General features: G+C 65.1%; 44 protein-coding genes (2 of these 44 running past the window's edge). 19 read left to right on the top strand and 25 right to left on the bottom strand.

Annotated elements, in window-relative coordinates:
• From asnB to ACZK2G_RS14520, 7 genes are all read left to right on the top strand, one after another.
• Window positions 1–1750, top strand: the 3' portion of a protein-coding gene (gene asnB, locus ACZK2G_RS14550) for an asparagine synthase (glutamine-hydrolyzing) (protein WP_253078158.1). The gene continues 194 nt to the left of window position 1, outside the view; only the last 1750 of its 1944 coding nucleotides appear in the window; its start codon lies off the left edge, out of view; it ends in the stop codon at window positions 1748–1750.
• A 66-nt stretch (window positions 1751–1816) separates the two neighbouring features.
• Window positions 1817–2377: an NADPH-dependent FMN reductase gene (locus ACZK2G_RS14545; RefSeq protein WP_046984334.1), complete on the top strand. Its 561-nt coding sequence runs from the start codon at window positions 1817–1819 to the stop codon at window positions 2375–2377.
• 297 nt (window positions 2378–2674) lie between these two features.
• Window positions 2675–4105: a replicative DNA helicase gene (locus tag ACZK2G_RS14540; RefSeq protein WP_046984333.1), complete on the top strand. Its 1431-nt coding sequence runs from the start codon at window positions 2675–2677 to the stop codon at window positions 4103–4105.
• 168 nt (window positions 4106–4273) lie between these two features.
• Window positions 4274–6517, top strand: coding sequence for a TonB-dependent receptor family protein (locus ACZK2G_RS14535; protein WP_478473691.1), 2244 nt, complete (start codon window positions 4274–4276; stop codon window positions 6515–6517).
• Window positions 6517–8106, top strand: coding sequence for an alkaline phosphatase D family protein (locus ACZK2G_RS14530; protein ID WP_478473690.1), 1590 nt, complete (start codon window positions 6517–6519; stop codon window positions 8104–8106). The genes ACZK2G_RS14535 and ACZK2G_RS14530 overlap by 1 nt, the downstream gene beginning before the upstream one ends.
• A 169-nt stretch (window positions 8107–8275) precedes the next feature.
• Entirely contained in the window at window positions 8276–8488 is a 213-nt protein-coding gene (locus ACZK2G_RS14525) for a hypothetical protein (protein ID WP_010486834.1), read from the top strand.
• Window positions 8485–8733 carry a hypothetical protein gene (locus ACZK2G_RS14520; protein ID WP_478473688.1) on the top strand — a complete coding sequence of 83 codons (249 nt, stop codon included), beginning with the start codon at window positions 8485–8487 and terminating at the stop codon, window positions 8731–8733. The genes ACZK2G_RS14525 and ACZK2G_RS14520 overlap by 4 nt, the downstream gene beginning before the upstream one ends.
• Window positions 8734–8961: 228 nt before the next feature.
• Here the strand turns inward: ACZK2G_RS14520 and ACZK2G_RS14515 are convergent, their stop codons facing one another.
• The 8 genes from ACZK2G_RS14515 to purB form a co-directional block, all read right to left on the bottom strand.
• Window positions 8962–10302: an ATP-binding protein gene (locus ACZK2G_RS14515; protein ID WP_478473687.1), complete on the bottom strand. Its 1341-nt coding sequence runs from the start codon at window positions 10300–10302 to the stop codon at window positions 8962–8964.
• On the bottom strand, window positions 10299–10907 hold the full coding sequence (locus tag ACZK2G_RS14510) for a DUF4062 domain-containing protein (RefSeq protein WP_478473685.1): 609 nt from the start codon (window positions 10905–10907) through the stop codon (window positions 10299–10301). The genes ACZK2G_RS14515 and ACZK2G_RS14510 overlap by 4 nt, the downstream gene beginning before the upstream one ends.
• Before the next feature lie 202 nt (window positions 10908–11109).
• Window positions 11110–12546, bottom strand: coding sequence for a dihydrolipoyl dehydrogenase (lpdA, locus tag ACZK2G_RS14505; protein WP_136639877.1), 1437 nt, complete (start codon window positions 12544–12546; stop codon window positions 11110–11112).
• 63 nt (window positions 12547–12609) lie between these two features.
• The gene (sucB, locus tag ACZK2G_RS14500; RefSeq protein ID WP_012511581.1) at window positions 12610–13812 is read right to left on the bottom strand and encodes a dihydrolipoyllysine-residue succinyltransferase; all 1203 of its coding nucleotides are present in this window, start codon (window positions 13810–13812) and stop codon (window positions 12610–12612) included.
• A gap of 39 nt (window positions 13813–13851) precedes the next feature.
• A complete protein-coding gene (locus ACZK2G_RS14495) occupies window positions 13852–16683 on the bottom strand; it encodes a 2-oxoglutarate dehydrogenase E1 component (protein ID WP_426355581.1) in 2832 nt (943 codons plus the stop codon).
• Between the two features lie 186 nt (window positions 16684–16869).
• On the bottom strand, window positions 16870–17766 hold the full coding sequence (locus tag ACZK2G_RS14490; protein ID WP_136639879.1) for a GNAT family N-acetyltransferase: 897 nt from the start codon (window positions 17764–17766) through the stop codon (window positions 16870–16872).
• Between the two features lie 9 nt (window positions 17767–17775).
• Entirely contained in the window at window positions 17776–19191 is a 1416-nt protein-coding gene (locus ACZK2G_RS14485; RefSeq protein ID WP_478473683.1) for a ribosomal protein uL16 3-hydroxylase, read from the bottom strand.
• A gap of 726 nt (window positions 19192–19917) precedes the next feature.
• Complete coding sequence (gene purB / locus ACZK2G_RS14480; protein ID WP_478473681.1) at window positions 19918–21285, bottom strand: adenylosuccinate lyase; 1368 nt, start codon at window positions 21283–21285, stop codon at window positions 19918–19920.
• Between the two features lie 293 nt (window positions 21286–21578).
• On the opposite strand from purB, the gene ACZK2G_RS14475 reads away from it, so the two are divergent.
• Window positions 21579–23006 carry a class II fumarate hydratase gene (locus ACZK2G_RS14475; RefSeq protein ID WP_136640067.1) on the top strand — a complete coding sequence of 476 codons (1428 nt, stop codon included), beginning with the start codon at window positions 21579–21581 and terminating at the stop codon, window positions 23004–23006.
• 53 nt (window positions 23007–23059) lie between these two features.
• Here ACZK2G_RS14475 and ACZK2G_RS14470 read toward each other — a convergent pair whose 3' ends face one another.
• The 6 genes from ACZK2G_RS14470 to ACZK2G_RS14445 all read right to left on the bottom strand — a co-directional run bounded on the left by ACZK2G_RS14470 (window position 23060) and on the right by ACZK2G_RS14445 (window position 27420).
• Window positions 23060–23485 (bottom strand): hypothetical protein, encoded by a 426-nt coding sequence (locus tag ACZK2G_RS14470; protein ID WP_478473679.1) that lies wholly within the window; start codon window positions 23483–23485, stop codon window positions 23060–23062.
• A gap of 105 nt (window positions 23486–23590) precedes the next feature.
• Window positions 23591–24208: a YggN family protein gene (locus ACZK2G_RS14465; RefSeq protein WP_046987456.1), complete on the bottom strand. Its 618-nt coding sequence runs from the start codon at window positions 24206–24208 to the stop codon at window positions 23591–23593.
• Window positions 24209–24238: 30 nt separating this feature from the next.
• Complete coding sequence (locus tag ACZK2G_RS14460) at window positions 24239–25126, bottom strand: DUF4097 family beta strand repeat-containing protein (protein ID WP_046987455.1); 888 nt, start codon at window positions 25124–25126, stop codon at window positions 24239–24241.
• Window positions 25127–25151: 25 nt separating this feature from the next.
• Window positions 25152–26174 carry an ABC-2 transporter permease gene (locus ACZK2G_RS14455; protein ID WP_046987454.1) on the bottom strand — a complete coding sequence of 341 codons (1023 nt, stop codon included), beginning with the start codon at window positions 26172–26174 and terminating at the stop codon, window positions 25152–25154.
• Window positions 26171–27061, bottom strand: a complete 891-nt coding sequence (locus ACZK2G_RS14450; RefSeq protein WP_136640066.1) for an ABC transporter ATP-binding protein — start codon at window positions 27059–27061, stop codon at window positions 26171–26173. The genes ACZK2G_RS14455 and ACZK2G_RS14450 overlap by 4 nt, the downstream gene beginning before the upstream one ends.
• Entirely contained in the window at window positions 27061–27420 is a 360-nt protein-coding gene (locus ACZK2G_RS14445; protein ID WP_012511573.1) for a GntR family transcriptional regulator, read from the bottom strand. Before ACZK2G_RS14445 ends, ACZK2G_RS14450 begins: the two co-directional genes overlap by 1 nt.
• A 608-nt stretch (window positions 27421–28028) precedes the next feature.
• Here ACZK2G_RS14445 and ACZK2G_RS14440 point away from each other — a divergent pair.
• The 6 genes from ACZK2G_RS14440 to ACZK2G_RS14415 all read left to right on the top strand — a co-directional run bounded on the left by ACZK2G_RS14440 (window position 28029) and on the right by ACZK2G_RS14415 (window position 34120).
• A complete protein-coding gene (locus ACZK2G_RS14440) occupies window positions 28029–28616 on the top strand; it encodes a glutathione peroxidase (protein WP_337302656.1) in 588 nt (195 codons plus the stop codon).
• Window positions 28617–28712: 96 nt separating this feature from the next.
• A complete protein-coding gene (locus tag ACZK2G_RS14435; protein WP_046982652.1) occupies window positions 28713–29690 on the top strand; it encodes an FKBP-type peptidyl-prolyl cis-trans isomerase in 978 nt (325 codons plus the stop codon).
• A 23-nt stretch (window positions 29691–29713) separates the two neighbouring features.
• Window positions 29714–31063, top strand: coding sequence for a UDP-glucose dehydrogenase family protein (locus ACZK2G_RS14430; RefSeq protein ID WP_046982651.1), 1350 nt, complete (start codon window positions 29714–29716; stop codon window positions 31061–31063).
• Entirely contained in the window at window positions 31056–31295 is a 240-nt protein-coding gene (locus ACZK2G_RS14425; RefSeq protein WP_046982650.1) for a SlyX family protein, read from the top strand. Before ACZK2G_RS14430 ends, ACZK2G_RS14425 begins: the two co-directional genes overlap by 8 nt.
• Before the next feature lie 10 nt (window positions 31296–31305).
• Window positions 31306–31998: a DUF2058 domain-containing protein gene (locus tag ACZK2G_RS14420; RefSeq protein WP_046982649.1), complete on the top strand. Its 693-nt coding sequence runs from the start codon at window positions 31306–31308 to the stop codon at window positions 31996–31998.
• A 49-nt stretch (window positions 31999–32047) separates the two neighbouring features.
• Window positions 32048–34120: an acyltransferase family protein gene (locus ACZK2G_RS14415; protein WP_295381468.1), complete on the top strand. Its 2073-nt coding sequence runs from the start codon at window positions 32048–32050 to the stop codon at window positions 34118–34120.
• Between the two features lie 12 nt (window positions 34121–34132).
• Here the strand turns inward: ACZK2G_RS14415 and ACZK2G_RS14410 are convergent, their stop codons facing one another.
• From ACZK2G_RS14410 to ACZK2G_RS14395, 4 genes are all read right to left on the bottom strand, one after another.
• On the bottom strand, window positions 34133–35317 hold the full coding sequence (locus tag ACZK2G_RS14410) for an MFS transporter (RefSeq protein ID WP_478473677.1): 1185 nt from the start codon (window positions 35315–35317) through the stop codon (window positions 34133–34135).
• A gap of 78 nt (window positions 35318–35395) precedes the next feature.
• Window positions 35396–38080, bottom strand: a complete 2685-nt coding sequence (metH, locus tag ACZK2G_RS14405) for a methionine synthase (protein WP_428709348.1) — start codon at window positions 38078–38080, stop codon at window positions 35396–35398.
• Window positions 38081–38137: 57 nt separating this feature from the next.
• On the bottom strand, window positions 38138–39229 hold the full coding sequence (locus ACZK2G_RS14400; protein WP_478473675.1) for a homocysteine S-methyltransferase family protein: 1092 nt from the start codon (window positions 39227–39229) through the stop codon (window positions 38138–38140).
• Between the two features lie 10 nt (window positions 39230–39239).
• Window positions 39240–40169, bottom strand: coding sequence for an ArsR/SmtB family transcription factor (locus ACZK2G_RS14395; RefSeq protein WP_006376775.1), 930 nt, complete (start codon window positions 40167–40169; stop codon window positions 39240–39242).
• Window positions 40170–40321: 152 nt separating this feature from the next.
• Between ACZK2G_RS14395 and ACZK2G_RS14390 the strand changes: the two genes are divergently transcribed.
• Window positions 40322–41470 (top strand): acyl-CoA dehydrogenase family protein, encoded by a 1149-nt coding sequence (locus ACZK2G_RS14390; protein WP_046982644.1) that lies wholly within the window; start codon window positions 40322–40324, stop codon window positions 41468–41470.
• A gap of 145 nt (window positions 41471–41615) precedes the next feature.
• Complete coding sequence (locus ACZK2G_RS14385; RefSeq protein WP_223495653.1) at window positions 41616–41903, top strand: hypothetical protein; 288 nt, start codon at window positions 41616–41618, stop codon at window positions 41901–41903.
• A gap of 153 nt (window positions 41904–42056) precedes the next feature.
• Here ACZK2G_RS14385 and ACZK2G_RS14380 read toward each other — a convergent pair whose 3' ends face one another.
• Genes ACZK2G_RS14380 through ACZK2G_RS14370 form a run of 3 tightly spaced genes read right to left on the bottom strand, consistent with a single transcriptional unit; the run spans window position 42057 to window position 47170 of the window.
• Window positions 42057–45230, bottom strand: a complete 3174-nt coding sequence (locus ACZK2G_RS14380) for a multidrug efflux RND transporter permease subunit (RefSeq protein WP_046982642.1) — start codon at window positions 45228–45230, stop codon at window positions 42057–42059.
• Window positions 45231–45245: 15 nt separating this feature from the next.
• Window positions 45246–46514 (bottom strand): efflux RND transporter periplasmic adaptor subunit, encoded by a 1269-nt coding sequence (locus tag ACZK2G_RS14375; RefSeq protein WP_046982641.1) that lies wholly within the window; start codon window positions 46512–46514, stop codon window positions 45246–45248.
• Window positions 46514–47170 (bottom strand): TetR/AcrR family transcriptional regulator, encoded by a 657-nt coding sequence (locus ACZK2G_RS14370; RefSeq protein ID WP_046982640.1) that lies wholly within the window; start codon window positions 47168–47170, stop codon window positions 46514–46516. Before ACZK2G_RS14370 ends, ACZK2G_RS14375 begins: the two co-directional genes overlap by 1 nt.
• A 250-nt stretch (window positions 47171–47420) precedes the next feature.
• Between ACZK2G_RS14370 and ACZK2G_RS14365 the strand changes: the two genes are divergently transcribed.
• The 3 genes from ACZK2G_RS14365 to ACZK2G_RS14355 all read left to right on the top strand — a co-directional run bounded on the left by ACZK2G_RS14365 (window position 47421) and on the right by ACZK2G_RS14355 (window position 54458).
• Window positions 47421–52397, top strand: coding sequence for an NAD-glutamate dehydrogenase (locus ACZK2G_RS14365; RefSeq protein ID WP_046982639.1), 4977 nt, complete (start codon window positions 47421–47423; stop codon window positions 52395–52397).
• A gap of 294 nt (window positions 52398–52691) precedes the next feature.
• Window positions 52692–53465, top strand: coding sequence for an NAD kinase (locus ACZK2G_RS14360; RefSeq protein WP_046982638.1), 774 nt, complete (start codon window positions 52692–52694; stop codon window positions 53463–53465).
• A gap of 48 nt (window positions 53466–53513) precedes the next feature.
• Window positions 53514–54458, top strand: a complete 945-nt coding sequence (locus tag ACZK2G_RS14355; RefSeq protein ID WP_478473673.1) for a 5'-nucleotidase — start codon at window positions 53514–53516, stop codon at window positions 54456–54458.
• A gap of 182 nt (window positions 54459–54640) precedes the next feature.
• Here the strand turns inward: ACZK2G_RS14355 and ACZK2G_RS14350 are convergent, their stop codons facing one another.
• The 4 genes in view from ACZK2G_RS14350 to sbcB are tightly spaced (at most 42 nt apart) and all read right to left on the bottom strand, a layout consistent with a single transcriptional unit that may run on beyond the window.
• Window positions 54641–55192 carry a DUF2939 domain-containing protein gene (locus ACZK2G_RS14350; protein WP_478473671.1) on the bottom strand — a complete coding sequence of 184 codons (552 nt, stop codon included), beginning with the start codon at window positions 55190–55192 and terminating at the stop codon, window positions 54641–54643.
• Window positions 55193–55234: 42 nt separating this feature from the next.
• Window positions 55235–56215 carry an aldo/keto reductase gene (locus tag ACZK2G_RS14345; protein WP_478473670.1) on the bottom strand — a complete coding sequence of 327 codons (981 nt, stop codon included), beginning with the start codon at window positions 56213–56215 and terminating at the stop codon, window positions 55235–55237.
• Window positions 56215–56901, bottom strand: a complete 687-nt coding sequence (locus tag ACZK2G_RS14340; protein WP_046982635.1) for a DUF2461 domain-containing protein — start codon at window positions 56899–56901, stop codon at window positions 56215–56217. Before ACZK2G_RS14340 ends, ACZK2G_RS14345 begins: the two co-directional genes overlap by 1 nt.
• Window positions 56898–57671, bottom strand: the 3' portion of a protein-coding gene (gene sbcB, locus ACZK2G_RS14335; RefSeq protein WP_337302662.1) for an exodeoxyribonuclease I. 666 nt of this gene lie beyond the right edge of the window; the window shows 774 of its 1440 coding nt (coding positions 667–1440); its start codon lies off the right edge, out of view; the stop codon is at window positions 56898–56900. The genes ACZK2G_RS14340 and sbcB overlap by 4 nt, the downstream gene beginning before the upstream one ends.

Below are 57671 nucleotides of genomic sequence, written 5' to 3'. Positions count from 1 at the left end.
TCAGCCGATGGCCTCGGCCGATGGTCGCTATGTGATGGCCTACAACGGCGAGGTCTACAACTTCGCCGCGCTGCGCGCCGAGCTGGAACCGCTGGGGCACCAGTTCCGCGGCCATTCCGATACCGAGGTGCTGCTGGCAGCGATCCTGCAATGGGGCATGGAAGACACCCTGCAGCGCTGCAACGGCATGTTTGCCATCGCCCTGTGGGACCGCCAGGAGCAGTGCTTGTGGCTGGCCCGCGACCGTGTCGGCAAGAAGCCGCTGTACTACGGTTGGGCCGGTGACACGCTGGTGTTCGGTTCCGAGTTGAAGGCGCTGTGGCAGCACCCGGCCTTCGACAACGACATCGACCGCGACGCACTGACCCTGCTGTTGCGGCTGGACTACATCCCGGCGCCGCACAGCATCCACCAGCGCTGCTACAAGCTGATGCCGGGCCGCGTGCTGCGCCTGGATGCGGCCACCGTGGCCGCCGGTGCGGCCGGGCATCGCCCGGAGCAGGCGCAGCGCCCATTCTGGGATGCGCGTGCACGCATGCAGGCAGCACTTGCCGCTCCGTTCCAGGGCCGCATCGAAGAGGCCGAGGAACAGCTGGACGCGCTGCTGCGCGATGCGGTTGCGCTGCGCATGGTGGCCGATGTGCCCGTGGGCGTGTTCCTGTCCGGCGGCACCGATTCCTCGCTGGTGGCAGCACTCATGCAGGCACAGAGCGGGCAGCCGGTGCACAGCTTCAGCATCGGCTTCACCGGCTCCGGCCACGACGAGGCGCCGTTGGCCAAGGAGCTGGCTGCGCATCTGGGCTGCGATCACACCGAACTCTACGTCAGCGGCGCCGATGCACTGGCGGTGGTGCCGCAGCTGCCGTCGATGTTCGATGAACCCTTCGCTGATGCTTCGCAGGTGCCGACCGCGCTGGTCGCCCGGTTGGCACGGCAGGGCGTGACCGTGGCGTTGTCCGGTGATGGTGGCGACGAATTGTTCTTCGGCTACACCCGCTACGTGCGTGCGCTGCGCAACTGGCAGATGCTGGGCCGTGTGCCGGGCCCGCTGCGGCGCTGGATGGGCGCACGCGCGCAGCAGCAGGGCGAGGCCTCGCGTACCGGTGGCCTGGCCGCGCTGCTGGCCGAGTCCGGCGCGCGTGGCATTGGCGATGTGTACCGCAACCGTATTTCGCGCTGGCGTGACCCGGCCGCTGCAGTACCGGGTGCGCAGGCGGCAGGCAGTTTCTACGATCTGGCCGACCCGCTGCATGGCGCCGGCACCCCGGCCGACGCGATGATGCTGGCCGATTATGTGACCTACCTTCCAGACGATCTGCTGTGCAAGGTCGACCGCACCTCGATGGCGGTCAGCCTGGAGGCGCGCGCGCCGCTGCTGGACTGGCGCGTGGCCGAGTTCGCCTGGTCATTGCCGCTGGGCTTCAAGCGCAGTGAAACCACCAGCAAGGTGCTGCTCAAGCGCGTGCTGGGCCGTTACGTGCCGCAGTCGATGGTGCACCGGCCCAAGCGCGGCTTCGGCGCACCGGTCAGCGACTGGTTGAAGGGCGACCTGCGGCCGTGGGCAGAGGATCTGTTGCAGCCGGCGCGGCTGGAGCGCGAGGGCGTGCTGTCGGCGGCGGCCGTGCAGCCCCTGTGGCAGCAGTTCCTCGGGGGCCAGCGCAAGTGGCATACCCACCTGTGGAACGTGCTGATGTTCCAGGCGTGGCAGGCGCATTGGCGGCAGGTGCGCGCGACCGTCACCGGCAGCTGATCTTCACCGGCCTGCACGGGCCCGGCGACTAGGCTGGGCCTCCCGCACCGTGAGGAGTCTGTCCCGATGTCCGTCCCCACCATCGCCGTGTTCGTTGGCAGCCTGCGCAAGGATTCCTGCAACCGCAAGCTGGCCCATGCGCTGGAGAAGATCGCCGGCGACCGCGCGCGCTTCCAGTACGTGCAGATCGGCGATCTGCCTCTGTACGACCAGGATTTTGATGCGCACTACCCGGCGCAGGGCACGCGCCTGAAAGACCAGGTGCGCGCCGCCACGGCCGTGCTGTTCGTGACCCCTGAATACAACCGCTCAGTCCCGGGCGTGTTGAAGAACGCCATCGACATCGGCTCCCGCCCGTATGGTGACAGCGCATTTGCTGGCAAGCCGGCGGCGGTGATCGGCGCGTCCATCGGCCAGATCGGTACCGCTGTGGCCCAGCAGCACCTGCGCAACAGCCTGGCGTTCCTGGACATGCACGTGCTCGGCCAGCCCGAGGCGTTCATCCATTTCAAGGAAGGCCTGATCGATGCCGACGGCACGATCCACAACGAGGGCACGCAGAAATTCCTGCAGGGCTACGTGGACCGCTTTCTGACGCTGATCGCGGTGCATACCAAGGGCGATTGAGACCGAGGGGGTCAGAGCCCTCTGCTTTGCAGAGGGATCCGACCCCACGTCCAGCTGGGCGGGCCGGAGCCCGCATGTTGCACGGGATCCGACCCCGGGGCGTGGATCTGCGATAATGCACGGCTCGGGCGCCGCAACGGCGTTCATGGCAGGCAGTGCGACGCCCCCATGCCAGTCTGGCCAGGCACCGGCGGATATCCCCCGTTTTTCCACGGCTTATCCACAAGTTTGTCCATGGCCGCCGGGGGCGGTGCATGCCTACACTCGTCTGGCCACTTTCGTAGGAAACACCGCAGCATGTCCGCCCGTTCCGGCTTCCGTTCCAACCGCAGAGAGCGCGGTGATGGCTTTGATCGTGATCGCGACGAGTCGCGCATCGATCAGTTGCGTGTGCCGCCGCATTCGGTGGAAGCCGAGCAGGCGGTGCTGGGTGGGCTGATGCTGGCGCCGGAGGCCTATGACCGGGTCAACGACCAGCTGACCGAGGTCGATTTCTATCGCCGCGACCACCAGATGATCTACCGTGCGATCCGCGAGCTGTCCGAACGTGAACGTCCGTTCGATGCGGTGACCCTGGGTGAGTGGTTCGAATCGCAGGGCAAGCTGGAACTGGTCGGCGATGGTGCCTATCTGATCGAGCTGGCCAGCACCACGCCGTCGGCGGCCAATATCGTGGCCTACGCCGAAATCGTGCGTGACAAGGCGGTGCTGCGGCAGCTGATCCAGGTCGGCACCGACATCGTCAACGATGGCTTCCAGCCCGAAGGTCGCGACAGCAGTGAGCTGCTGGCCTCGGCGGAAAAGAGCGTGTTCGCCATCGCCGAGCAGGGTGCGCGGGGCCGTACCGACTTCGTGGCCATGCCTGGCGCACTGAAGGATGCCTTCGAGGAACTGCGCAACCGCTTCGAGAACGGCGGCAACATCACCGGCCTGCCGACCGGTTACAACGACTTCGACGCGATGACCGCCGGCCTGCAGCCGACCGACCTGATCATCCTCGCTGCGCGCCCGGCCATGGGCAAGACCACCTTCGCGCTGAACATCGCCGAGTATGCGGCGATCAAGTCGAAGAAGGGTGTGGCCGTGTTCTCGATGGAAATGTCGGCCTCGCAGCTGGCGATGCGCCTGATTTCATCCAACGGCCGCATCAACGCGCAGCGCCTGCGTACCGGCCAGCTGGAAGACGAAGACTGGAGCCGCGTCACCAGCGCGATCAAGATGCTGAAGGAAACCAAGATCTTCATCGATGACACGCCGGGCGTGTCGCCGGAAGTGCTGCGTTCCAAGTGCCGCCGCCTCAAGCGCGAACATGATCTGGGACTGATCGTGATCGACTACCTGCAGCTGATGAGCGTGCCGGGCAACAGCGAGAACCGCGCGACCGAAATCTCGGAAATCTCGCGTTCGCTGAAGGGCCTGGCCAAGGAGCTGCACGTACCGGTGATCGCGTTGTCCCAGCTCAACCGCTCGCTGGAAACGCGTACCGACAAGCGCCCGGTGATGGCCGACCTTCGCGAATCGGGCGCTATCGAGCAGGACGCGGACATGATCGTGTTCATCTACCGCGACGATTACTACAACAAGGAAAATTCGCCGGACAAGGGCCTGGCCGAGATCATCATCGGCAAGCACCGTGGTGGCCCGACGGGCTCGTGCAAGCTGAAGTTCTTCGGCGAGTACACCCGTTTCGACAACCTGGCCCACGATTCGGTCGGTTCGTTCGAGTAACGGACGTTCGCTGGGGCACGGATACAGGCCGGCCCCAGCACCATTCGGAACATCAACGTTCCGTATGTGGCGTGTAAATGACATGTAACGCGACGCTTCTACGATTCCGCCGCTGCTGCCCTTCGACGCCGCCCTTCGGCGTCCAGCGTGCCCAAGGAATCCGCCTCCATGCCGTCCCACGCTCCGCTCCGCCGCAATCTGCTGGCCCTGCTGGTCTGTGCTTCGCTCCCGTCTCTGGCCGCCGCTGAAACCGCCCCCGCCGCCGACGCGCAGTCGGCCACCACGCTCGATTCGGTCTCGGTGATCGGCCGCGGCGAAGCACGCCAGGTTCAGCGCGTCACTGCCGAAGACATGAAGGTGTTGCCGCCCGGTGCCAACCCGCTGAAGCTGCTGGCAACCAAGCCGGGCGTGCATTTCGAGTCGGCCGATGCCACCGGCGCCTACGAATGGTCGACCACCATCAGCCTGCGCGGCTTCAACCAGAACCGCCTTGGCTACACCCTCGATGGCATCCCGCTGGGCAACATGGCCTACGGCAACAGCAACGGCCTGCATATCAGCCGCGCGGTGATCAGCGAGAACCTGGGCGGTGCCGAGGTCTCCACCGGCATCGGTGCGCTGGGCACGCCGTCCACCAGCAACCTCGGCGGCGTGTTCCAGTTCTATTCGATCGATCCGTCCACCGAGTACGGCGTGGTGCTGGCACAGAGCTTCGGCAGCGACAGTGCGCGCCGCAGCTATGCGCGGCTGGATACCGGCGACCATCAAGGCTTTGCTGCCTACCTGTCAGGCGTCTATTCCGAAGGCGACAAGTGGAAGGGCAAGGGCTCGCAGGAGCTGAAGCAGTTCAACGGCAAGGCCACGTACAACTTCGGCGTGGACAGCAGGATCACCGCGCTGTTCAATGCGTCGCGCCGCGTCGAGGCCGACTACCAGGATCTGTCGCTGGAGATGATCGACCGCCTCGGCTGGGACTGGGACAACTACGCGCCGGACTGGGATCGCGCGGTCGCCGCCGCACGCGGCAAATTCAGCGGCGGCGTCAACAGCCCATGGGATGCGTACTACTCCGGCCACGGCCTGCGCAACGATGACCTGTCCAGCATTGCCGGCGATTTTGGCCTGAACGAGTCGATGCGGTTGAAGGTCAATGTCTACAACCACAGCAACCGTGGCCAGGGCCACTGGTTCAGCCCATCCAATCCGTCCAACCCGGGCACCAGCCGCGAGATTCCAATCTCGATCCGCACCACCGAGTATGCGATCGATCGCACCGGCGTGACCTCGGCGTTCACCTGGAACGTCGGTGGCCACGAACTGGAGGCTGGCCTCTGGTACGAGGACAACGGGCACAGCGTGCAGCGCAACTTCTACTACATCGACGGCCCGATTACCGACGACTTCTTCCTGCGCAACCCGGACCAGCGCGTGTGGCACCAGCGCTACACCACCATCACCCGCCAGTTCTACGTGCAGGACCGCTTCCGCCTGTTCGACGATCGCCTGACCATCGACATCGGTGCGAAGTCGCCGCACACCCGTACCAGTGTGCGCACGCCACTGGGCAGCTACGCCAACAACAGCAGCCTGACCTCGAAGAAGGGGCTGCTGCCGCAGGCCGGCTTCAACTTCAAGCTCAACGAAGGCAATGAGATCTTCGGCTCGTTCGCCAAGAACATCGCCGCCTATGCACTGGGTGTCGGCAGTCCGTTCAACGTGCCGCAGGCGGCATTCGACAGCAGCGCGAAGAACCTGAAGCCGGAACAGTCGCGCACGATCGAGCTGGGTTGGCGTGGCTACGGCCGCGGCTATGAAGCCTCGGTGGCGGTGTACGACGTCAAGTTCGACAACCGTCTGCTGGCCATCGCGCAGTGCGTGGGCATCCTCGGTTGCCCGGCACTGTTCTCCAACGTCGGTTCGGTGACCAGCCGCGGCGCCGAGGCGACCCTGCAGCTGAAGCCGATGCAGGACCTGACCTGGTCCAATGCGCTGTCCTGGAATGACAGCACCTACGACAACGATTACGTAAACAACGGCGTGGTGCCAACCCGCGGCAAGACGACCGTCGACACCCCGGAATGGATGTTCGCCAGCACCCTGGCGTGGACCCCGGGCCCGTGGGACCTGCGCCTGGCCGCCAACCATGTCGGCAAGCGCTACGTGACCTATACCAACGATGTGTCGGTGCCGAGCTACTGGCTGGTCAACGCCTCGGCGGCCTATGACTTCGGCAAGCTCGGCCCGGCGCAGAACCTGATCGTAGCGCTGAACCTGACCAACCTGACCGACAAGCGCTACCTGTCCTCGATCAACACCAACGGTACCTACGCCGCCGACCCGACCCGCAGCCTGGCGACCATGCAGGTCGGCGCGCCGCGCCAGGTGATGGCCACCGCAACCGTGCGCTTCTGATGCGCGGGCCTGTCGATCCGGAAAGCCGTCGTCGCCTGCTGCGCATGGCGTGGCAGGGCACGGGGGCGGCGATCGCGCTGGCGGCGATGCCGGGGCTGGCCACGGCCGGCCCACGGCCGCGGCTGGGGCGTGATCCGTTCACCCTCGGTGTCGCCGCCGGTGATCCGGATCCACAGGGGGCCGTGTTATGGACGCGGCTGGCACCGGACCCGCTCAATGGCGGCGGCATGCCGTCACGGGCTGTACCGGTGCGCTGGTTCGTGGCCGAAGACCCCGGCATGCGCCGGCTGGTGCAGCGGGGTACTGCGGCGGCGGTGCCCGAGCTGGCCCATTCGGTGCACGTGGAGGTCAACGGCCTGCGCCCAGGCCGCGACTATTACTACCGTTTTGCCTGCGACGGTGACGAGGAAAGCGCGGTCGGCCATTTCCGTACCGCGCCGTTGCTGGACACGCAACTGCAGCAGCTGCGGCTGGCCCTGTGCACCTGCCAGGCCTGGAACAGTGGCTACTATCCGGTGCTGCGCGATATCGCACAGAGCGATGTCGACCTGGTGCTCCACGCGGGTGACTACCTGTATGAGTACAGCCCGCTGCAGAATGCGCGTGGTCGTGCGCTGGATGTCGAGCGCTTCAGCGGCGAGACCGTCAGCCTGGAGCGCTACCGTGACCAGTACGCGCTGTACAAACTCGATCCGGATCTGCAGGCCGCGCACGCCGCACATGCGTTCGCGGTGATCTGGGACGACCATGAAGTGCAGAACGATTACTCCGGCATCCACCCGGAAAAGCCCGGTGTATCGACCGAAGATTTCATCGTGCGTCGTGCGGCGGCCTACCGCGCGTTCTACGAGCACCTGCCGATGCGTAGTACGCCAGCGGGCAATGGCGGTCTTCGCGTGCATCGGCGCCTGCGCTATGGCGACCTGGCACAGCTGACGCTGCTCGATTGCCGCCAGTTCCGCCCGGCCAATCCCTGTGGCGTCGGCGAGTCACCACGCTGTGATGCCGCACTGGACCCGCGCATGAGCATGCTCGGCATGGGCCAGGAAGCGTGGTTCACGCAGTCGATGGCCGCCGCGCAAGGCACGCGCTGGAACGTGGTGGTGCAGCAGCTACTGATGGCGCAGCTGCGGCTGGACGGCGGCACGCCACGCGAGCGCTTCTGGAATGACGCCTGGGATGGCTATCCCGCCGCACGCAACCGGCTGCTGCAGGCGATGCAGGCAGGCGGGCAGGGCAATGCCATCGTGCTGGGTGGTGACTGGCATTCCTCTTTCGTCAACGACCTGAAGCTGGATTTTGACGCGGCCAGTGCGCCGGTCGTGGCCACCGAATTCATCGCGCCGGCGATCAGCAGTGGCGGCGACGACACACCGTACGGGCCGTACTACGGGCCATCGATTCCGCAGAACCCGCATATCCGCTATTTCGACGGCGACCGCCGTGGCTGGTGGAAGCTGCAGCTGAACCGGCAGACCGTGGACGCTGAGCTGCGCTTCGCCGACAGCGTGCTGCGTGCGGACGCTGCGGTGCGCACCGCGGCGCGTTTCCAGGTGACCCACGGCCGCCCGGGCGCGGTCCCGGTGTAAATCCCTGCGGTAGTGCCGGCCGCTGGCCGGCAATCTCCTGAATCTCCGGTTTCCCCGCAATCGGTTTCATCGCCCCCAGCCCGGGTTTCGTCGCAAACCGTTTGCGGGCGGCCAGGGCGGGGCGCCAAGGTGTCCGCAGGCGGCAAGGTGCCGCCACAAGGAGACCGTGATGAAGACCCTGTTCGCGCTCGGTGTGTGGTGCCTGCTGTTCGTGCTGTGCTGGCCGCTGGCGATCCTCGCCCTGATCGCTTGGCCGTTCGTCTGGCTGCTGAGTCTGCCGTTCCGCCTGGTCGGCATCACCTTCTCGGCGTTGTTCGCGTTCCTGCGCGCGCTGTTCATGCTGCCGGCGCGCCTGCTCGGTGGCCGGGCGGTGGCTGCATGAGGACGGTGCTGCTGGTGGCGCTGGCATTGCTCGCGGGGCCGGCACTGGCCACTCCTCCAGCGCCACCCTCGGTGTGGCTGGAACGCCAGCAGACTGCTGCGGCTGACGAGGCGAATGCTGCAGCGGTCTCTGTGCAGAAAGCCAAGGAGAGCTGCAGGGTCGCGAAGGAATGGAAGGTTGGCGAGACGGTGGTGCAGCACAGGGTCTGCGACGATCCGCCGAAGAAGCCGGTTGGGAAAGTGTAGCGCCGAGCCCATGCTCGGCGGGCTTTGCAGGGCAGCCGAGCGTGGGCTCGGCTCTACACCGGCGCAGCCAACAAAAAACCCCGCCGAGGCGGGGTTTTTCGTATCCAGCCATACCGGCCAGCGGCCGGCACTACCGGCGAACGATCATTTCGCCTTGTGGCTGGTGAGCTTGCTGGCCGGCATGCTGCGTCGTGGATTGACCTCCGAGAGCGGCGGGCGGTGTGTTGCTTAAGCCTGCTTGTCAGTCCGGAAGTACCCGTCGTCCTGCGGAATTTTTATTAGGTATCCGGCTTCAGCTAAATTACTCAGCTCTCGGTTGGCATCTGATTGTGAATTAGCAGCGTGGTAGGCGATATAGTCGCTCGGCATTACTCTTTGGCCAGCGGTTTTGGAGTCTAGGAAGTCTCTCGTTCTTTCGTCATCAGCAAATCCTTCCGTGCTTTTTTGAACTAGGGAGATGGTGAGTCTAACTCCGTCTGCAATTGTTTCCCACTTTGGATCCTTTAAACCCGATCTTCTGCATTCTGAGACAATGCGCCCTGTTCCACTCCCCCACTGTTCCACGAGCCCACGCATGTGTGCAACATTCGCTATGTCCGGGTTGGTAGGCTTGGAAACCTGCGTGGATGCGATGCTATCCGCAGATATCCCATCAGGTAAGCGGCCGGGATTCCAGATTTCCAAACGATCTGGGTGGAGCGCTATCATTATTGAAGAATTCTGTTGCGAGTAATCCCTATGAACCAGTGCGTTCATTATTGATTCTCTAATCACGAATGCAGATAACAATCTATTGTCGTGACGTTTGTAGCCTTCAAAATGAGATGATACGGGCAGGTTTCGTTCGAGGAATGATGCTACCTCGTCGAAAAGATAGAAGATTCCGCCCTGAATAATTCGGCTGTCTCTAAACTCAGAGCGTTCAGATGTATAGAATGCTCCGATTTTTACAATTGATTGCGGAAGGCCAGTATCAGGTTTTGAGAAGAGGACGGCGGCAGAATTGAAAACTCGACCAGATGACGCAACTTTCATGATCTCCAATGCGTCAACCTTGTCCCGAGCCATCTGCATCTTGGAATCAGATCGATCAAGCAGCGCTCTCCAAGACTGAACAACTTGGTCGTCATCTAGATCGTTGTAGTCGACGCCTAGCGCTGGCTGGCGCTCCCAACGAGTGGACTCCTCGACTCTCGCAGAGATCATTCTTGAAATTTCTCTAGGCGATGCTTGCTTGGCAGCTCCGTTGTTCCAAGCGTAGATGCAATCATCCATCACATAGGGGCGCTCATGCCCAGATGGAACGTCGATGATAATTATTGATTTCTCAAGAATTTTTCTCTGGATTACAGAGAATGCTGGGCGAGGACTGATTTTTTCAGAAACATCTTGAGATACGGATTTGATACTGGCCTGCTTTGGAAGGCCTAGTATATTTCCGCTCTCGGATATGCCTATCATGACTCGTCCGCCATTTCCATTCGCGAATGCAGTTACTGCTTTTGCGATTTCATAGATCGAAAGGCCTTCGAATGCCACAAGGCTGTCTGCAGAGGATTCACTATTCATGGCGAGAAATTCTCAGTCTGCGGGCTCGCATCTTGGGTGAATCTTGAAAGCTCAGAGAACTGACTTTCGATAAATTGCAGGAGTGATGCTTCATCAGTGTACTGTTGCACCCAGTTTCCCTTCCTTTTTTCTAGAGGTTGATCCGCCAGGGTTGCCGCATCGTATATGTCGATTACACGAACGTCGTCAAAGATGGGATTTTTTTTAAAGTATGATGGTGGGTGTGGGTTGCCCTTATCATCCCTTCTGAATTGTTTTAGAAGATGGCGCGCCGTTATTACATCTCGATGAACTACAAAGTACCTATGCTTTTCGAGTGAGATGGCGCTTTCCATTTCTTTATGGGTTATTGATGGCGCGCCATCAATGACGCCGCTTCCATATCTGCCGTTGATAATTCCAAAAACTATATCTGCCTTTTCAACGCCAACAATGCAATTTTCGAAGGCGGATAGCTTTGGATTCAGCGGTATTGTTCCCTTGTGTGACATCCACACTTTGTAGCCATAGCTCTTTAGTACGGCGAATACTTGGTCTAGAAGAGTCTCTTGTCCATAGACAGACGAGCTCACAAAGATTGTAGGGGCCGCCATTTTGAATTCCATATCTGTGACTCTGAATTGTCTTTAGGGAACGAGCTTTAGTCAAGGTGAACTCAGTCCTATGCCTATTTGATCATTTTAGCTTTGATGCAGTCGGCTGATTTTCCATCCATGTTCGGACACTGGAGGCAACAAAAAACCCCGCCAAGGCGGGGTTTCTTGTATCCAGCCATGCCGGCCAGCGGCCGGCACTACCAGCGAACGATCAGTTCGCCTTGTGGATGGCGCGCTTGCTGACCGCCATTGCCGCGTCGTGGATCACTTCCGACAGCGACGGGTGGGCGTGGCAGATGCGGGCCAGGTCATCGGCCGAGCCACTGAACTCCATGGTCAGCACGCCTTCGTGCACCAGTTCGGAGACGTTGGCGCCGACCAGGTGCATGCCGAGGATGCGATCGGTTTCGGCATGGGCCAGGATCTTCACGAAGCCTGCCGGTTCGATCATCGCCACGGCACGGCCGTTGGCGGCGAACGGGAAGCTGCCGGCCTTGTACGGAATGCCTTCGGCCTTCAGCTGGGCTTCGGTCTTGCCGACCCATGCCAGTTCCGGCTCGGTGTAGATGACCCACGGAATGGTGTCGAAGTTGACGTGGCCCGGCAGGCCGGCGATCAGCTCAGCCACCGCGATGCCTTCCTCGAAGCCCTTGTGCGCCAGCATCGGGCCGCGCACGCAGTCACCCACTGCCCACACGCCGTTGACGCCGGTGTGGCAATGCGCATCGACTTCGATCTGGCCACGCTCGTTTACCTTGACGCCGGTGCCTTCGGCCAGCAGGCCCTTGGTGGCGGCGCGACGGCCGACGGCCACCAGCAGCTTGTCCACGGTCAGGGTCTTTTCGCCTTCGCTGTCGGTGTAGGTGACAACGACTTCCTTCTTCTTGCCCTTGCCGGTGATCTCGGTCTTGGAGACCTTGGCACCGAGGCGGATGTCCAGGCCCTGCTTCTTGAATTCCTTGGCAGCGGTCTTGGCCACTTCGGCGTCGGCCACGGCCAGGAACTCCGGCAGTGCTTCGAGGATGGTGACTTCAGCGCCCAGGCGCTTCCACACGCTGCCCAGTTCCAGGCCGATCACGCCGGCGCCGATTACGGCCAGGCGGTTCGGCACTTCGGTGAAGTCCAGGCCGCCGACGTTGTCGACGATGGTATCGCCGTCGAACTTGGCGAACGGCAGTTCGATCGAATCCGAACCGGCGGCGATGATGACGTTGGTGCCCTTCAGCTCGACTTCCGAGCCGTCGTGCTGCTTCACCTTGACCACGTTGCCCGGCTGCAGTTCACCGAAGCCGTAGTAGGTGGCGACCTTGTTGGCCTTGAACAGCATGGCGATGCCGCCGGTGAACTGCTTGACGATCTTGTCCTTGCGGCCAACCATCGCTTCGACGTCCATCTTGGCATCCTTGAAGCTGATGCCGTGGTCGCCAAAGATGTGGCCCATGTTCCAGAACTGGCGCGAGGAATCCAGCAGCGCCTTGGACGGGATGCAGCCCACGCGCAGGCAGGTGCCGCCCAGGGCCGGCTTGCCGTCCTTGCCCAGCGCTGCGTCGATGCAGGCGGTCTTCAGGCCCAGCTGTGCGGCGCGGATGGCAGCGTGGTAACCGGCCGGGCCGGCACCGATGACGACGACGTCGAATTGTTCAGCCATTGAATTATTCCTTGATGCATTACCAGAACCCCTCCGCGCAGGCGCGGAGGGGCGGGAGGTTTCTTACAGGCCGAACAGCATGCGGCCCGGGTTTTCCAGCTGGTTCTTGATGTCCACCAGGAACTGCACCGAGTCCTTGCCGTCGATGATGCGGTGATCGTAGGACATCGCTAGGTACATCATCGGCGCGATCACGACCTGGCCGTTCTGGGCGATCGGACGCTCCTTGATGGCATGCATGCCCAGGATGGCGCTCTGCGGCGGGTTGATGATCGGGGTCGACAGCAGCGAACCGAAGGTGCCGCCGTTGGTCACGGTGAAGGTGCCGCCCTGCAGTTCTTCCAGGCTCAGCTTGCCGTCACGGGCCTTCTTGGCGTAGTCGGCGATGGTGCGTTCGATGTCGGCGAACGACATGCGCTCGACATTGCGCAGCACCGGCGTGACCAGGCCCTTCTCGGTCGACACGGCGATCGAGATGTCCGAGTAGCCGTGGTAGATGATGTCGTCGCCGTCGATGGAGGCATTGACCAGCGGGAAACGCTGCAGCGCGTTGGCGGCGGCCTTCACGAAGAAGCTCATGAAGCCGAGCTTGATGCCGTGTGCCTTGACGAACTCGTCCTGCAGTTCCTTGCGCGCCGCCGACACCTTGGACAGGTCGACTTCGTTGAAGGTGGTCAGCATGGCGGTGGAGTTCTTCGACTCCATCAGGCGCTCGGCGATGCGCTTGCGGATGCGGGTCATCGGCACGCGTTCTTCCGGACGTGCGCCACCGGCCTTGCCGGCGCCGCCGTTGCGGGCGAAGTTGACGATGTCTTCCTTGGTAACCGCGCCGCGACGGCCGGTGCCATCGACGTCGGCCGGATTCACGCCTTCAGTGATGGCAGTGAAGCGGGCGCCCGGCGGCAGCGCGTCGGCGGCCGACTTGGCAGCCGGGGCCGGAGCAGCGGCGGCAGCCGGAGCAGCAGCGGCCGGAGCGGCGGCAGCAGCCGGAGCGGCTTCAGCGGCCGGCGCCGGAGCAGCGGCCACGGCGCCTTCTTCGATGATCGCCACGACCTGGCTGGAGGTCACGGTCGCGCCTTCGGCGAACTTGATTTCCTTGATCACACCATCGACCGGCGACGGCACTTCCAGGACGACCTTGTCGGTTTCCAGGTCAAGCAGGTTTTCGTCGCGCTTGACGGCGTCGCCCACCTTCTTGTGCCAGGTGGCGATGGTGCCGTCGGCGACGGATTCGGGCAGTACCGGGGCTTTGACTTCGGTGGCCATGCGGGAGCTTCCTGGTTTGTCTTCTAAATAGGGGGAGAGTTATTCAGCGAACGAGTCGTTGAACGGGTTGACCAGTGCATCGGCGACCAGCTGCTGCTGTTCGCGGACGTGGTCAGCCATGTGACCGGCAGCCGGCGAAGCCGAACGTGCGCGACCGGCGTAGTGCAGGTTCTGGCCATCGGCCAGGCAGAACTGCAGGTGGTGGCGGATCTGGTACCACGCACCCTGGTTCTGCGGTTCTTCCTGCGTCCACACCACGTCGGTGGCCTTGCCGTACTTCTTCAGTTCGGCAGCCAGCAGCGCACGCGGGAACGGATACAGCTGCTCCACGCGGATGATCGCCACGTCGTCCTGGCCACGCTTGGTCTGGTCTTCCAGCAGGTCGTAGTAGACCTTGCCCGAGCACAGCACCACGCGCTTGACCTTCTTGGCATCGGCATTGGCATCGCCGATCAGGTGCTGGAACTCGCCATTGGCCAGCTCGTCCAGGGTCGACACGGCCAGCTTGTGGCGCAGCAGCGACTTGGGCGACATCACCACCAGCGGCTTGCGGGTGGTCAGGTGCTGCTGGCGACGCAGCATGTGGAAGGCCTGCGCCGGGGTCGACGGCACCACCACCAGCATGTTCTCCAGCGCGCAGAGCTGCAGGAAGCGCTCCAGGCGCGCCGAGCTGTGTTCCGGGCCTTGCCCTTCATAGCCATGCGGCAGCAGCAGGGTCAGGCCGGAAATGCGGCCCCACTTGGCTTCACCGGCGGCGATGAACTGGTCGATCACCACCTGGGCGCCGTTGGCGAAGTCGCCGAACTGGCCTTCCCATATGCAGAGAGTGTTCGGATCGGTGGTCGAGAAGCCGTATTCGTAGGCCATCACCGCTTCTTCGCTGAGCAGCGAATCGATGATGGTGGCCTTCTCCGGCGAATCCACCAGCTGCCGCAGCGGCAGGTAGTAGTTGTCGGTCTTCTGGTCGTGCAGGATCGCGTGGCGGTGGGTGAACGTACCGCGGCCGACGTCCTGGCCGACCAGGCGCAGTGCATTGCCTTCGTCCAGCAGGGTGGCGTAGGCCAGGTTCTCGGCAAAGCCCCAGTCGCCCGGGATCTCGCCAGCGGCCATCTTGCGGCGGTCGTCGTAGACCTTGGACACGCGCGAGTGCAGCTGCACTTCTTCCGGCACGGTGTTGATCAGCTTGGCCAGTTCGACCAGCTTGTTCTTCTCGACCTTGGTCGAGATCGGATCGGACAGCTTGCCTTCCAGCAGCTTCGGCCAATCGACGAACAGCGGGCTGCTCGGCGGGGTCTTCTCGACCTTGGCCAGTTCGGTGGTCACTTCACCGGCATCCAGCTTCTCGCGGTACGCATCGACCATCGCCTTGCCTGCGCCGGCGGCGATCACGCCTGCCTTTTCCAGCTGTTCGGCGTACATCTCGCGGGTGGTGGCGTGCTTGCGGATCACCTGGTACATCAGCGGCTGGGTGATCGCCGGCTCGTCGGCCTCGTTGTGGCCCCAACGGCGGTAGCACATCAGGTCGATGACCACGTCCTTGGCGAACTTCTGGCGGAACTCGAAGGCCAGCTGCGCGGCGAACACCACCGCTTCCGGATCATCGCCGTTCACGTGCAGCACCGGGGCGGCGATCATCTTCGCCACGTCGGTGGCATAGCGCGTGGAGCGCGTATCCAGCGGGTTGGAGGTGGTGAAGCCGACCTGGTTGTTGACCACGATGTGCACGGTGCCGCCGACGGCGAAGCCGCGGGCCTGCGACATCTGGAACAGTTCCATGACCACGCCCTGGCCGGAGAAGGCCGCGTCGCCGTGAATCAGGATGGGCATCACCTGCTTGCGCGCGGTGTCCTTGCGGCGCTCCTGGCGCGAACGCACGGAACCGGCAACGACCGGATCGGCGATTTCCAGGTGCGACGGGTTGAACGCCAGCGCCAGGTGCACCGGGCCACCGTCGGTGGCCACGTCGGCCGAGAAGCCCATGTGGTACTTCACGTCGCCGGCCGAGGCGTGCTCGTCGTGCTCGAACTTGCCTTCGAATTCGTCGAACAGCTTGCGCGGGTTCTTGCCGAGGGTGTTGACCAGCACGTTCAGGCGGCCGCGGTGGGCCATGCCGATCACCACGTCCTTGACGCCATCCTTGCCGGCGCTGCGGATGATGGTGTCCATCATCGGGATCAGCGAGTCGCCGCCTTCCAGCGAGAAGCGCTTCTGGCCGACGTACTTGGTGTGAAGGTAGCGCTCGAGGCCTTCGGCGGCGGTCAGGCGCTCCAGCGTGCGGCGCTGGGTGTCAGCGTCCAGCTGGTAGTTGCCACCGGCCAGTTCCAGCTTCTTGTAGATCCACTGGCGCTGCTCGACCTCGGAGATGTGCATGAACTCCGCACCGATCGAACCGGTGTAGGTCGCCTTCAGGCGCGCCAGCAGGTCACGCAGCTTCATGCGCGGCTGGCCACCCACGCCGCCGGTGCTGAACTCGCTGTTGAGGTCACCATCGGACAGGTTGTGGAAGGGCAGGCCCAGGTCCGGGGTGTTGACCGGAGCAGCCAGGCCCAGCGGATCCAGGCGGGCGTCCAGGTGACCGCGCGAACGGTAGGCGGTGATCAGGCGACCGACATTGCGCTCACGCTCGTCGCCTGCACCGGTACCGGTGCCAGCTTTCAGCGCATCCTTGGCCGCGTCCGCGATGTGGGAGATGACAGCCGAGTGGGGAATGTCACCTGCTTCGCGGCCCTTGAAGCCGTCGAAGTAGGTTTTCCATTTGGGATCGACACTATCCGGGGAGACCAGGTACTGCTCGTACAGGTCCTCGACATAGGAGGCGTTGCCGCCGGCGAGTTGCGAAGATTGCGCAAACTGCTTCAGTTGATTGTCCACGATGGAGGGTGCTGATTCGCTTTGTGGGGTATGGCTTCAGAAGGACCCGGCACGAAGATGAATAGCCATGCACGGGCGCGTTCAAACAGCCAAATTGTACCCCCAACCGGACACGAAGGGGCACCACCAAGGGCATCGCGCGTCCCCCGGTGCCGCTTCCAGACAGGTTGGATCAGCTGCGCCGGCTCAGATGCCGAGCGCGCGCAGTTCGCTGCAATCGCGCGAACGGTCCCAGACGCGCTGCAATTGCTGCTCGAACGGCTGCGAACGTGCCGGTAGCGCGATGCCGGCCTCGCCGTCGAGCTGGTGCCCGATCAGACGAAAGTAGAAGTCGCCGGCATCGTTGAGCAGGCAGGCCGAGGCCAGCGCACGGTCGACCGGGTCGGTGACCTCGCGGAACTGGATCACGCTTGGCAGGCGCTGGGCCAGCGCCAGCAGCGGCGCGCCGGCCGAGGCGATAGCGGCCGCATCGTGCACGATCACCCGCAGCTGCTTGTCGTGGCGGGCGGTGACGAAGCGACGCAGGGCCGCCTGCACCGGCGGCGCATCCAGCAGGCCCGGATCCAGCTGGCGGCTGTGCAGCCACAGCTGCCGGCGGGCGCGATGGACGATGGCGGTGGTGATGGCCAGCGCCTCGGCGCGGCTGTCGATGGCGCTGGCGGCACTCAGCCGGCGGCGCATCTGCTGGTGGCCGATGCCGGCCTCCTCGAACACCTCGCCCTCGGGCAGGAAGCCCTGGCGCGCATAGAAATCGCGGGCGGGCAGCTGGGCGTGCAGGTGCAGCTCGGCCAGGCCGAGCCGCCGCCCGGCCTCGACCAGCGCCTCCAGCAGAGCCTCGCCCACCCCGTGGCTGCGATGGCTGGCCAGTACCGCCATACGGCCGATGCGGCCGTCCGGGGCCAGTCGGCCGGTGCCGACCGGCTGCCCGTCGCCATCCAGCGCCAGCACATGGGCGCTGACCGGGTCCAGCGCGTCGCGCTCCAGTTCGGCGGCGATGCCCTGTTCCTGCACGAACACGCGCTGGCGCACGTCGTGGAGAGCGGCATGGGCATCGGCGTGGCTGACCTGCTGGACCCGGATCACGGTCATGGCTCAGCCGCGGCCGTCGTCGCTGTCGTCTTCCTCGTCGTCCTCAAAGTTGACGATGACCTCGATGCCGTCGTCGTGCACGGTCACGGAGTGGACATCGTCGGACACCGCGTCGGCGTCGATCACATCCACGCGGTCACGGCCTTCGACGACTTCGCCGAGCACCACGGCATCCTCATCGTCATCCTCGTCTTCGGCCTCATACATCTCGTTCGGGTCGATCAGCTGGAACACACCGCCGACCAGCAGCTGCTGGACCGCAGCGCGGCCCTTGTCGGACAGGCCGCGGTAAGCGGTGGCATCCAGCTGTTCGGCACCGGCAAGGCGCTGGGCGTCCTTGACCGGCAGCGCGAAGTCCTGGCCGCTGACATACAGGCTGGCGCCACGCTTGGCCCGCCGCCAGGCCAGGCGGGCCCACGGGTGGCGCTGCAGCAGCAGTCCGGAGGCCAGCGCCTCGACCACTTCCTCCGGGGCCGGAGCAGCCTGGTGGGGCATCACTTCGCCGGCGGCACGGTAGGTGGTGATGAAGCGGCCGAACCAGTCGCCCAGCTTGTCCGGGTCGTTCATGCGGATGGCGTTGAGCGCGGTGATCACCCGTGCCATCGCCACGGTATCGATTTCGTTCGGGTCGGCCGGCACCTTCAGATCGGCATCCTGGTAACGGATGTTCTCGTCGGCATCGGCGATCAGGGTGTCGAGGTAGTCGCTGATCAGCTCGGCCGAGGACGGCGCGCGCATGCCGAACGAGAAGGTCAGGCAGGGGTCTTCGGCGACGCCATGGTGCGGCACGTTCGGCGGCAGGTACAGCATGTCGCCCGGCGCCAGCACCCAATCGTGGGTCGGCTTGAACACCTCCAGCAGCTTCAGCTCCACGTCGGGGCGGAAGCCCAGCGGCGGCTGCTTGCCCTTGATCGATTCATTGGCATCGATCTGCCAGCGACGGTGGCCCTGGGCCTGCAGCAGGAACACGTCGTACTGGTCGACGTGGGCGCCGACCGAGCCACCGGTGGCGGCGAAGCTGATCATCACATCATCCATGCGCCAGCGCGGCAGGAAGCTGAAGTGTTCGATCAGCGCGCGCACGTCCTTGTCCCACTTGTCCACGTCCTGCACCAGCAGGGTCCAGTCGCGGTCGGGCAGGGCGGGGAAGATCTCTTCCTGGAACGGGCCGGTACGCACGCGCCAGCCGTCCTGGGTCTTGTCATGCTCGATCAGGCGGGCCAGCACGCCTTCTTCGCAGGCCAGCCCGGCCAGGTCTTCCGGCTGCACCGGGGTCTGGAAATCCGGGAAGGCGTTGCGGATCAGCAGCGGGCGTTTCTGCCAGAAGTCACGCAGGAAGGTGGCCGGTGCCATGCCCAGCGGCTGGCCGCGGCGGGCGGTGACTTCGATCAGGGGGGAGGAGGACTTGCGGGCGGCCATGGGGGAGTTCCTTGCAGCGGAAAGCGGGAGGGGCGGCGTGGCGGGCCGCCAAGGCCTCCATTGTCCGACGTTCGACGGGATTGCGCACGTGTGCTGGTTTGTCGCGGGGTGTCCGGCCAACGGCGGAGCCCCTCGTGGCGGCGTGGTTCAGAATCAAAAGCCGCGCTTGGCCGGGCGGGTGGGCTGCGCGGGGGACGCTGCAAGTACGTCCATGTAAGCTCGGTCGCCGCATCCATGCGGCTCACGCCCCCGCGCAGCCCACCCGCCCGGCCTCTGACAGTTTCCTGCGCGGTCCGCCACGGAATGGAAGAAGAAAAGCAAGGCAAAAGCGGGTCGCGCGCTGCGCTTGCTCCTGCTCATGCTCCTGCGCTCGTGGGGTCAGATCCCTTTTCCGATGGAAAAGGGATCTGACCCCATCGGACAAACGAAAGAGGGACGCGGCGAAGCCGCGTCCCTCTTTCAAAATTCCGTCCCGACAACCCAACGCTCTTCGATCCGTCACCGGGAATCTGTCAGAGGTGGGACGGGTTGGGTTCGCGGGGGTGTCCGCGGCATGGATGCCGCGGCCAAGCCCCCAGGGACGGGTTCACGGCGTCCCCCGCGAACCCAACCCGCCCCGCCAAGCACGGCATAACCCAGAGCCGCCTTTGACGTTGCAGTTGCTGTTGCCGTTGCAGTAAAGCCTGCCGCAGGCAGCGCCCGCGGCCGCCGCCGCAAGGAAACCCCTTAAATCTTCTTCGCCAGCGACTCGGCCAGACCGGTGTAGCTGCCCGGGGTCATCTCCAGCAGGCGCTGCTTCGCATCCGCCGGCAGCTCCAGCCCCTGCACGAACGCACGCATCGACTCGGCGGTGATGCCCTGGCCGCGGGTCAGTGCCTTCAGCTGCTCGTACGGGTTCGGCAGCCCGTGGCGGCGCATCACCGTCTGCACGGCCTCGGCCAGCACTTCCCACGCCGCATCCAGATCGGCATCCAGGCGCTGCGGGTTCACTTCCAGCTTGCCCAGGCCCTTGGCCAGCGAATCCAGCGCCACCTGGCTGTGGCCGAACGCGGTGCCCAGCGCGCGCAGCACGGTGGAATCGGTCAGGTCACGCTGCCAGCGGCTGATCGGCAGCTTCGCGCTGAAATGCTCGAACAGCGCGTTGGCGATGCCGAAGTTGCCTTCGGCGTTCTCGAAATCGATCGGGTTGACCTTGTGCGGCATCGTCGACGAACCGACTTCGCCTTCCTTCAGGCGCTGCTTGAAATAGCCCAGCGAGACGTAGCCCCAGATGTCGCGGGCCAGGTCGATCAGGATGATGTTGGCACGGCGGGCGGCATCACCGATCTCGGCGATGTTGTCGTGCGGCTCGATCTGGGTGGTGTACGGGTTGAACACCAGGCCCAGCCCGGTCACGAAGCGCTCGGCGAAGGCCGGCCAGTCCACGTCCGGGTAGCTGGCGATGTGCGCGTTGTAGTTGCCCACCGCGCCGTTGATCTTGCCGGTCAGCTCGACGGCGGCGATCTGCTTGCGCTGGCGCTCCAGGCGGGCGACCACGTTGGCCAGCTCCTTGCCCAGCGTGGTCGGCGAGGCGGTCTGGCCGTGGGTGCGCGACAGCATCGGCTGGCCGGCCTGGGCATGGGCCAGCGTGCGCAGTGCAGTGGCGATGCCGTCCAGGGTCGGCAGCAGCACCTCGCGACGGGCCTGTTCCAGCATCAGGCCGTAGCTGAGGTTGTTGATGTCTTCGCTGGTGCAGGCGAAATGCACGAACTCCAGCGCCGGCGCCAGCTCGGCATCGTCCTTCAGCTGTTCCTTGATGAAGTACTCCACCGCCTTGACGTCATGGTTGGTGGTGCGCTCGATCTCCTTCACGCGCGCGGCCTGGGCCGGGCTGAAGCCGCTGGCCAGTGCACGCAGGCGGACGATGGCAGCGTCGGAGAACGCGGCCAGCTCGACGATGCCCGGCTCGGCGGCCAGGGCCAGCAGCCATTCCACCTCGACCGTGATGCGGGCCTTGATCAGGCCGTACTCGGAGAAGATCGGGCGCAGGGCGTCGACCTTGCCGGCATAGCGGCCATCAAGCGGGGACAGGGCGAGCAGGGCGGAATCGGACATGTCGGCAGGGCTGGGACGAGCGGCGGGGGCCATATTCTACGACGTGCCGGTCAGGTAATGCCGGCCGCTGGCCGGCAACCACGCCCGGTCCACGCTTCCATGGATTGCCGGCCAGCGGCCGGCACTACCCTTGCGCACGCACAACGGCCCTGCGGATGAAACGATCTGGCCCGTCCCCGTCATCCCGTGTCACCGGCAAGGGAGTATCGTTGGCGCAGCCGCCAGCCCGGGAAGCGACACCCTGCCAGCCGCCGCTTCCCTTTCCCCAACTGAAGTAGTGCGGAGTTGATGCAATGAGCAAAGCTGCAAGCAAGGGTTTCAGAATCGAACACGACAGCATGGGCGAGCTGCAGGTGCCTGCGGACGCCCTGTGGGGCGCACAGACCCAGCGTGCCGTGCAGAATTTCCCGGTGTCGGGTCAGCGCATGCCGCGCGGTTTCATCCGCGCGCTGGGCCTGGTCAAGGGCGCCGCCGCGGGCGTCAACGCAGAGCTGGGCCATCTGCCGAAGAACGTGGCCAAGGCCATCCAGTCCGCTGCCGCCGAAGTGGCCGCCGGCAACTGGGACGCGCATTTCCCGATCGACGTCTACCAGACCGGCTCGGGCACGTCGTCGAACATGAATGCCAATGAGGTCATTGCCACCCTGGCCAACCGTGCCGGCAAGGCGGGCAAGACCGCCGTGCACCCCAATGACCACGTCAACCAGGGGCAGAGCTCCAACGACGTGATCCCGACCGCACTGCGCGTGTCGGCGGTGCTTGCGACGCACGAGCAGCTGCTGCCGGCGCTGGTACACCTGCGCAGGACCCTGGACAAGAAGGGCCGCAGCCTGCGCAAGGTGGTCAAGACCGGCCGTACCCACCTGATGGATGCGATGCCGCTCACCTTCGAGCAGGAATTCGGTGCATGGTCGGCGCAGCTGGCCTCGGCCCAGGAGCGCATCGAAGACAGTCTCAAGCGCGTGCGCCGGCTGCCGCTGGGTGGCACCGCCATCGGCACCGGTATCAACGCCGACCCGCGTTTCGGCGCGCAGGTGGCCAAGGCGCTGAAGCAGCAGACGGGCTTCAAGTTCGACAGCGCCGAGAACAAGTTTGAAGGCCTGGCCGCGCAGGACGATGCAGTGGAGCTGTCCGGCCAGCTCAATGCGCTGGCGGTGGCACTGATCAAGATCGCCAATGACCTGCGCTGGATGAACGCCGGTCCGCTGGCCGGGTTGGGCGAGATTGAACTGCCGGCGCTGCAGCCGGGCAGCTCGATCATGCCGGGCAAGGTCAATCCGGTCATTCCGGAAGCGACGGTGATGGCCTGTGCACAGGTGATCGGCCACCACACTGCAATTACCGTGGCCGGCCAGACCGGCAACTTCCAGCTCAATGTCACCCTGCCGCTGATCGCGGTGAACCTGCTCGATGGCATCGGCCTGCTGGCCAATGTGTCCACCCTGCTGGCCGACAGCGCGATTGCCGGACTGAAGGTGCGCGAGGACCGCGTGGCCGAGGCGCTGGCACGCAATCCGATCCTGGTCACCGCACTGAACCCGATCATCGGCTATGAGAAGGCTGCGGCGATCGCCAAGCGCGCCTACAAGGAACAGCGCCCGGTGCTGGACGTGGCGCTGGAAGACAGCGGCCTGGCCGAAGCCGAACTGCGCCGCCTGCTGGATCCGACCGCGCTGACTGCCGGTGGCATCCAGGCCGGTGGTGGTGGCGCGGGCGGTTGATCTACCGGTGCTACCGGGTCAATGAGAAACGCCGCCCTCGGGCGGCGTTTTTTTCAGCGACGGTCGGCGACGATGTTGCTGAAGGTGTCGGTGTAGTCCTTGAACTCGGGGATACGCTGGATCAGATCGGACGGAATCACTTCCATGCCTTCGGGCGGCTGGATCTTCACTGGCTGCATGTTGGGATCGGCCGGGGCCGCCACCAGAGTGTTCTGGCGCAGTACCTGCAGTTTGCCGAACATGGTCTGCAGCATCTGCTTCTGCGCGTCGTCCAGCGGAATCTGGATTTCGTCCATCTTCATCGTGCCATCGGCGAGGATGATGATGTTCGGCGCGGGTGGGCGACGCACGGTGACCATGCCTTCGCTCACGGAAATCTTGGGCTTGCCGCGCTCGGCGCGGTGGTTGCGGTAATCCTTGTCACAGCCAACCAGGCCCAGGCAGAGCAGGGCGGCCAGCAGCAGGAACAGTTTCTTCATGGCGGTTTGATCGGGTGCATCCGGGGCCGCCATTGTAAGCCCGCGCAGGCAGCGTCGGCCGGCGCCGCTTGCGCGCTGCCGGCCGGGTGCGCTCATTTGCCGCAGTCAGAGATTGACGGTGTGGCCCTTGCCGGTGTCCTTGCCGCAGTCGTCCACGTCGCTCTGGTCCATCGTCGCGTAGGGCTTGAATGCCGGCAGTTCGCGCGCCAGCGCCTGCTGGCTGGCCAGCATCGCGGGCAGGCGGTCGCAGATGCGCTTGGCCTGGGCCTCGATCTTGGCGGCTTCGGCGTTGATGCGCTTCTCGACGCCTTCGCTGTCACCGCTGAAGATGCCCTTCAGCGCCTCGCCGGCGGCACTGGCACCAAGCTTGGCACCGGCCAGGCCGACGTCCATGCCGTCCATCGCGATGGCGACCACGTGGCCGCGGTACTCCAGCAACTGGCGGCGCTGCGCGTCATTGGCGGCGACGTCCTTGCCCGCGATCAGCAGGTGGCCGTCCGGGGTGATTTCTGCGCGCGGCTGCTTGTCGGCGGAGATCTTGATGTTGCCCTGGGCGATGTCCTTGCGGGCATCGTTCATGGCGTCCTTGACGGTCTCGCCGACGCCGCTGGTGGCCTCGGCAACACTCTTGCCGACGGTCTTGTCAGGCGAGGAAGAGGTGCCGCCACAGGCGATCAGCGGCAGGCACAACAGGGTGGCAGGCAGCAGGCGCAACAGGTTCATGGTATTCCCCTGGGATCGGTTGGCTGGAAGTTACTTGTTGCGCGGCAGGGTGACCTTGCCGCTGACATTGCGGTGGCCGACGTCACCGCTGCCGCTGTGGTCGACGGTCAGGCTGCCGCGCACGCCATCGACCTGGATGTCGCCCGAGCCATGGCTGCGGACGTGCACATTGCCGCCGATGTCGGTGAGGTCGACGCCGCCGGAGCCGACCACGCCCACCTCGACATTGCCCTGCACGCGCTTGAACTCGATGTCGCCCGAGCCGACGGTGTCCAGCCGCGCGTTGCCACGCACGTCGGTGATCTTCAGGTCACCGGAGCCGACCGTGCCAGTGCTGGCATCGCCGCCGATGTTGCGCGCCGTAACGTCGCCCGAGCCAAGCGACAGCAGGTTCAGCGAGCTGCCACCGTCGATGTCGAGGTCGCCCGAACCCACTGCGGCATGGATGCTGCCCCGGGTGCCGCGGGCGGCGGCGTCACCGGAACCAACGTCCACGCTCAACGACTGCGCGTTTTCAACGCTGGCGTCGCCCGAGCCGACCTTGACCTGCAGCGGCAGGTTGTCCGGCACGCTGCCGCGGATATCCAGCCAGGCATAGCTGTTGCCCAGGCTGATGTTGCTGATGCGGCCCTCGCGACGCAGGCTGACCACCAGCTTGTCGCCCACCTTGCGCTGGTCCAGCACCAGCTGGTCCAGCCATTCCTGGTTGGAGGCACAGGCGCGGCCGTCGAGCTGGCCACCACCGGCGCTGGCAACGACCTTCAGGTCGTGCTGGTTGACCTCGAACACCACCGCCTTGGCACCGGCCACGTCCAGCTTCAACGTGCGGGCAGCAGTGAACTTGCAGTTCTGTGCATCGGTCGCAAGGGCCGACAGCGGCAACAGCAACAACGCGGTACAGGCGATCAGGGAACGCATGGGTGGTGCCTCCGGGTGGATGGAATCAGATCTCGCCGGCGCGCTTGCGCAGGCGGATGGCGAGGAAGATGAAGAACGCACCGACGGCGGCCCCGATCCACAGTTCCGGCATCGCCAGTGACTTCAGCTGCGAAGCCGGGGACATCAGGCTGACCACCGAATCCAGGTCACGGCGCGAACCGGCGCTGAGGCGGTACACCAGGTCCATGCCCGGCACGCCGCCCAGCAGCAGGCGGCCGACGATGTTCTGCCAGAACCAGCCGGTGCTCAGGCCGAACAGCGGCATGATCTTGGTGGTGCTGACGATGACGCCGGCAAACAGCGGCAGCATCACCGCCCACAGGAACGGCTTGCTCTTGGCCCAGGCCGAGCACAGCAGCAGCCAGCCGGCGGTAGGCAATGCCCACAGGGCATAGACTGGAATCCAGGACAGGTGGCCGGCGGCCAGGGTCAGCGGGCTGGCCGGACCCCAGATCAGGGTCATCGGGCTGCCACCATGCATCAGGGCCACGATGCTGATGATCAGCATGAAGCCGAACATGGTGATGATGCCGGCGATCACCGCGATCAGCGGTGCCACCACCAGTGCACTGATCACCTTGGACAACACGGTCTGCGTGTCCGACAGCGGCAAGGACTTCCAGAACAGGATGCTGCGGTCGCGGCGGTCGTCGTACAGGGCGCCCAGGCAGTAGAAGAACACCACGAAGGCCAGCACCAGGAACGGCCATGCCGAGCTGAGCACCAGGGTCAGGTCGAGGCCGTTGCCGAGGTCGGTGAGGTCCTTGCTGTCGATGTTGCGGGTCAGTAGTGCCAGGTCCAGGCCGTTGACGTTCACGCTTTCGCCATCGACATGCAGCGCGCCGTTACGCGCCGCACGGTTCAGCGCGAACAGGCCGAAGGCGATGCCGACGGTACTCATCACCAGCGAAATCAGGCCGGCGATCAGCGGGGCATACAGGAATCCGCCGCGGTTTTCCCAATACTCGCGCTTGAGCAGCCAGCGCAGCGTACCCAGTGGGCTGACGGGGTGGTTGACGGCATTCATGCGTAGGTCCCCTTCATGATGGCGACGAACAGGTCGGCCAGGCCCGGGCTGCGGGTCTCGCCAAGGGTGGAAAGCTGGGAGCGCGGCACGCCATCGAACAGCATCACGGTCTTGCCGAACGTCAGGCTGCGTTCGTCGATCGGCTTCAGGGCGCGCGCGGTGTCCAGCTGGTCGGCGTTGACCAGCAGTTCGGTGTAGCGCCGCCCGACTTCGTCCATTTCCGCATCAAGCACGATGCGGCCGTCACGGATGAACATCACGTCGCTGAGGATGTGTTCGATCTCTTCCACCTGGTGGGTGGTGACGATGATGGTCTTCTGCTCGTCGAAGTAGTCTTCCAGCAGGCGCTGGTAGAACTCCTTGCGGTACAGGATGTCCAGGCCCAGGGTGGGCTCGTCCAGCACCAGGATACGGGCGTCGATGGCCATCACCAGCGCCAGGTGCAGCTGTACGATCATGCCCTTGGACAGTTCGCGCACGCGCTGCTTCGGCTGCAGCTTGGTGTTGGCCAGGAAGCGCTCACAGCGGGCGCGGTCAAAGCGCGGATGGACGCCGGCAACGAAATCGATCGCCTCACGGACCTTCAACCAGCGCGGCAGCACGGCCACGTCGGCGATGAAACAGATGTCGTTCATCAGCTCATCGCGGTGCAGCCGCGGATCGCGGCCGAGCACGCTCAGCTCGCCTTCCACCGAGGTCAGGCCGAGGATGGCCTTCAGGGCGGTGGTCTTGCCGGCGCCGTTGGGACCGATCAGGCCGATGATGCGCCCGCTCGGAATGCTGAAGCTGGCGTTGTCGAGGGCGACGGTGGTCTTGTAGGCCTTGCGCAGGCCTTTGGCGGTGATGACGGCATCGCCGGGTGCAGCAGTAGTGGGACTGGCATTCATCAGAATTTCCCCTGGGGCAGCAATTCGTCGAGGCTCAGGCCCAGGCGCTGGATGCGCTCCAGGACCGCTGGCCATTCTTCATTGAGAAAGCGTTCGCGTTCGCTGCTGCGCAGCTGCGTGGCCGCCTGTTCGGTCATGAACATGCCCAGCCCGCGGCGCTTTTCGACCAAGCCTTCGTCGGCCAGTTCCTGGTAAGCGCGCGAAACGGTGATGGGGTTGAGCTGGTAGTCGGCGGCCACCTGGCGCACCGAAGGCAGGGCATCGCCCGGCTTGAGGATTCCGTCGAGCATCATGGCGATCACGCGCTCCTTCAACTGACGGTAGATGGGAGCACCGTCGCTCCACTGGATGTCGCTCATATTCAGCTCCGTGGGGTCAGCGGCTGGGCGAACGAGAAGTACGGCATGGACAGGGAGCTGTGCAGCCGACGCGGGGGGGAGGGGGAGGGGGCAGCATTGCCTGCCGGTGAAGCGGTCGCGTCCTGCGCACTATCGGTTGAGGCGGGGGAGGTTGGCGCGGCCAGCCAGGCCAGCACGATCAGGGTCGAAACGGCAGCGGCCGCGGGTGCGGTGAGGTTGCGACGTATCCGGACGTTCATGGCTTCCCCCTGTCTCAGGTGACTGGTGTTGTATGCAACTATAACACCGGCACGCCTACGTGCAACCCCCTACCGTCCCCAACTGATGGCAGGGGTGGTCAGATTGCTGAAATATCCCTTTATTCAATTGATTTAAAAGAGAAATAAAACTGTCGCAGGGGGCAGTCCACATCCGCCTTGCATTCAGTGATGTCCATGCTATGTCATCACTGCGCCGTCGATCGCGCCCGGGCGGCGCATTCGCCACGCCGCGCAAAGCCCGGGTGGGCCTGTGCCATCAGGGGCGCCGGAGCCCGGTGCTATAGTTCGGCCGATCCCCGGCCGGTGCTGGCCGGGCCCCTGTTGAATGGCTACCGCGGACCGCTCCTGATGCCCCTGCCGACTGTTTCCCCGCGCCGCCTGCGCGGTCTGTACCTGCTGGTCCTGATGGTGGCCGGCGCTGCTGGTTCCGGCAGTGCCCTTGCTGCCGATCTGCTCGACCTGGATTACCGGCCGCTGGCCGGCAAGCAGCAGGTCAACCTGCAGCAGCGCTACCACGGGCAGGTGCTGCTGGTGGTCAACACCGCCAGCAAGTGCGGCTATACCCCGCAGTACGAAGGGCTGGAAGCGCTGCAGAAGCGCTATGCGGGGCGTGGCTTCGCGGTGCTTGGCTTCCCGTCCAATGATTTCAAGGGCCAGGAGCCGGGCGACGAGAAGCAGATCCAGGATTTCTGCACCCTGACCTACGGCGTCAAGTTCCCGATGTTCGAGAAGGTGCATGTGGTGGGGGAGCAGGCAACGCCGCTTTATCAGCGCCTTGCCGCAGCCACCGGCGTAGCCCCGGCCTGGAACTTCCACAAATACCTGGTCGGCCGCGATGGCAAGGTCATCGCCCAGTTCGCCAGCAAGGTGACGCCGGATGATGCACAGCTCACCGCCGCCATCGACAAGGCGCTGGCCGCTACCGCCACGCATTGATATCCGGCATGTATGCCTCGACATCGACGGCATGCGTGCGACAATGACTCTTTTCGCGCCGACGTCGGCGCCCGGACACTTTCAGGAATGCAGCGAATGAAGATGGGAATGCGCGGCGCCGCGGCGTCGGTTCTGATTCTGGCAATGGGCACTTCGGGTGTCGCTCTGTCGCAACAACCGGCTGCCCCCGCAGCCGCCAAGGAGACCGCAACCTTGAATTCCCCCAAGCAGAAGCTCGGCTACGCCATTGGCCTGGACGTGGCCAAGTCGTTCACTCCGATTGCCGATGAGATTGACGTAGCTGCCCTGCGCACCGCCGTGGAGCGCTCCTTCGAAGGCCTGCAGCCCCAGATCACCCAGGAACAGGCCAAGGCCACCGATGCCGCACTGCGCCAGGTGGTGATGGCCCGCAGCGGCCAGCAGGTGCCGGGCATGGCGCCGGGCTCGCAGCCGGCGAAAGTGGACCGCGTCAAGGTGTCGCAGATGATCGGTTCCTATTCGGTCGGTCCGTCGCTGGCGCAGCTGAAGGACGACATCGACGTCGCCTCGCTGTTTGACGCGATCAGCACCGGCCTGAGCAAGGGCCAGCCGAAGATGACGGAAGCTGACGCGACCGCCACCATCCAGTCGTTCATGGGTGCCAAGCAGGCCGAAATGCAGGCCAAGGCCGCCGCCGCCGCGCAGACCAACCGCGAGGAAGGCAATGCGTTCATGTCCAAGAACAAGACCCAGCCGGGCGTGGTGACCACCGCCTCGGGCCTGCAGTACCAGGTGATCCGCCCGGGTAGCGGCGAGCGCCCGCTGCCGAGCAGCAAGGTGCGCGTGAACTACGAAGGCAAGCTGCTCAACGGTACCGTGTTCGACAGCTCCTACGGCCGCCAGCCGGCCGAGTTCGGTCTGGACCAGGTGATCAAGGGCTGGACCGAGGGCGTCGCGCTGATGCCGGTCGGCTCGAAATACCGCTTCTGGATCCCGGGCAACCTGGCCTATGGCGAAAACGGCACCCCGGGTGGCCCGATCGGCCCGAACGCAACTCTGACCTTCGACGTCGAGCTGCTGGGCGTCCTGCCGTAAGTCATCCAGGAGCGAATACGGATATGCGCGTTGCGATTTTTGGTACCGGCTACGTTGGACTGGTAACCGGTACCTGCCTGGCCGATGTGGGTCATCAGGTGGTCTGCGTCGATATCGACCAGGCCAAAGTGGATGGCCTCAACCAGGGCATCATCCCGATCTACGAGCCGGGCCTGGAGCCCATGGTGAAGGCCAACCATGCCGCCTTGCGGCTGGCATTCACCACCGATGCCGCGGCCGCCATCGACCATGGCCAGGTCGTTTTCATCGCCGTAGGCACGCCACCGGACGAGGATGGCAGCGCCGATCTGCAGTACGTGCTGGCCGTGGCCCGCACCATCGGCCGGCACATGAGTGTGCCGACCGTGGTGGTCAACAAGTCGACGGTGCCGGTCGGCACCGCCGACAAGGTGCGCGCGGCCATTGCCGAAGAGTTGGCTGCGCGCAATGCGGACATCGCCTTCGACGTGGTGTCCAACCCGGAGTTCCTGAAGGAAGGCGATGCGGTTGCCGACTGCATGCGCCCGGACCGCATCATCATCGGTGCGACCAGCGAAGAATCGGTGGCGGTCATGCGCCGTCTGTATGCGCCGTTCAACCGCAACCACGACCGTGTGGTGGAAATGGACGTACGTTCGGCCGAACTGACCAAGTACGCGGCCAACGCGATGCTGGCGACCAAGATTTCGTTCATGAACGAAATCGCCAACATCGCCGAGCGTGTCGGTGCAGATGTCGAGCAGGTCCGCCAGGGCATCGGTTCGGACCCGCGCATCGGTTGGCATTTCATCTATCCGGGCGCCGGCTATGGCGGCTCGTGCTTCCCCAAGGATGTGCAGGCGCTGGCCCGCACCGCGCAGCAGTACGGCCTCGAGCCGAAGCTGCTGAACGCGGTGGAAGCGGTCAACGATGCACAGAAGGGCCATCTGTTCGCCCTCATCCAGCGCCACTATGACAAGGGCGAGGACGAAGGCGTGCGCGGCAAGACGTTTGCCGTGTGGGGCCTGGCCTTCAAGCCGAACACCGACGACATGCGCGAAGCCTCCAGCCGTCGCCTGCTTGCGCAGCTGTGGGAAGGTGGCGCGACGGTGCGTGCATATGACCCGGAAGCGATGCATGAATCGCAGCGCATCTTCGGCGAGCGCGACGACCTGGTGTTCTGCAACAGCGCTGATGAAGCGCTGCAGGGTGCCGACGCACTGGTCGTGGTGACCGAATGGAAGCAGTTCCGCAGCCCCGATTTCCAGAAGCTGCGCGAGCAGCTGAAGGACGCGGCGGTGTTCGATGGCCGCAATCTGTACGAGCCGGCCGAGGTGGAAGCCGCAGGCCTGGCGTACTACGGTATCGGCCGGGGGCGTTCGCTGCATGTCTGAGCTGCCGACCGAACGTGAGCAGGCGCTGGAAGCGCGCCTGGTCGAGCTTGAAATGCGCGTGTCCTTCCAGGAACAGGCGCTTGCCGAACTGAGCGATGCGCTGGCTGATGCCCGCATGCAGGGCATGCGCAACGCCGACGTGCTGCGCGTGCTGCTGGAAGACCTGGGCAAGGTCCGCAACGCACTGAATTCTTCCGATCCGGCGAGCGAACCGCCGCCGCCGCACTACTGATCCGAACTCTATGAGCGATACCCTCCGCGACCAGCTGATGGGCCTGGGCTTCAAGCCGGCGCCCAAGCCCGAGCGCAAGAATGATGGCCCTCGCCGTGACGGCCGCCCACAGGGCAAGGGCGGCAATGGCAATGGAAAGCCGCAGGGTGCAGGCAAGGGCGAGCACAAGCCCGGCGAGCGCCGTGGCCATGGTCACCACGCTGGAGCCGGCAAGCCCGGCGGCCAGGCGCGTGGCCAGGGCCAGGGGCAGCAGGGCCCGCGCAAGCCGCGCAGTGCCGAAGAGATGGATCTGGCCAAGGCCTACGCCATCCGTGCGCAGAAGGAAAAGGAAGAACGGATCCAGGCAGAGCGCCTGAAGCAGGAAGAAGCGCGCGTGCGCCGCGAGGCGAAGGCCAAGCTGGAAGAGCTGCTGAAGGACAAGGGCCTGAATGCCGAGGATGCCGACATTGCCCGCCACTTCCCGTATGGCGGCAAGATCAAGCGCATCTACGTGACTGCCGAGCAGCTGACTGCGCTCAATGCAGGTGAACTGGGCGTGGTCCAGCTCAATGGCCGCTACCTGCTGGTCACCGCCGAAGTGCTGGCGCAGTCCGAGGCAGTGTTTGCCGCGTCGGTGGCGCTGAAGGTCGATCCGAACGCGCCGGCCGAGGAAGATCCATACGCCGACCCGCAGTTCCAGGTGCCGGACGACCTGGTCTGGTAAGGACGCAACCACCGCGGATGGCGCTGCCTCCGCGGTTGTGGGGAAAGGGATGACCGCTGAACCAATCCGTGGCTACGTGCCGCACATTGACGGTCTGCGCGCGATTGCCGTGCTGGCCGTCATCGTGTTCCACCTGGACCCGGCCTGGTTGCCGGGCGGGTTTACTGGCGTAGATGTGTTCTTCGTCATCTCCGGTTTCGTGGTCAGCGCGTCGGTGCACCGGCTGCCACCGTTGTCGCTGTGGCAATCGATGCTGCGCTTCTATTCGCGCCGTATCCGCCGCATCGCACCTGCGCTGATCAGCTGCCTGCTGCTGACCGCCGTTGCCAGCGTGCTGTTCATTCCCGAGTCCTGGCTCAGCGAGGCCAGTGACAAGACCGGGCTGATGGCGTTCTTCGGCTTCAGCAACTGGGTACTGGCGCTGATCGGCAACGATTATTTCGCGCCCAAGGCCGAATTCAATCCCTACACCCATACCTGGTCGCTGGGCGTGGAAGAGCAGTTCTACCTGCTGTTCCCGCTGCTGTTCCTCGCCTGGGCACGCGGCGCGCGCGGGCGTTGGATGAGCCTGGGCTTGTTTGCCGTGGTCAGCGTGGCGTCGCTGCTGCATGCGGCGGTGCTGGGCCTGCGCGAGACACCTCCATCGTGGGCGTTCTACGCCACCAGTACGCGGCTGTGGCAGTTGGGTGTTGGCGTACTGTTGTTCCAGGTGCTGCATGTTCGCCAGCCACAGGATCCAGTGACGACGGCTGCACTGAAGCGCGCCGCCCCCGTATTCTCGCTGCTTGCGATGGTGGCGCTTGCCCTGCTGTGTTGGGCGTTGTGGACCGCACGGGCCGGACGTTCGCCGTGGCCTGACGGCCTGCTGCCGACCTTCGCTGCGGCAGGCCTGCTGTGGGCGCTCCATCATCATCCGCGGTCCTGGGTGGCACGCCTGCTGGCCAGCAAGCCGATGCGCTACATCGGCCTGCTCTCGTACTCACTGTACCTGTGGCACTGGCCGGTATTCGTGCTGATGCGCTGGACCGTAGGCCTGCAGACCCCCTTGCAGATGACCACGGCGATGGCGCTGGTATTGCTGCTGTCATGGTTGTCGTGGCGCTGGGTGGAGCAACCGTTCCGCGGCACATTGGCGCAACGCGTGCGCCCAGGTCGTTGGGTGCTGGCAGGCGCGGCCATTCTGATGGTCGCGGCCGGCACCCAGACGCTGCTGTACCTGCAGGCATCGCGGATATCACTGAGCACGGTCAGCCGGCATCCGGCCGACTGGTATCCCAACGGCAAGAGCGTGTCAGGCGACTATCCTCATTGTGCATTGGTGACGGACAAGCAGCGCTTCGCAGGTGGCAGCATGCGGACCTATGCCCGTGGCGCCTGCGAACGGCCGCTGTCGGCCGGCGCGCCAAAGCGGGTCTTTGTTGCCGGTGATTCGCATGCGATGGCTTACATCGAGCTGCTGCAGCGGGTGGCGCTTGAGGCCGGCTCGGAGGTCGTCCTCTATGGGCGAGGTGGATGCCCGCAGGTGAGCCTGCAGAAGTGGCGCGGCGCGGGTGCCGGTTGCAGTGATTTCGACGCAGCGATGCTCGCTGACGTCACGCAGCGAGCGCAGCCAGGTGATGCCGTGGTGCTGGTGTCGCTGCGGATACCGCGCTTGTCCGATCAGTTCGTGTTGTTCGATGCGCAGGCGCAGCTGGCAGGCGAGCTGACCCCGGAAGCCGCTGCTGGACGTGAGGCCGAAGTGGCAGAGGCGATCACCCAGTGGAAGCCGCTGGCCGAGCGCGGTGTACGTATTGTGCTGGAGGCGCCCAAGCCGGTGTTGCCGGCGCCGCCGTATCGCTGTTCGGATCGCTTCAATGCGCGCAACGAGATCTGCCGCAATGGCTTGGACAGCACGCGCGAGGCGATGGAAACGCTGCGTGCGCCGATGCTGGGCAGCCTGCGGCAAGTGGTCGATGGCCTGCCGGGCGGCGTGCTGTGGGACCCGATGCCGGTGCTGTGCGATGACGTGCTATGTCCAGCACAGCGCGATGGTCGACCGTTGTTCTTCGATGGTGATCATCTCAGCGCTCACGGCAACCGTGTGTTGCTGCCTTCGTTGCAGCAGGCTCTGCAGCAGCGCTGACCTGGCGCATGGTCAGTGCGCGCGACGCCGCCGTCTCGCGCGGATCAGCGGCAGGCTCAATGCGAAGAAGCACAGCAGGGCACCGATCAGGGCGAAAGCACTGCCGGCCAGGAATGCAGTGCGGCCATCGTCGATCTTCCACAGCTGCCCGGCGATGAGCGCGCCCAGCACGCCGCCGACACCGGACGAGAATCCGTACAGCAGGCCCTGGCCATGGCCATTGAGGCGGCCGGGGAAATAGGTCGCCAGCATCTGCATCGCTGCCGCGAAGAAGGCAGCAAAGCCGAGCGCATGGGCGCTCTGCGCCACCAGCATCACCGGCAGGTTCTGCGGGAACAACGCGGTCGCCGCCCAGCGCAGGCAGGAGCTGACCAGCGCGATCAGCAGCATCCAGCTGGCGTCGTAGCGGCGGAAGAAGCGGCCGATGGTGAAGAACACGCCTACCTCGAACACCACGCCGATGGTCCACAGCAGGCCGAGGGTGGAGGTGCGATAGCCGTGGTGGTCCATGTAGACCGAGAAGAACGTGTAGTACGGGCCGAACGACAGCTGCTCCATGAACGCGGCCAGGAAGAACGCGAGCACTGGTGGCCGGCGCACGATCTGCCAGAAGCCAGTGGCATCGCCGTCGGCCTTGCTGATGTCACGTGCATAGTGGTTGCTGAAGGCCGAGGCCACCATCAACACAAACAACGGCAGCATCAGCCACGGCAGCAGCGCGGCGCGGTTGCCGCTGCCACCGCCCTCGATCAACCAGCCGAACAGGGTCACGATGGCGATGAAGCCGAGCGAGCCCCAGACCCGGATCAGGCCGTAGCGATGGCTGTCGCCGCCGAGGTGAGTGAGGGTGATCGACTCAAACTGCGGCATCACCGCGTTGTAGAAGAAGCAGAACACGACCATCGCCGGGTACATCCATGGCTGTGGCAGCGGCAGCAGGAAGGCGGTGAAACTGATCAGCGCCAGCACGCACCCCAGCCGCAGCAGGCGGATCGGTCGTGGTGAGGCTGCGGCCAGGGTGGTCCACATGCTGGGGGCGACCACGCGGGTGGCATACCACAGGCCCATCATCACGCTGATGGCGGTGACGCTCATGCCGCGCGCCGTCAGGAACAGGCTCCAGTACGGAGTGAACGCACCGAGCGCCGCGTAGTAGAACAGGTAGAAGCTGGAGAGGCGGGCAACGGGAACGGTCATCGCAGAATAATGCACGGTAGCGCCGGGCCATGCCCGGGGGACAGGAGATGACGCCGGGTATGGCCCGGTGCTACCGGATCATTCCGGATCGTAGTCGAGGTTGGAGGCCAGCCAGCGTTCGGCCTGGGCGCGATCCACGCCCTTGCGCCGAGCGTAATCGCCCACCTGCTCGCGGCCGAGGCGCCCGACCACGAAGTACTGGCTCTGCGGATGGCTGAAGTAATAGCCCGACACCGCCGCGGTCGGCAGCATCGCGAAGCTTTCGGTCAGCTCCATGCCGGCGTTGGCTTCTGCTTGCAGAAGGTCGAACAGCCGGCGCTTCTCGCTGTGCTCCGGGCAGGCCGGGTAGCCGGGAGCCGGGCGGATGCCGCTGTACTGCTCGTCGATCAGCGCCTCGTTGTCCAGTGTCTCGGCATGGTCGTAGCCCCAGAAATCGGTACGCACGCGCTGGTGCAGGCGCTCGGCCAGCGCTTCGGCGAAGCGATCGGCGAGGGCCTTCAGCAGGATCGCGTTGTAGTCGTCGTGGTCGGCCTCGAACCGGGCCACGTGCGCATCGATGCCGATGCCGGCGGTGACAGCGAATGCACCGATCCAGTCCTGGCGGCCACTGTCGGCCGGTGCGATGAAATCGGCGAGGCAGAAGTCCGGGCGCTCGGCGGGCTTGTCCACCTGCTGGCGCAGGAAGTGCAGGGTGGTCTCGCCTTGCGGGTGTTGTACGCGCACGTCGTCGCCGACGCTGTTGGCCGGCCACAGGCCGAACACGGCCTTGGCGGTGAGCCACTTCTCGCCAACGATGCGGTCGAGCATCACTCGGGCATCCTTGTACAGATCGCTGGCCTGCGCGCCGACGATTTCGTCGGTGAGGATGGCGGGATACTTGCCGGCCAGTTCCCAGGCCTGGAAGAAAGGTGTCCAGTCGATGTAGGGCACCAGTTCGGCCAGCGGGTAATCGTCGAACACATGCAGGCCGGGCTGGTTCGGAGCCGGCGGTACATAGCTGTCCCAGCCGCCCTGGAACTTCTGCCCACGAGCGTGTTCCAGCGAAACCAGTCGCTTGGCATCACCACGGTTGCGGTGACGTGCGCGGATCTCGGCATAGTCGGCTTCGTTGGCCGCGACGAAGGCCGCGCGCAGGTCGCGTGAGATCAACGACTGGGCAACGCCAACCGCTCGTGAGGCGTCCTTCACCCATACCGTGGGCGCGTGATAGTGCGGGTCGATCTTCAGCGCGGTATGCGCGCGCGACGTGGTGGCGCCGCCGATCAGCAGCGGCAGATCGAAGCCCTGGCGCTGCATCTCGCGGGCGACGTGGCTCATCTCCTCCAGCGACGGAGTGATCAGCCCGGACAGGCCGATCAGATCGGCATTGTGCTCGCGCGCGGCGTCGAGGATCTTCTGCGCCGGCACCATCACCCCCAGATCCACCACCTCGAAGTTGTTGCAGGCCAGGACCACGCCCACGATGTTCTTGCCGATGTCGTGCACATCGCCCTTCACCGTGGCCATGATGATGCGGCCGTTGCTCTTGGCGGTATCGCCGCTGCGCGCCTTTTCAGCTTCGATGTAAGGCAGCAGGTAGGCCACCGCCTTCTTCATCACCCGCGCGGACTTGACCACCTGCGGCAGGAACATCTTGCCGGCGCCGAACAGATCGCCGACTACGTTCATGCCATCCATCAACGGACCTTCGATTACGTCCAGCGGGCGGCTCGATGCCTGCCGTGCCAGCTCGGTGTCTTCTTCGACCCAGGCGTCCAGGCCGTGCACCAGTGCATGTGCCAGGCGCTGCGCGACCGGCTTCTCGCGCCAGGCCAGGTCCTCGGTCTTCGCCGCGCCCTTCTTGCCCTTGTAGCGTTCGGCAATCTCCAGCAGTCGCTCGGTGGCGTCGCTGCGGCGATTGAGGATCACATCCTCGACGCGTTCGCGCAGTTCCGGCTCCAGCTCGTCGTAGATCGGCATGGCGCCGGCGTTGACGATGCCCATGTCCATGCCGGCAGCGATGGCGTGGTACAGGAACACCGAGTGGATCGCCTGGCGCACGGTCTCGTTGCCACGGAACGAGAACGAGACGTTGGAAACGCCGCCGGATACATGGCAGTGCGGAAGGGTCTGCTTGATGATGCGGGTAGCTTCGATGAAGTCCACCGCATAGTTGTCGTGCTCTTCGATGCCGGTGGCGACAGCGAAGATGTTCGGGTCGAAGATGATGTCCTGCGGCGGGAAACCGATCTCGTCGACCAGCAGGCGGTAGGCGCGGGTGCAGATCTCGACCTTGCGCGCGCAGGTATCGGCCTGGCCGGCCTCGTCGAAGGCCATCACCACCGCGGCCGCGCCATAGCGCAGCACCTTGCGTGCATGTTCGCGGAACAGCGTTTCGCCTTCCTTCAGCGAGATCGAATTGACCACGCTCTTGCCCTGCAGGCACTTCAGGCCGGCCTCGATCACGCTCCACTTCGACGAGTCGACCATCACCGGAATACGCGCGATGTCCGGTTCGGACATGATCAGGTTGAGGTAGCGTGTCATCGCCGCTTCCGAATCGATCAGGCCCTCGTCCATGTTGACGTCGAGAATCTGCGCGCCGCTGGCCACCTGCTGGCGGGCCACGTCCACCGCCTCTTCGTAGCGACCTTCCTTGATCAGCTTGCGGAACTGCGCACTGCCGGTGACGTTGGTGCGCTCACCGACATTGATGAACAGCAGGTCCGGGGTGATGACCAGTGGTTCCAGGCCGGACAGGCGTGTAGGGCGGACAGGCGTCATGGTTGGCGGCGGCTCAACAGCAATAGGACGGAAAGTGCGGGACGATGGCGGCGACGTTCATGCGGCCTGTTCCTGCGCGCCGGGCAGGACGCGCGGCGGCAGCCCGGCCACCGCCTGCGCGATGGCGCGGATGTGATCGGGCGTGGAGCCGCAGCAGCCGCCGACCAGGTTCAACAGCCCATCCTCGGCGAAGCCGCGCAGGGTCTTGGCCATTTCTTCAGGTGTTTCGTCGTACTCGCCGAACGCGTTGGGCAGGCCTGCATTGGGATGCGCACTGACATGGCAGTCCGACACCTGCGACAGGGTTTCCACATGCGGGCGCATCGCATCGGCGCCCAGCGCGCAGTTCAGGCCGATCGACAGCGGCCGCGCATGCGCCAATGAGGCATGGAAGGCCTCGGCGGTCTGCCCGGACAGGGTGCGTCCCGATGCATCGGTGATGGTGCCGGAGATCATCACCGGCAGCCGCGCACCACGTGCATCGAAAGCTTCCTCCACGGCATACAGGGCGGCCTTGGCATTGAGCGTGTCGAAGATGGTCTCGACCATGATGGTATCTGCACCACCGTCGATCAGGCCGTCGATGGCCTCGCGGTAGGTGCCGCGCAACTCGTCGAAGCTGGTGTTGCGGAAGCCGGGATCATTCACGTCGGGGCTGATCGAGGCGGTGCGGCTGGTCGGGCCGAGCACGCCGATGACAAAGCGCGGCTTGCCCGGCGTGGTCGCGGCCACGGCATCGCAGCAGGCGCGTGCGACTGCCGCCCCAGCTTTGTTCAATTCGTACACGAGGTGTTCGAGGTGGTAGTCGGCCTGGCTGACCGAGGTGGCATTGAAGGTATTGGTCTCCACCAGGTCGGCGCCAGCGTCCAGGTACGCGGTGTGGATGTCGGCGATGATCTGCGGCCGGGTCAGCAGCAGCAGATCGTTGTTGCCCTTCAGGTCGTGGCCTTCCGGCACTGCGTGGTCGCAGCCGGGGCCATGGGCGTGGTCGAAGCCACCGGCGAAGCGCTCGCCTCGATAGTCGTCCTCCTGCAGCCCATGGCGCTGGATCATCGTGCCCATCGCGCCGTCGATGATCAGGATCCGCTCGCGCAGGGCATCGAGCAGGGCGTTGGCGCGATCGGGATGCAACCAGGGCAGGGTGGGCATGGTCTCGGGCTCATGGCTTGTTGGCGATCAGCGAAATCACTTCGAAGTGCGGCGGGCGCTTCTCGCGGGTGACGGTCTCCAGGCTCGACACCTGCAGGCCGGCCTTGTCGACGAACTTGCGCAGTTCCTTGTCGCTGAAACCGAGGTTGACGTGGCCGTAGGCCTCCACCGCGGCCTTGTGTTCGTGCCGGGCCAGGCTGCACAGCAGCAGGCGGCCACCGGGGCGCAGCACGCGCGCGGCTTCGGTTACCGCCTGCGCCGGCTTGCTGGCATAGGTCAGCGCGTGCATCAGCACCACCAGGTCAAAGCTGCGGTCCTTGAACGGCAGGGCATGCATGTCGCCTTCGCGCACTTCCACGTTGGGCAGGCGGCGCAGGCGTTCGCTGGCGGCGGCAACCACGCGCGCACTGGTGTCGATGCAGATGTAGCGCTTGGCATGCGGGGCCACGAGTTCGGCCAGCACGCCGTCACCGGAGGCGATATCGAGCACGTCACCGGTTTCCAGCAGCGGCAGCGCAGTGCGTGCAAGCGCTTCCCAGGTACGACCCGGGGAGTAGTGGCGCTCCATGTCGCCGGCCACGCTGTCGGCCCAGTTCTGGTCGGAAGCACGGTGGGCCAGCACGGCGGCAACCCGTTCAGCATCCTGGCGCAGCAGCGGGTCGTCGCTTCCGTTGCTCAAGGCATGCCACAATGCGCGCTGCGCCGGGTCCAGCTGGGCCTCATCGAAGCGGTAGTAGGCCGACACGCCGGCACGGCGGTCGCGGACCAGGCCAGCTTCCTTCAGGCGCGCCAAGTGGGTGGACACGCGCGGCTGCGCCAGCCGGGTGATCGCCGACAGTTCGGCCACGGTCAGCTCCTCCTGCTCCAGCAGCGCCAGCAGGCGCACGCGGGTGGCATCGGCGAACACCTTCAGGCGTGTCGACCAGTCTTCCAGATCCATAAATATCTACCTATCGCGATATAGAGATATATTCGCTGAGGTTGCCTGTCGCGGTCAAGTCGCTGGCGTACGGAAGCGCTCGGCCCCGTTACAATCTGGGCACCTGGGCGCGCCGTGTGCGGCCCACATCATCATGTACCCGGGAGGGTGTTGTGGATTTCAGCTTTACTGAAGAGCAGTTGATGCTGCAGGACGTGGCGCGGCGCATCGCGCAGGAGAAGATCGCCCCCAGCGCGGAGCACCATGACCGCACCGGCGAATTCCCGTTGGACAACATCCGCCTGCTGGGCGAGAACGGCCTGATGGGTATCGAAGTGCCGGCCGAGTATGGCGGCGCGGGCATGGACCCGATTGCGTACGTGCTGGCGATGGTGGAGGTCGCCGCCGGTGATGCTGCGCATTCGACCATCATGTCGGTCAACAATTCGCTGTTCTGCAACGGCATCCTCACCCACGGCAATGAAGCGCAGAAGCAGAAGTACGTGCGTGCCATCGCCGAGGGTGAAGCCATTGGCGCGTTCGCGCTGACCGAGCCGCAGTCCGGGTCCGACGCCACTGCCATGCGCTGCCGCGCGGTCAAGCAGGCCGACGGAACCTTCGTCATCAACGGCAAGAAGAGCTGGATCACCTCCGGCCCGGTAGCCAAGTACATTGTGTTGTTTGCGATGAGCGAGCCTGACAAGGGCGCGCGCGGCATCACTGCGTTCATGATCGATACTGACAAGGCGGGCTTCGGGCGCGGCAAGACCGAGCCGAAGCTGGGCATCCGCGCATCGGCGACCTGCGAGATCGAGTTCAACGATTACGTGGCACAGGCCGAAGACGTGCTGGGCCAGGAAGGCGAGGGCTTCAAGATCGCCATGGGCGTGCTCGATGCTGGCCGCATCGGCATTGCTTCGCAGGCCATCGGCATCGCCCGCGCCGCCTATGAAGCGACGATCGAGTATGTGAAGGAGCGCAAGGCATTCGGCGCCGCAATCGGCACCTTCCAGATGACCCAGGCCAAGATCGCCGACATGAAGTGCAAGCTGGACGCAGCGCTGCTGCTGACCCTGCGCGCGGCGTGGGTGAAGGGGCAAGGCAAGCGCTTCAGCAATGAAGCGGCCATTGCCAAGCTGACCGCTTCGGAAGCGGCGATGTGGATCACCCACCAGGCCGTGCAGATCCACGGCGGCATGGGCTACTCCAAGGAAATGCCGCTGGAGCGCTACTTCCGTGATGCCAAGATCACCGAGATCTACGAAGGCACCTCGGAGATCCAGCGCCTGGTGATCGCCCGTAACGAGACCGGGCTGCGCTGATTTTCCCGTGCCGCGCCGCTGCAATGGCGGCGCGGCAGTAGATCCACGCCATGCGTGGATGGCGTTGTGTCCAGATGGCGTGCCCGCCTCTTGCCTGCCAGGATTCATGCTGCTCCAATGCGGATCGTTTTTCTGGAGATACCGCATGATCTACCGCGGCTGGGGCTTCATGACGCTGGTGACGCCGATCGCAGGCATCCTGTTGCTGGCGTACTTCTTCCCGCACGACGGCCCCAAGGGCAACATCCCGCTGCAGCAGGTGCTGCTGGGTGGTGGCATCGGTGCGGCAGTGAACGTGCTGCTGGGCCTGTGGCTCAACCGTGCGCCACGGCATAAGGGTGAGGCCGCACCCCATCATTTCTTCTTCGTGCCCATGCAATGGGCCGCGCTGGTTCTCGTGGCGGTGTGCGCCGTGATCGCGCTGCTGCGCTGACACGTCGCCTTGGAGAGCGCCAACCAAGGTTGGCGGCTACCGGGCATGCCGCTGCTTTGGTAGATGCCAACCTTGGTTGGCATGGATTCAAAAGCAGCAAAGAAAAAGGCCCCGGATCGCTCCGGGGCCTTTTCATTTCACCTCACCGTCGGATCAACGATCCGGGCGGTGTGCGGTTTCCGCGTCGCGCTGGCGCTCCATGAACTCCTTGGAGGGTTCATCCAGCTTGTCGCCCAGCATGCGGCGCACGACCACGAAGAACACCGGGATCATCAGCAGGCCGAGCAGGGTGGCGAACAGCATGCCGCCGATCACGCCGGTGCCGATGGCGTGGCGGGAGTTGGCGCCGGCACCGCTGGAGATCGCCATCGGGATCACGCCCATGATGAACGCGAACGAGGTCATCAGGATCGGGCGGAAGCGCAGGCGGGCGGCCTCGATGGTGGCATCGCGCAGGTTCTTGCCTGCGGCACGTTGCTCCACCGCGAACTCGACGATCAGGATCGCATTCTTCGCGGCCAGGCCGATCACGGTGATCAGGCCAATCTTGAAGAACAGGTCGTTGGGCAGGCCACGCAGCATCGACAGGCCCAATGCACCCAGCACGCCAAGCGGAACCACCAGCAGCACCGCTACCGGAATCGACCAGCTTTCATACAGCGCGGCCAGGCACAGGAACACCACCACGATGGACAGCACCAGCAGCAGGGTTGCGGCATTGCCGGCCAGGATTTCCTGGTAGGACATGCCCGACCAGTCATAGCCGAAGCCGGCCGGCAGGTCGTCGGCGACGATCGCCTCCATGGTCTGCATTGCCTCACCCGAGCTGGTACCCGGGGCCTGCGAGCCGACGATGTTGATCGCCGAGTAGCCGTTGTAGCGGCTCAGCGACGGCGGTGCCGAGACCCACTCGGACTTGACCACCGTGTTGAGCGGGATCATCGAGTTGGTGCCATCGGCGTTCTTGACCAGGCTGGACGGGCTGTAGAAGCTCTTCAGCGACTCCTGGCCGGTGCGGTACGGGCCATCGGCCTGCATGGTCACGCGCTTGATGCGGCCTTCGTAGAAGAAGTCGTTGACGTACACCGGGGCCAGCATCAGCTGGATGGTGCTGTACACGTCCGACACCGACATGCCCATCGACTGCGCCTGCACGCGGTCGACATGCAGCTGCAGCTGCGGGGCGTTTTCCAGGCCGTTCGGGCGCACGCCGACCAGATGGTCCGGCTTCTGCGCAGCCTGGCCGAGCAGGATGTTGCGCGCCTGGGTCAGCTGCTCGTAGCCGGCACCGCTGCGGTCCTGGAGCCACATGTCGAAGCCGCCGAACTGGCCCAGACCCTGCACGGTGGGCAGGTTGACCACGAAGATCTGCGCTTCCTTGATGCCGTAGAACGCGCCGTTCATGTTCTGGATGAACTCCGGCGCGGTGAACTTGCGTTCCTCCCACGGCTTCAGGCGGATGAAGCCCATGCCCACGTTCTCGCCGGAACCGACGAAGCTGAAGCCGGCCACCTGCAGCATGCCTTCATAGCCATCCTGCTTTTCCAGCACGCCACGCATCTGCGCGAACACTTCGTTGGTCTGGCCCTTGGTCGAACCCGGCGGCAGCTGCACGATCGCCAGCGCATAGCCCTGGTCTTCTTCGGGCAGGAAGCTGCCCGGCATGCGGGTGAACAGGAAGCCGCACAGTGCGGTCAGCACCACGAAAAGGATCATCCAGCGCGGCGCGTGACGCACCGCCGAGGTGATGTGGCCCACATAGGTGTGGCTGATCTTGTCGTAGTACTTGTTGAAGGTGCGGTAGATGATGTTCGGATTGTCGTTGTGCGTCGGCTTGAGGAACGTCGCGCACAACGCCGGGGTGAAGCCCAGCGCGAGGAACGCCGAGAACGCCATCGAGATGGCGATGGTCAGCGCGAACTGCTTGTAGATCTCGCCGGCGGCACCGCCCTGAAGGGCAGACGGGATGAACACCGCGGCCAGCACGACGGTGATCGCCACCACCGCGCCGGTGATCTGGGTCATCGCCTTCTGCGTGGCCGGCTTCGGCGCCAGGCCTTCCTCGGTCATGATGCGCTCGACGTTCTCGATCACCACGATCGCGTCATCGACCACGATGCCGATCGCCAGCACCATCGCGAACAGGGTCAACTGATTGATCGTGAAACCGATCATCCACATGCCCAGGAAGGTACCGAGCAGGGCCACCGGGATGACCAGGGTCGGGATCAGCGTGGCGCGGAAGTTCTGCAGGAAGATCAGCATCACCAGGAACACCAGCAACACCGCTTCGAACAGGGTCTTGACCACTTCCTGGATCGAGATCTTGACGAAGGTGGTGCTGTCGTACGGCGAGAACCAGGTCACGCCGGATGGGAAGCTGGGCTGCAGCTCGTCCATCTTGGCGCGCACCGCATCGGCCACGTTCAGGGCGTTGGCGCCCGGCAGCAGCTGGATCGCGAAGGCACCGGTCGGCTTGCCGTTGTACTGGGTATCGAAGCCGTAGTTGTTGGCGCCGAAGGCAACGCGGGCGATGTCCTTCAGCAGGACGCGCGAGCCGTCAGGATTGGCCCGCAGGATGATGTCCTCGAACTCCTGCGGCGAGCTGAAGCGGCCCTCGGCCGAGACGGTCGCGGTGAAGTGCTGGCCTTCCGGCGACGGGTCCGAACCCAGCGCACCGGCAGCGAACTGCACGTTCTGCGCGCGCACCGCAGCCAGCACCTGGCTGGCCGACAGGCCGTAGCCCTGCATCTTTTCCGGGTTGAGCCAGATGTTCATGGCGTACTCGGAACCGAACTGCTGGGTGCTGCCGACGCCCGGAATACGCGAGACCTGGTCGAGCACGCGCGAACCGACGATGTCGTTCAGCGCATCACGGTTGATGGTCGGCGTATCGGACTGCAGTGCGATGACCATCAGGAAGCCGGCGTTGGCCTTGGCCACCACCACGCCCTGCTGGGTCACTTCCGAAGGCAGGCGTGGCGTGGCCAGCGACACCTTGTTCTGCACCTGCACCTGGGCGATGTCCGGATCGGTACCGGTCTCGAAGGTGAGGGTGATCGAGGCACGGCCGTTCGATGCGGACGAGGAGCTGAAGTACAGCAGGTGATCGATACCGGTCAGCTGCTGCTCGATCACCTGGGTGACCGATTTTTCGGTGGTATCCGCGCTGGCGCCCGGGTAAGTGGCCGAGACGGTCACCTGCGGCGGGGCGATGTTGGGATAGGACTCGACGCCGAGGTTGAGGATCGCGATCACGCCGCTGAGCGAGATCAGGATCGCAACCACCCAGGCGAAGACTGGATGTTCGATGAAAAATTTAGGCATGACGGAAGGTTCCCGTTACTGCTTGTTCGAATCGGTGGCGGCCGGCTTGGCCGCATCGGCCTGCTCGGGCTTGGCCGCATCGGCCGGTGCCTTGGCTGCGGCCGGCGCCGCGCCCGCCGGAGCGGCGCCGCCTGCGGCAGGCTTGCCGTTGGCGTCCTGCCCCGGGGTCCACGGCTTGGCCACCGCCGGTGCACCTTCCTTGACCTTCTGCACGCCGGCCACGATCACCTTGTCACCGGCAGCCAGGCCGTCGCTGACCAGCCAGTTGCCGTTCTGCGCGCCATCGGTCTTCACGTTCTTGCGCACGACCTTGCCGTCGGCACCGACCACCATCACGTAGCCGCCGGTGGTGTCACGCAGCAGGGCCTGCTGCGGCACCAGGTAGGCGTTGTTGCGCTCGCCCAGGTTGGCCTGGAAGCTGACGAAGGCACCCGGCAGCAGGATCTGCTGCGGGTTCGGCAGCAGCGCACGCAGCGACACCGCGCCGGTGGCCGGGTCGACCGTGGTCGAAGAGAAGTCCAGCGTGCCCGGTTCGCTGTAGGTGCTGCCGTCGGCCAGCTTGACGTTGACCGTGGCCTTGCCGTCGCCGGACAGCGCCAGCGCACCCTTGGCCTGCTGCGCACGCAGCTGGGTCAGCTCATCCACGCTCAGCGAGAAGTTCACATACAGCGGGTCGAGCTGGTCGACGGTGGTCAGCAGGGTCACATCGCCCTGGCCGACCAGCGCACCTTCGGTCACCTGCTGCTTGTTGGCCACGCCACTGATCGGCGCGGTCACTTCGGTGTAGCCCAGGCTGATGCGCGAAGAGGTCACCGCGGCTTCGGCCTGCTTGACCGCGGCCAGCGCGGTGCGTTCGGCCGATTCGGCGTTGTCCAGGTCGGACTTGGACACGAACTGCTGCGGCGCCAGCGAGCGAGCGCGGTCGGCGGCGACCTTGGCGTTCGCGTAGGTCGCGCGGGCCGAGGCCAGCTGCGCCTCGGAGGCATTGAGCGAGGCGCGCAACGGGGCGGGGTCGATCAGGAACAGGGTCTGGCCCTGCTTGACCTGGGAGCCTTCCTGGTAGACGCGCTTGAGCAGCACGCCCGGCACGCGCGCGCGCACGTCGGCGCTGCGGAACGGCGACAGGCGGCCGACCAGCTCACGTTGCAGCGGCAAGGTCTGCGGCTTGGCGTCGATCACGCCCACCTCCGGCGGCGGGGGCGTCTGCTGTTCCGGCTTCTTGCAGGCAGCCAGCGCGACAGCAACGGCGCACGTCAAGGCAAGGGTGCGGAGTGGGGCGGTCATCAGGAGGAACTCCGGGGTTGGTTTGTAGACGGGGCCGGCGACGGCTGTGGCGCAAAGGCGCGCAGGAAGCTGTCGACGGAGAACTCTGCCCAGCGCCGACGCAGTTGCGCGTCATCACGATGGGGGGTATGGAAGCGCTGTTTGTCGAAATCCTGACCGGCGATCATGCTCAGCAGCAGTTCGGCCATGAAGTGCGGGTCGTCATGCCGGAGCTGACCACTTCTGCAAACGGTTTCAATCCATTCAGCAAGATGAAGCGTCAGCGCGCCGGCACCATGCCGGTACAGCGTACGCGCCTCTTCGGGAAACTGGGATGCGTCGGCGGCGATCAGCCGACAGGCCTGTCCTACGTGCGGCTGGTTGAAATGCTCCAGGAAGTCGATGGCGAACTGGAGCAGGCTGGCACGCAGGTCGTCACTGCGGAGTGCACGAACCATGGCGCCGGTGGCGTGGCCGACATGACGCTGCATCACCCGGCGCAGCAGTTCCTGCTTGCTGCCGTAGCGCGAATACAGGGTCTGCTTGGAGCAGCCGGCGTGCTGGGCCACCGCGTCCATGCTCATCTGCATGCCCTGTTGGGCCAGCAGTTCGCGCACGGCGTCGAACACGCGCTCATCGCGCGCGTCGAGGGCAACGGGGAGGTAGGCCGGATTCACGCGGTGGACTATACCGTCCAGTTCAGGATTGTGGAATCGCGGAGTCGTCGCTGCGTGTGCCTTCCCGTAACACGCTTTGCCGATCCTGTCGGTAGTGCTGCATGCCTTGATCACTCCATACCGGAGCGAACTGAATAGGCGTCTAAACCGCAGCAAACCCGAATCTACTTATTCCGTCCTGCAGCAAGGCCTTTTCGTGCGGTAGGGCTACAATTTCATTTTCCCAACTGAGCAAGCGCCCCGCTCTGCCATGAAACCGCAAAAGACCGCAGCCAAGACCGTGAAAAACAAGACCAAACCAGCAGAGTCGGAGGTCGCAGTGACCGCTGGTTTCTCCCTGGAGCCGGTGTACACGGCTTTGCGCAAGCGCTACCCGGCGGCCGCACAGGCCGAAGCAGTGGCCTTCGCCACTGATTTCTACAAGCGCATGGAGGCGGACGAGTTCCCGCACCACAGCGCCGAAGAGTGGGCCGCGCTCGCGGCTGAAACGCTGGAGTTCGCCCGTGCCCGCAAGACCGGCAAGGCCAACGTCCGCGTGTTCAATCCGACTGCCAAGGTCAACGGTTGGGAATCGCCGCACACCGTGCTGCAGATCGTCAACGACGACATGCCGTTCCTGGTCGACACCGTCACCATGTCGCTGGCAGAACAGGGCGTCGGCGTCCACGTGCTGGGCCACCCGGTGCTGCGCTTCACCCGCGACAAGGCCGGCAAGCTGGTCAAGGTCGGCGAGGGCCAGCTGGAATCGGTGATGCTGCTGGAGATCGACCGCCAGCCGGCCGAAGCCATGGCCGCCATCGAGCAGGCGATCAACAAGGCGCTGGATGAGGTGCGTGCGATCGTACGCGACTGGCAGCCGATGCAGGACAAGGCGCTGGCGCTGGCCGACGACCTCGGCAGCCGCCAGCTGCCGGTCGACGATGCCTCGCGCAAGGAAGCGCAGGAATTCCTGCGCTGGGCCGCCGATAACCACTTCACCTTCTTCGGCTACCGCGAGTACCGCGTCGAGAAGCAGGGCAAGGAAGAAGTACTGGCACCGCTGAACGACACCGGCCTGGGCCTGATGCGCGGCAAGGACAAGTCCGCTGCACGTCCGGTCAAGACCCTGGCCGCGCAGGGCCTGAACACCACGTCCGGGCTGAAGGACGCGCTGATCCTGACCAAGACCAATGCCCGTTCGCGCGTCCACCGCGCCGGTTACATGGACTACATCGGCGTGCTGGAATTCGACGCCAAGGGCAAGATCATCGGCGAGCAGCGCTTCCTCGGCCTGTTCACCTCCAGCGCCTACAACCGTCGCCCGTGGGAAATTCCGCTGGTGCGCCAGCGCTACGAACACGTGATGAAGCAGTCCGGCCTGGCCGGCTCGAGCCACAGCGGCAAGGCGCTGCGCCATATCCTGGAAACCCTGCCGCGCGAAGAACTGTTCCAGTCCAGCGAGGACGAACTGTTCCGCACCGCAATGGGCGTGCTGGGCCTGCAGGAGCGCGTGCGCAGCCGCCTGTTCCTGCGCCGTGACAAGTACAGCCGTTTCATCTCCGCGCTGGTCTACCTGCCGCGCGAGCGTTTCAACACCGACGTGCGCCTGCGCATCGAAGCGATGCTCAAGGAAGCGCTGCACGGTGAGTACGTGGACAGCTCGGTGGTGCTGGGCGAATCGCCGCTGGCCCAGGTGCACCTGATCGTGCGCCCGAAGCCGGGCGAAATGCTCGACGTCGATACCGCCGAACTGGAGCAGAAGCTGGCCCAGGTGCTGCGCAACTGGCAGGACGATCTGCGCGAAGCGCTGGTTACCCGCCATGGTGAAGCCGAAGGCCTGCGCATCGCTGCGCGTATCGGCAAGGCGCTGCCGGCCGGTTACATCGAAGACAACAGCACCGCTGTTGCCGCCAATGATGTCAGCCAGCTCGATGCCCTGACCGGCCCGGACGACCTGCGCCTGAGCCTGCAGGCGGTGCCGCGTGAATCCGGTGATGGCCTGCGCCTGAAGCTGTATCGCCAGCTGGATGACATCCCGCTGTCGGACGCGCTGCCGATGATGGAAAACATGGGCCTGCGCGTGATCGCCGAGCGTCCGTACCGTCTGTCGGTGGACAACGCGCCGGTGTACGTGCAGGACTTCGAGGTCGAATCGACCGCCGGTGCGATCGATGCCGCCAGCGTCGATGAAGCCTTCGGCGAGACCTTTGCCCGCGTCTGGCACGGCGATGCCGAGAACGATGCGTTCAACCGCCTGGTGCTGGCTGCCGGCCTGCACTGGCGCCAGGTCGCCATGCTGCGTGGCTACTGCAAGTACCTGCTGCAGACCGGCGTGCCGTTCTCGCAGGCCTACGTGGAAGGCACCTTCACCCGTTACCCGCTGCTGGCACGCCTGCTGGTGGAGCTGTTCGAAGCCCGCTTCGATCCAGCCACCGGCCACGAAAGCAAGGACGACATCGCCGCCGGTCAGGCCCAGCTGAAGGCACACCTGGATGTGCTGGCAGCCGGCGACGAGGCCACGCTGAAGGTGCTCAAGACCGTGGTCGATGCCCGCAAGGGTGACCGTGATGCGCAGATGCAGGCCGCGCGCGATGCGCTGCTGAAGCTGATGGACCGCGTGTCCAGCCTGGACGAGGACCGCATCCTGCGCTCGTTCATGGGCGTGATCGACGCGACCCTGCGTACCAGCTACTACCAGACCGATGCCAACGGCCAGCACGGCCATGTCATCAGCTTCAAGTTCGATTCGGCGCTGGTGCCGGACCTGCCCAAGCCGCGTCCGTACCGCGAAATCTTCGTGTACGGCCCGCGCGTGGAAGGTACCCACCTGCGCTTTGGTGCGGTGGCTCGTGGTGGCCTGCGCTGGTCGGATCGCCGCGAAGACTTCCGTACCGAAGTGCTGGGCCTGGTCAAGGCGCAGATGGTCAAGAACACCGTCATCGTGCCGGTCGGCGCGAAGGGCGGCTTCTTCGCAAAGATGCCGCCGGTGAACGGCGACCGCGATGCGATCTTCGCCAACGGTGTGGCCTGCTACAAGCTGTTCATCCAGGGCCTGCTGGACATCACCGACAACATCGTCAACAACAAGATCGTGCCGCCGGTGGATGTGGTCCGTCATGACATGGACGATCCGTACCTGGTGGTGGCCGCCGACAAGGGCACCGCGACCTTCTCCGACATCGCCAACGGCCTGGCCATCGCGCACGGCTTCTGGATGGGCGATGCCTTCGCCTCCGGTGGTTCGGTCGGTTACGACCACAAGGGCATGGGCATCACCGCACGCGGTGCGTGGGAGTCGGTCAAGCGCCACTTCCGTGCGCTGGGCCGTGACAGCCAGAGCCAGGACTTCACTGCGGTCGGCGTCGGCGACATGTCCGGCGACGTGTTCGGCAACGGCATGCTGCTGTCGCGCCACATCCGCCTGCTGGCCGCGTTCGACCATCGCCACATCTTCCTGGACCCGAACCCGGATGCGGCCACCACGTTCGTCGAGCGTGAGCGCCTGTTCACCGTGCCGCGTTCGAGTTGGGCGGACTACGATGCCAAGCTGATCAGCAAGGGCGGCGGCGTGTACCCGCGCAGCCTGAAGTCGATCGAGATCACCCCGCAGGTGCGTGAAGTGCTGGGCCTGGACGAGAGCGTCAAGGCGCTGTCGCCGAACGATCTGATGAGCGCGATCCTGAAGGCGCCGGTCGACCTGCTGTGGAACGGCGGCATCGGCACCTACGTCAAGGCTGCCAGCGAGCAGCACAGTGACGTGGGCGACCGCGCCAACAACGCCCTGCGCGTGAACGGTGGCGAGCTGCGCTGCAAGGTGGTGGGCGAGGGCGGCAACCTGGGCATGACCCAGCTCGGCCGCATCGAAGCTGCCCAGGCCGGCGTGCTGCTCAACACCGACTTCATCGACAACTCGGCCGGTGTGGATACCTCCGACCATGAAGTCAACATCAAGATCCTGCTCAACGATGTGGTGCGGGCCAAGAAGCTGACCGTTGAACAGCGCAACAAGCTGCTGGCGTCGATGACCGACGAAGTGGCCGCGCTGGTGCTCAACGACAACTACCGCCAGAACCAGGCCCTGAGCCTGATGGAGCGGATGGCGGTCAAGCGCCTGGGTTCCAAGCAGCACTTCATCCGCACCCTGGAACAGCAGGGCCTGCTCGATCGCCAGATCGAATTCCTGCCGTCCGATGCCGAGCTGTCCCAGCGCAAGGCACGCGGCCAGGGCCTGACCCGTCCGGAACTGTCGGTGCTGCTGTCCTATTCCAAGCTGGTGGCGTTCGCCCAGCTGCTGGATTCGGACATCCCGGAAGATCCGTACCTGTCCAAGGAACTGCAGCGCTACTTCCCGACCCCGCTGCAGAAGAAGTACGCCGACGCGATGGAGCGTCACCGCCTGAAGCGCGAAATCATCGCCACGGCCGTGACCAACCAGACCATCAACCGCATGGGCGCCACCTTCCTGATGCGCATGCAGGAAGACACCGGCCGTTCCATTGCCGAGGTCGCCAAGGCCTACACCATCAGCCGCGAAACGCTGGACGCCCGCGCGCTGTGGGCGCAGATCGACGCCCTCGACGGCACCCTGCCGGAGTCGGTGCAGATCGATGCGCTGGAAGTGATCTGGAAGCTGCAGCGTTCGTTCGTGCGTTGGCTGCTGTCGCGCCCGGGCCCGATGCCGGGCATCACCGAGGCGGTCAACCGCTACCAGGGTCCGTTCAACGACATCCGTGTTGCTTCGGGTGTGCTGCCGGATTCGCAGCGTCCGACCTACGAAGCCCTGGTGGCCGAGTGGAAGGAAAAGGGCCTGCCGTCGGCGCTGGCGCAGCAGCTGGCCGAACTGCACTTCCTGGAACCGGCGTTCGACATCATCGAACTGGCCCGCACCCGCAAGCTGAAGCCGGTGGATGTGTCCAAGATCCACTTCCGTCTGGGTGACGCACTGCAGCTGCCGTGGCTGTTCGAGCAGATTGACGCGCTGGAGGTCAATGGCCGTTGGCACGCGGTGGCACGTGGCGTGCTGCGCGACGAACTGGCTGCGCACCACCGCAGCCTGGCCGGCCAGGCACTGGGTACCAAGGGCAGCACCGCTGAAGCCAAGGTGGCCGCGTGGATCGGTCGTGACGACAGCAGCCTGCGCTTTACCCTGGCGATGCTGGCCGAACTGGCCGAGCAGAAGACCCTGGACTACCCGACCGTCTCGGTCGCGGTGCAGCGTCTTGGCCAGCTGGCCGCGCACGGCGCGTAACTGAGGTAACGCCGGGTTCTGCCCGGCGGGCGTGAAAAGGAACGGCCCCGCGAAAGCGGGGCCGTTCTGTTTCTGCCTTTGGCCTTTTGCGACCACCTGACCCGACGCCGGCTGTGAACCTGCAAGGTGGATGACCGGCATATCCGCCGGGACCGTGAGCGCCATGGATGGCGCGATCGAGCCCCCAGGGACGGGTTTACGGCGTGTCCCGGCGGATATGCCGGTCATCCGCCCCGCGCGGTCCAACCCCCGGCGCTCGGTTATGCTCTTCACCAGTTCCCCCCGGATCCACCGATGAGCGACACCCCCCGCATCGCTTTCCTGGCCAGTACCACCGAACCTGCACAGATGGCACGCGCAGCGATGGTCTCGCGCTATGGCGACCACGCCCCGGACCAGGCCGACGTGCTGTGCCCGCTGGGCGGCGATGGCTTCATGCTGCAGACCCTGCATCGGCATGGTCACCTGGGTAAGCCGGTGTTCGGCATGAAACTGGGTACCGTGGGCTTCCTGATGAACCAGTACCGTGGCGACGATGACGTGCAGGCGCGCATCGCCCGTGCCGAACCGGCCAACCTGCGGCCGCTGGAGATGGTGGCGTTGACCGAATCGGGCACCAGCACCGGTTCGCTGGCCTACAACGACGTGTCATTGCTGCGCCAGACCCGGCAGGCCGCGCATATCGGCATCGACCTCAACGGCCAGGAGCGCGTGGCTGAGCTGATCGGTGACGGTGTACTGGTAGCCACCCCGGCTGGCAGCACCGCCTACAACTATTCCGCGCATGGTCCGGTGCTGCCGCTGGGCTCGCATACCATCGCCCTGACGCCCTTGGCACCGTACCGGCCGCGGCGCTGGCGCGGGGCGATCCTCAAGGCCGACACCGAGGTGCGCTTCCGCGTGCTTGATCCGTACAAGCGCCCGGTCAGCGTCACTGCCGACTCGCACGAGACCCGCGACGTGGTCGAAGTCACCATCCGCGAGTCCAAGGACCGCCGGGTGACCCTGCTGTTCGACCCGGAGCACAACCTGGAAGACCGGATCCTGAGCGAACAGTTCGTTTTTTGAGGACAATAGGCCGCCGGCCCCGCCGATCGCTTTGAAGGACCCCCACCGATGGGCGACAACTCCCCCCGTTTGCTGACCGTCGCGGTGACCTCGCGCGCCTTGTTCGACCTCGAGGAAAGCCACGCGCTGTTCGAGAGCGATGGCGTGGCGGCCTATGCAGAATTCCAGCGCCAGCATGAGGACGACATCCTCGGCCCCGGCGTGGCGTTCCCGGTGGTGCGCAAGCTGCTGGCGCTGAACCAGGGGGCCAGCCCGGAGAACCCGCGGGTCGAGGTGATCCTGCTGTCGCGCAACTCGGCCGATACCGGCCTGCGCATCTTCAATTCGATCCAGCACTACGGCCTGAGCATCATCCGTGCGACGTTCACCGCCGGCGAGCCGACCTGGCCGTATGTGAAACCGTTCGGTACTGACCTGTTCCTGTCGGCCAACCCGGAATCGGTGCGCAGCGCGCTGCGCCATGGCATCGCGGCGGCCACCATCCTGCCCAAGCCGCCGGGCGAGACCGCCGCTGCGGCTGCCGACCAGATCGATATCACGCGCCCGGCCGGGCAGCTGCGCATCGCCTTCGATGGCGATGCGGTGATCTTCGGTGACGAGAGTGAGCGCATTTCGCGCGAGCAGGGCGTGGAGGCATTCGGCCGGCACGAGCGCGAACGTGCGCGCGAACCGCTCAGCGGGGGGCCGTTCCGTGGTTTCCTGTCGGCCCTGCATACGCTGCAGGAAGTGTTCCCGGCGGGGGATAGTGCGCCGATCCGCACCGCGCTGGTGACCGCGCGTTCGGCGCCTGCGCACGAACGGGTGATCCGCACCCTGCGCGAGTGGGGCGTGCGCCTGGACGAGGCCCTGTTCCTCGGTGGCCGCCACAAGGGCCCGTTCCTGCAGGCGTTCGGCGCCGACATCTTCTTCGATGATTCGCAGCACAACATCGACAGTGCCCGCGAGCATGTGGCCGCTGGCCATGTGCCGCATGGCGTTGCCAACGAGGGGTGAAACCATCCCGGGTGGGTGCCAACCGTTGGTTGGCACTGCCATGCATCGGCGCCCACCAAGGTGGGCATCTACCAGAGCGCTGTACCCCCCGTAGTTGCCAACCTTGGTTGGCGCCGTCCTGGATCCATGCCCACCAAGGTGGGCATCTACCGAAAGCAGGGCCATCGAAGGGGCATGGCCCGTCAAGGGCTGCCCGACATCCCCAGCTGCAGGTCAACCACCTTCCAGCGCAGGCCCTGCGGTTCCAGCACCACCTTCAACGGTGGCTGGCCCGGGCCACGATCGACGTCGATGACGAAGCGGTCCAATGCTTCGAAATGGTGCTCGGCATGCTTCAACGGCCGCGCCGGTTCGGTCGGGCCGAATGCATCGCCCCCCTGCAGTTCATTGCGGCCACGCTTCCACAGCACATGGCCCTGCAGCATCGCGCCGATGCCAGTCGGAGTTACCAGGGTCTCCACCGCTGCACCGCCCAGCTGGTCACCCAGCCCGTAGAGCAGCGCACCGAACGGGCTGGCTGCTACATCCGGGCCTGCCTGGCGCACCAGGTAGTCGTTGAGCTGGGCGCGCACGCTGCTGCGCACCCGCGGGAAGTCGACGTAGCGCTCCAATCGGGCGGTGTCGCGCTGCTCGATGGCCTTGGAGAGGCCATGCACGGTCATGTACGGGCCGCCAAACCACCAGGCGGCCAGCGCCAGGACCAGCAGGACCACGAGTGCACTGAGCTTCTTCATATCGGCCAGACTGCCGCAACTCCGGCAGCAACGGGTGAAGGTTCAGTGACTGGGCGAGCCGCGGCCGTCCCCGAACGCGCCCACCAACTGTTGGCGTTCGGCTGCCGTCAGCGCTTCCAGGCGCGTTGCCAGTACTTCGTCCAGGCTCTGCGTGCGGGTGGTGCCGAGGATGCCGCTGGCAACCCCGGGGTGGCCGAGCGCGTAGGCAAAGGCGGTCTGGGCCGGATGCTGGCTGCGGATCGCAGCCACAGCGCGGCGCATCTGGCGCGCGCTGCGCATCAGTTGGCGGCTGCTGGGCTTGAGCCAGGCTCTGGCCAGATACCAGGCGTCGGCCGGGCGCGGCAGGCGGGCCCGTGAGGGCAGCAGATGGCCCTGCGCCAGCACGGTGCCGGCCAGCACGCCGATGCCTGCTGCCTGCAACTGGTCGATGAGGGGTTCACGGTCCTGCTGCAGGGCGTTGTAGTCAAGAAGCACCACGTCGAACAGCGTGGGATTGTCGATCATCCAGCGCAGGGTCGAGGCCGTGTGCGTATTGATACCGGTGTGCCGGATCAGCCCGCGTTCGCGAAGTCGTTGCAGTGCGGCCAGCAGGTCATCGTTGATGTCGTGCTGGCTGGCACCGTGCAGCTGGTAGATATCGAGGTAATCCAGGCCGAGGTTGCGCAGCGAGGCTTCGCAGCTGGCGGTAATGGCTGCCGGCGAGAAATTGCGCTGCTCGGCGCCGCTGACGCCGGCCTGGCCGGTCAGCGTGCCGCCCTTGCTGGAGATCACCAACGACTCGCGGGGGTATCGCTTCAGCAATGGGCGCAGGATGCGGCCCAATCGCGGCTCGGCGTGGAAGCCAGAATAGTTGTGGCCGGTATCCAACAGGTTCACGCCCTGTGCCAGTGCATGCTCGACCACGTTCGCGGCCGACTGTTCCGGAAAGCGGCGATGCCCCCAGAAGCCGGAGCAGCCCAGGCCCACCGGCGAAACCGCCAGGCCGGTGCGGCCCAGCGTGCGGCGTTGCCGTGCCAACGGCATCAGAATTCCAGGTCCAGCGCCGCGCACAGATAGTCGACGAACGGGCCGAGCGCGGCCAGATCCTTGCCCAGCGTGGACAGCAGTCGCGGGCCGGTCATGGTGGCGTCGTCCAGCGAGCGCCACATCACCCAGTTGCGGTGCTTGAGGTCTTCGATGAATTCGAAGTCGGCCGGGAAGCCGCGCGGCGGCCGCACCAGTTTTTCGCTCTCCTCGAAGTCGAAGCGCTTGCGCAGAACCGGTGCATGCGCCGCGGCCTTCCAGCTGCCGGGGTTGTCGAGGATGAAGTGGCGCACGCGGCGCTGGGTTTCCGGCTCCGGATGCCACAGGCCGGCACCGACGAAGCTCTCGCCCGGCTGCAGGTGCACATAGAACGATGGCGCGGCCACTTCGCGGCGGCGCTCATGGAACAGGCGCGCACCCTGCCAGGTTTTGTACGGCGACTTGTCGTTGGAAAAGCGCGCATCGCGATGGATGCGGAACAGCGAACCGCCGACGCCGCGGGTATCGGCGCGGAAGTGCTCGCTGACCTCGGTCAGGGCCGGCTGCAGGTCGCCCAGCAGGCGCAGGAACGGCTGCCGCACGTGGTCTTCATACTGCTGGCGATGATCGTTGAACCACGCCTTGTCGTTGTGCCGCGCCAGGCTGCGCAGGAACTTGAAGCTGGCGTCCGAGAAATAAGTGCTCACAGGGTCTCCTGCAGGTGCTGGCCCCAGTCGCGCAGCGATTGCAGCAGGGCCTGGCGCCGGGCGTCGTCGGGCGCTTCGGCAGCCAGTGCGTCGAGCTGCTGCTGGTACTGGGGCAGGTTGAGTTCGCCCAGGCCGCCATCCCCCAGCAGGCGCTGGCGGCGGTAATCCTGCCAGCGCTGGCGTTCACCCGGTGCGAGGCTGTCGGGATGGTTGCGCGCACGGTAGCGGAACAGCAGCTCCGGCAATCGCGGGTCGCGGAAACGGCCCTCGAGCGCTGCCAGCTGCTCCGGCACGGTGGTGCGCGCCAGTGCCAGCAGTGGCTTGTCGCCGGCCCCGAGAAAGCCGTCGTACAGCGAGGCATCGACGTCGGCCACGCTGTCCACGCGCGGCTGGTTGTAGACCTGTCGTGCCTTCTCCGCCAGCTGGGGGGCGAACGCACGCAGGCGTTCGGCCCTGGCCTCGATCGCGGCCACGTCCAGGCCGAGCCGTGCGTGGTCATCGGCGCGCAGGTGGTTCCAGGCGATCAGCGCCGGCACCTTGTTCAGTTGCACTTCCTTCAGGGGAACCCGCGTCGCGCCCTCGGGTAGTTCGCTGGTGCGCATGTACAGGCGCTGTGCGATCACCTCGGCCGGGAGCTCCAGCAGGTCGTCGATGTCACCCTCCAGGTCGAACACGATCACCCGGTTGTTGATGGTGGGATGCATCGACAGCGGCAGCACCGGTGCCGCGCACAGGCGGCTGGCCGGGTAGCGCATGGAAATGTGCAGCAC

Source organism: Stenotrophomonas sp. 107298_Sma, from assembly GCF_056480345.1.
This window is presented reverse-complemented; position numbering and strand designations above follow the sequence as displayed.

Excerpts from the sequence above, each read along its gene's own strand:
- ACZK2G_RS14545 (WP_046984334.1), top strand. The coding sequence starts at position 1,817 with ATGTCCGTCCCCACCATCGCCGTGTTCGTTGGCAGCCTGCGCAAGGAT.
- ACZK2G_RS14540 (WP_046984333.1), top strand. The coding sequence starts at position 2,675 with ATGTCCGCCCGTTCCGGCTTCCGTTCCAACCGCAGAGAGCGCGGTGAT.
- ACZK2G_RS14535 (WP_478473691.1), top strand. The coding sequence starts at position 4,274 with ATGCCGTCCCACGCTCCGCTCCGCCGCAATCTGCTGGCCCTGCTGGTC.
- ACZK2G_RS14530 (WP_478473690.1), top strand. The coding sequence starts at position 6,517 with ATGCGCGGGCCTGTCGATCCGGAAAGCCGTCGTCGCCTGCTGCGCATG.
- ACZK2G_RS14525 (WP_010486834.1), top strand. The coding sequence starts at position 8,276 with ATGAAGACCCTGTTCGCGCTCGGTGTGTGGTGCCTGCTGTTCGTGCTG.
- ACZK2G_RS14520 (WP_478473688.1), top strand. The coding sequence starts at position 8,485 with ATGAGGACGGTGCTGCTGGTGGCGCTGGCATTGCTCGCGGGGCCGGCA.
- ACZK2G_RS14515 (WP_478473687.1), bottom strand. The coding sequence starts at position 10,302 with ATGAATAGTGAATCCTCTGCAGACAGCCTTGTGGCATTCGAAGGCCTT.
- ACZK2G_RS14510 (WP_478473685.1), bottom strand. The coding sequence starts at position 10,907 with ATGGAATTCAAAATGGCGGCCCCTACAATCTTTGTGAGCTCGTCTGTC.
- lpdA (WP_136639877.1), bottom strand. The coding sequence starts at position 12,546 with ATGGCTGAACAATTCGACGTCGTCGTCATCGGTGCCGGCCCGGCCGGT.
- sucB (WP_012511581.1), bottom strand. The coding sequence starts at position 13,812 with ATGGCCACCGAAGTCAAAGCCCCGGTACTGCCCGAATCCGTCGCCGAC.
- ACZK2G_RS14485 (WP_478473683.1), bottom strand. The coding sequence starts at position 19,191 with ATGGCCGCCCGCAAGTCCTCCTCCCCCCTGATCGAAGTCACCGCCCGC.
- purB (WP_478473681.1), bottom strand. The coding sequence starts at position 21,285 with ATGTCCGATTCCGCCCTGCTCGCCCTGTCCCCGCTTGATGGCCGCTAT.
- ACZK2G_RS14475 (WP_136640067.1), top strand. The coding sequence starts at position 21,579 with ATGAGCAAAGCTGCAAGCAAGGGTTTCAGAATCGAACACGACAGCATG.
- ACZK2G_RS14470 (WP_478473679.1), bottom strand. The coding sequence starts at position 23,485 with ATGAAGAAACTGTTCCTGCTGCTGGCCGCCCTGCTCTGCCTGGGCCTG.
- ACZK2G_RS14465 (WP_046987456.1), bottom strand. The coding sequence starts at position 24,208 with ATGAACCTGTTGCGCCTGCTGCCTGCCACCCTGTTGTGCCTGCCGCTG.
- ACZK2G_RS14460 (WP_046987455.1), bottom strand. The coding sequence starts at position 25,126 with ATGCGTTCCCTGATCGCCTGTACCGCGTTGTTGCTGTTGCCGCTGTCG.
- ACZK2G_RS14455 (WP_046987454.1), bottom strand. The coding sequence starts at position 26,174 with ATGAATGCCGTCAACCACCCCGTCAGCCCACTGGGTACGCTGCGCTGG.
- ACZK2G_RS14450 (WP_136640066.1), bottom strand. The coding sequence starts at position 27,061 with ATGAATGCCAGTCCCACTACTGCTGCACCCGGCGATGCCGTCATCACC.
- ACZK2G_RS14445 (WP_012511573.1), bottom strand. The coding sequence starts at position 27,420 with ATGAGCGACATCCAGTGGAGCGACGGTGCTCCCATCTACCGTCAGTTG.
- ACZK2G_RS14440 (WP_337302656.1), top strand. The coding sequence starts at position 28,029 with ATGCCCCTGCCGACTGTTTCCCCGCGCCGCCTGCGCGGTCTGTACCTG.
- ACZK2G_RS14435 (WP_046982652.1), top strand. The coding sequence starts at position 28,713 with ATGAAGATGGGAATGCGCGGCGCCGCGGCGTCGGTTCTGATTCTGGCA.
- ACZK2G_RS14430 (WP_046982651.1), top strand. The coding sequence starts at position 29,714 with ATGCGCGTTGCGATTTTTGGTACCGGCTACGTTGGACTGGTAACCGGT.
- ACZK2G_RS14425 (WP_046982650.1), top strand. The coding sequence starts at position 31,056 with ATGTCTGAGCTGCCGACCGAACGTGAGCAGGCGCTGGAAGCGCGCCTG.
- ACZK2G_RS14420 (WP_046982649.1), top strand. The coding sequence starts at position 31,306 with ATGAGCGATACCCTCCGCGACCAGCTGATGGGCCTGGGCTTCAAGCCG.
- ACZK2G_RS14415 (WP_295381468.1), top strand. The coding sequence starts at position 32,048 with ATGACCGCTGAACCAATCCGTGGCTACGTGCCGCACATTGACGGTCTG.
- ACZK2G_RS14410 (WP_478473677.1), bottom strand. The coding sequence starts at position 35,317 with ATGACCGTTCCCGTTGCCCGCCTCTCCAGCTTCTACCTGTTCTACTAC.
- metH (WP_428709348.1), bottom strand. The coding sequence starts at position 38,080 with ATGACGCCTGTCCGCCCTACACGCCTGTCCGGCCTGGAACCACTGGTC.
- ACZK2G_RS14400 (WP_478473675.1), bottom strand. The coding sequence starts at position 39,229 with ATGCCCACCCTGCCCTGGTTGCATCCCGATCGCGCCAACGCCCTGCTC.
- ACZK2G_RS14395 (WP_006376775.1), bottom strand. The coding sequence starts at position 40,169 with ATGGATCTGGAAGACTGGTCGACACGCCTGAAGGTGTTCGCCGATGCC.
- ACZK2G_RS14385 (WP_223495653.1), top strand. The coding sequence starts at position 41,616 with ATGATCTACCGCGGCTGGGGCTTCATGACGCTGGTGACGCCGATCGCA.
- ACZK2G_RS14380 (WP_046982642.1), bottom strand. The coding sequence starts at position 45,230 with ATGCCTAAATTTTTCATCGAACATCCAGTCTTCGCCTGGGTGGTTGCG.
- ACZK2G_RS14375 (WP_046982641.1), bottom strand. The coding sequence starts at position 46,514 with ATGACCGCCCCACTCCGCACCCTTGCCTTGACGTGCGCCGTTGCTGTC.
- ACZK2G_RS14365 (WP_046982639.1), top strand. The coding sequence starts at position 47,421 with ATGAAACCGCAAAAGACCGCAGCCAAGACCGTGAAAAACAAGACCAAA.
- ACZK2G_RS14360 (WP_046982638.1), top strand. The coding sequence starts at position 52,692 with ATGAGCGACACCCCCCGCATCGCTTTCCTGGCCAGTACCACCGAACCT.
- ACZK2G_RS14355 (WP_478473673.1), top strand. The coding sequence starts at position 53,514 with ATGGGCGACAACTCCCCCCGTTTGCTGACCGTCGCGGTGACCTCGCGC.
- ACZK2G_RS14350 (WP_478473671.1), bottom strand. The coding sequence starts at position 55,192 with ATGAAGAAGCTCAGTGCACTCGTGGTCCTGCTGGTCCTGGCGCTGGCC.
- ACZK2G_RS14345 (WP_478473670.1), bottom strand. The coding sequence starts at position 56,215 with ATGCCGTTGGCACGGCAACGCCGCACGCTGGGCCGCACCGGCCTGGCG.